Origin of the sequence: Sandarakinorhabdus cyanobacteriorum (assembly GCF_002251755.1) — a bacterium.
Taxonomy (GTDB): Bacteria; Pseudomonadota; Alphaproteobacteria; order Sphingomonadales; family Sphingomonadaceae; genus Sandarakinorhabdus; species Sandarakinorhabdus cyanobacteriorum.
In genome coordinates, this window is the sequence record NZ_NOXT01000111.1 from 1 (window position 1) to 54,839 (window position 54,839).

Here is a 54,839-nt window from a genome sequence, read left to right on the forward strand (position 1 = left end):
CGCTACCCTCATAACCTACACCACCTGCCGGGACGCGACCGGGTCTAGGAAGGAAAGCCAAGCCCCGGATCATGCCCGGGGCGACGGGTGGTGTGGCGTTGCGGCAGGTCAGCAGGGGGCAGGGGTGACGGCCGGCGCTCACCCGGCTACACCGGCGCCATGCTTTCGCCGCGCGCCACCCGCACTGTCCGTTGGCTCCACCTTTGGGGTGGGGTGATTGTGGGCATCCAGATCATCCTTTGGGTGGCATCGGGGCTGGTGATGGTGGCCCGGCCGATGGACACGGTGCGCGGCACCGATCTGCGCAAGACTGCTCCCACCTCGCTGGCGATGCCGGCGCGGCTGCCGGCGCTGGCGGGGGTTGAAAAGCTGGAGCTGGGCCAGCTGCTCGGCCGGCCGGTGTGGAAGCTGACCGACGGGCAGGGCAAGCGCCTGATCGATGCCGCGACCGGCCAGCCCATTGCCATCACGGCGCGCGAGGCCGAAGCGGTGGCGCGGGCGGGGACGATGATGACTGGCCCGGCGGTCGTCACGCCGGTCACGCCCGCACAGCCGGCCAGCGACTGGCGCGAGACCACGGGCTTCCGCGTCGAATTTGACGATGACACCCGCGTCTATATCAACAGCCAGGGCGAGATTGGTGCCGTCCGCACGCCGTGGTGGCGTTTCTATGATCTGTTCTGGGGCCTGCACATCATGGACTGGAGCGAACGTGAGAACACCCACCACCCGCTGATCATCATCGCCACGCTGCTGTCGCTGGGCGTCGTCCTCACCGGGGCGCTGCTCACCGTTCGGCATTTCTGGCGGCGCTGATGGCGACACCGATCAGTCCCTTGGCGCTTCCCGTGCCGATCGAACCGGTGCTGGCCGCGCTCGACATGGCGGGTGTCGCGGTGTTTGCCGTGTCGGGCGCGCTCGCCGCCGCGCGGATCAAGCAGACCATTGTGACCTTCGCCTTCTTCGCCGCCGTCACCGGCATTGGCGGCGGCACGCTGCGCGATCTGCTGATCGGTGCGCCGGTGTTCTGGGTTGGCCGGTCGGATTATCTTGGTGTGTGCCTCGTGGCGGCGGCGGCGGTGTGGATGCTGCGGGCGGACCGCTGGCAGCTGAACGCGCTGCTGTGGTTCGATGCGGTCGGGCTGGGCGCCTATTCGGTGCTGGGCGCGGCCAAGTCCCTCAGCCTGGGCGTGCCGCCGCTGCCGGCGGTGGTGATGGGCGTGCTGTCGGCCACGTTCGGCGGGATTGTGCGCGATTTGCTGGCGGGCGAGCCGTCGATCCTGTTGCGGAAGGAGATTTATGTTTCGGCCTCGGCGCTGGGGGCGGGCGTGTATGTCGGGCTGACGTTGCTGGGCGTGGCGGCTTGGCCGGCGGGGCTGGCCGGGGCGGCGGCGGGTTTTGGCTTGAGGGCGCTGGCCATTCGCACCGGATTGAAGCTGCCTGGGTATCGGGACGATTGAGGGGGAGGCGGCAAGGACGGTCCTGCGCCGCCCCCTCCGCCTCCCGTTGGTCGGCACCTCCCCCAGAGGGGGAGGATGTTGTGCGGCCGGCGTGGCCCCTCGGTCGCCTGCGGCGCCACCTCCCCAAACGAGTTTGGGGAGGACGTTGTCAGTGTTGCGCGCCGATAAGGCGGGCCAGCCAGTGTTCGGCCTTGGCCTGCGCGGCAGGGCGGGGGCTGCCGGCGACGGCGCATTCCACGCAGGCGGCCTGCATGGTGGCGCTGCGGCCGCTGGCCATGGTGCCGAGATCGGCCACTGCGGCCGCCATGCGCAGGCGGGAGGCTTGCATCAGCCGAGCCCAGGGGTCACGGGCCTGGGCCTGTTCGTCTGCCTCGGCCTTGCCAAAGCTTTCCAGTGCCTTCTGCCATTCCGGCACCGGCTTTTCGATAACGATCACCCGGGGTTCGCCCTTGATACCAGCCTTGGCAGCGGCGGCCTTCACGGCGGCATCCAGCGTGCCGAACTTGTCGACGAGCTTCAGCTTCTGCGCTTCGGCGCCGGCCCAAACGCGGCCCTGCGCGATGCGGTCAACCTCGGCCACCGGCAGTTTGCGGGCGGTGGAGACGACGCCGAGGAAGCGGCGGTAGATATCCTCCACCCCCATTTGCAGCACCTGGCGCACCTCGGGCGACAGGCCGGCGACCACATCAGGCTCGCCGCTGTAGGGCGTGGTCTTCACGCCATCGGCGTTGATGCCGATCTCGTTCAGGGCGCGCGGGAAGCTCGGCAGGATGGCAAACACCCCGATCGAGCCGGTGATGGTGGAGGGCTGGGCATAAATTTCGTCCGCCGCCGTGCCGACCCAGTAACCGCCGCTGGCCGCCACCGGGCCAAAGCTGGCCACCACCGGCAGGCCATCGGCCTTGGCGGCAAGCAGGGCGGCGCGGATTTCTTCGGATGCGGTGACGGAGCCGCCGCCCGAATCCACCCGGACGACCAGTGCCTTGATATCGGGTTCCTTCTCCAGCGCTTCTTCCAACGCGGCGCGGATGGTGGCGCTGCCGGCGGTGCCGCGCGGGGCCTCGCCATCAACGATGTTGCCGGTGACATAGACAACGCCGACCGCATCGCCCTTGCTCTTGGCCTGGCCGCCGATGGCGTTCAGATAATCGTCAAGGCTGACGCCCGCAAAATGGCCCCAGTCGGCCAGCTCATCCTCGCCGACCAGCTTGATCATGGCGGCATCGAAATCATCGCGGCTGCCCAGTTGATCAACCAGCCCGGCATCCTGCGCGGCGCGGGCGCCATCGCCGCCAAAGCGGCCCAGCCGCTGCGGCAGCTGGGCGATATAGGCCGGGATATCGGCCTTGGGCCGCAGGCGCCTGGCCTCGGCCAGCCAGCTTTGCCACAGGCTGTTCACCAGGGCCTGATCGGCGGCCTTGGCTTCGGGCGACGCGCTGGCGCGGGTGTAAGGCTCGACAAAGCTCTTGTAGGTGCCGACGCGGAACACGTTCACATCAATGTTGAGCTTGTCCAGCGCGCGGGCGAAATAGAGGTTAGAGCCGCCCGGCCCGGTGATGATCACGCCGCCCAGCGAGTTGGCCCAGATGCGCGTGGCCGGCGCGGCGAGCAGCCAGCTGTCATCGGTATAGGCGGTGGCCCAGGCGTGGATCGGCTTGCCCGTCTTGCGGAAGCGTTCCAGCGCGGCGACCACGGTTTCGATGTTGGCCTGGCCGGCGCCCATGAAGCCATCCAGTTCCAGCACCAGCGCCTTGATGCGCTTGTCGGCCGCGGCGGCATCGATGGCGCGCACCAGATCGCGGGTCTGCACTTCGGCCGGCACATTGCCGCTGGCGGCGTTGAACGGGGTGGTTTCGCTGGCCTGATCGACAATGGCACCATCGAGCGCGATCACCAGGGCGCCGCCATCAGGCACCCGCGCGACCTTGCCCGACGACAGCGCCGCCGACAGCGCGATGAAGAAGATCGCCAGCAACAACAGGACCAGCAGATCCTTGATGCCGACCACAATGCGCCACAGCGTGCCAAGCAATTTCAACGGACTTCGCCTCGATAGGGGTGATCGCATGGCAATATAGGGTGGCGCCCGGCGAAGGCAACCACCCGGCAATGTCGCACTGGATCAATACAGGTCAAACCGGGCGCGGCAGCCATCGCGCACACGGATCACGCCGCCTTCAAAGCGCCAGCTGCGCCCTTCGATGCACTCCCCGCCCAGCACCCGGCCCAGCCGCACGCGGCGCGCGCCGGGGGCGGGGCAGGCGGCGGGGCGCATGGCGGGCCTTGGTGGTTGTTGATGCGCGAAAGGTGCACCGCCATGGCTTGCGCAAGTCTGAACGGGGTTCATTGCCGTAGCGGCACGCCTTGTGCGCCGGCCTGTTCGACGGTGAACTGCCAGGCCACCCGGCCCGAGCGGGCACCGCGCGCCACGGCCCAGGCCAGCGCGGCGGCGGGATCGAAGGCAAGGCCATGGGCCTTTGCATAGGCGGCGCACATGGCGAGATAATCGGCCTGATCACACGGGTGGAAGCCCAGGCGCAGGCCAAAGCGATCGGCCAGCGCCAGATGATCATCGGCGGCGTCGCGCGGGTTGATGGCATCATTGTCGGCCATGCTGCGCGGCACAAGCTGGCGGCGATTGCTGGTGACGATCAGGCGGACATGATCGGGCCGCGCCTGCACCCCGCCATCCAGCAGGGAGCGCAGGGCGTGCACCTCGGCCGCATCGGCACCGAGCGAGACATCATCGAGGAACAGCAGGAACGGCCGCCGCACATCGGCCAGCGCGGCAAACAGGCCGGGCAGGCTGGCCAGCGCCGGCAGCATCACCTGCACCAGCGCGATGTCGTGCCCGCCGGCCAGCAGATCGGCGACCACGCTGCGCGCCAGGCTGGATTTGCCCATGCCGCGCGCGCCCCACAACAGCGCATCATGGGCGGGCAGGCCGGCCGCATGGCGGTGGCTGTTCTCCAGTAGCGCTGCGGCCTGGGCGCCAACCCCCTGATACAGCGCCAGCGGCGTGGTGCGGGCCGGGGGCAGGGCGGTGAGGCCGCTGCCGGACCAGCCGAACCAGTGGCCACGGGCCGGATTGGCGGCAGCGGGTGCGGGCGGGTAACGCCGTTCCAACGCGGCGGCGATGCGTTCGAGCAGCATGTGGGTCTTGTCGATTGTCATCGCGCACCTGATATGGGCTGGGTCGCCACGCGGGTCGGGCGCGGTTGCACGTGTCTGTGCAAGCCGCTAGAGCCTGTGGCCAAGTTTGGTTTCCAGCCTATTGAAAGCGAGACAGCGATGTTTGCAAGCCCGGCCTATGCCCAGGCAACTGGCGGCGCGGCGGCGGCCGGCGGCACGGCCGCTCTGATCGGCTTCCTGCCCTATCTGGCCATTTTCGCCATTTTCTATTTCCTGATCATCCGCCCGCAGCAGAACCGCGTGAAGCAGCATCGCGCCATGGTGGATGCGGTGAAGAAAGGCGATGACGTGGTGACCGGCGGCGGCATCATCGGCAAGGCGCTGCGCGTGACCGACAACGAGGTTGAGGTGGAAGCCGGGCCGAACGTGCGCTTTGTCGTGCTGAAGGCGACCCTGGCCGATGTGAAGCCGCGCGGAATGCCGGCGGCGGCGAACGAGAAATAAGCCCGTGCTCGACTTTCCGAAGTGGAAAATCTGGTCGATCTGGTTGACGATCGGCCTGTGCGCGCTGCTGGCGCTGCCCAACGCGCTGCCGCCGTCGATGCTGGCCAGCATCCCCGATGGCTTGCCGAAAAGCCAGCTGCCGCTGGGGCTTGATCTTCGCGGCGGTTCGCACCTGATGCTGGAGGCGCTGCCGACCGACGTTGAAAAGGCCAAGCTGGAAAGCCTCGAAGAAACCGTGCGCGGCGAGTTGCGCGCGGCCGAAGGCGGGGCCATCGGCATCAGCGACCTGTCGCTGGCGGGCAATCGCCTGAGTTTTTCGGTCACCGAACTGGCCCGCACCGATCAGGCCGTGCAGATCCTGAACAAGGTGACGGCGCCGCTTGGCCTTGGCGCATCGCGCGAGGTGGAGGTTGCCCGTGGCAGCGTGCCGGGGCAGATCGTCCTGACGCCCACCCAGGCCGGCATCAACGCCGCGGTGGACAGCGCGATGGCGCAGGCGGTGGAAGTGATCCGCAAGCGCATCGACGAGCTGGGCACGCGTGAACCCACCATCGTGCGCCAGGGTGCCACCCGAATCGTGGTGCAGGTGCCCGGCCTGCAGGATCCGGAAGCGTTGAAGGCGCTGCTCGGCAAGACCGCCAAGCTGGAATTCAAGCTGGCCGATGTGACCGCCGACCAGGTGGAGGTGAGCCAGGGCCGCGCCCCGCCCGGCAGCCAGATCCTGCCCGTGCAGGATGGTGGTACCATGGTGGTGAAGCGCCGTGCGATCATTTCGGGTGACCAGCTGGTCGATGCGCAGGTGTCGACCGATCAGAATGGCGCGCCCGCCGTGTCGTTCCGCTTCGACAGCACGGGTGGCCGGCGCTTTGCCCAGGCCACCACGGAAAATGTCGGCAAGCCCTTTGCCATCATCCTTGATGGCGTGGTGATTTCGGCGCCGAACATCAACGAGCCGATCCTGGGCGGCAGCGGCATCATCATGGGCAATTACACCGTGCAGTCGGCCAATGAACTGGCCATCCTGCTGCGGTCGGGCAAGCTGCCGGTGGAGCTGAAGGTGGTGGAAGAGCGCACGGTCGGCCCTGATCTCGGCGCGGATTCCATCCGGGCCGGCGCCATCGCCTCGATCGTGGCGGTGCTGGCGGTCGCCCTGCTGATGGTGGTCACCTATGGCCGTTTCGGCGTCTATGCCGTGGTGGCGCTGTTCTTCAACGTGATCATGATCCTGGGCATCATGTCGGCGGCGGGCTTCACGCTCACCCTGCCGGGCATTGCCGGCATGGTGCTGACCATCGGCGCCGCGGTGGACGCCAACGTGCTTATCAATGAGCGCATCCGCGAGGAGCAGCGCAAGGGCAGGGGCGTGGTGGCCAGCATCGAGACCGGCTTCAAGGAAGCCAGCCGCACCATCTGGGATGCGAACAGCCTGAACATCATCGTTGCCATCATCATGTTCGCCTTTGGCTCCGGCCCGATCAAGGGCTTTGCCGTGGTGCTCTCCATCGGGATTGCCACATCGGTGTTCACCGCGGTGACGCTGGTGCGGCTGATGGTGTCGCGGTGGGTCGCATCATCGCGCCCGCAGTCGTTGAGCATCTGATCGGGAAAGGAAACGGCCATGCCTTTGAAACTTGTTCCCGACAACACCAACATCGGGTTTGTCAAACTCCGCTTCATCGCCTTTGCGCTGACGCTGCTGCTCACCATTGGTGCCGCCGGCCTGCTGGCGGTGCGCGGCCTCAACCTGGGCGTCGATTTCGTCGGCGGCCTGACCATGCAGGTCGAATTTGCCCAGGCGCCGGCCATCGACACCCTGCGCGAGCGGGTGGACCGGGTGGGCGTGGGCGACAGCGCCCTGCAGGAATTCGGCAATGATCGCACCATCCTTATCCGCCTGCCGTTGCCGGAAGGCGACCAGAGCGCGGTGCAGCGCGTGGTTGGCAAGGTGCGCACCGCGCTGGAGAAGGATTATCAGGGCGTGAAGTTCGCCCGCGTCGAAAGCGTGTCGGGCAAGGTTTCGGATGAACTGATCAAGGATGGTCTGTGGGCCGTTGGCCTGTCCATGCTGTTCGTCGCGCTGTTCACCTGGTTCCGCTTCGAATGGTATTTCGGTGTCTCCACCGTGGTGGCGCTGGTGCACGACGTGGTGGTGACCCTGGGCTTCTTCAGCCTCACCCAGCTGGAGTTCGATCTCAACATCGTCGCTGCCGTGCTGACCATCATCGGCTACAGCCTCAACGACAAGGTGGTGATCGATGACCGGGTGCGCGAAAATCTGCGCAAATATCGCCAGATGGACATCAAGCAGATCATCGATCTTTCGGTGAACGAAACCCTGCCGCGCACGGTGATGACCTCGGTCACGCTGCTTGCCGCACTGGTGGCACTGCTGATCCTTGGCCCGGAAGTCATCTTCGGCTTCACCGCTGCCATGGTGCTCGGCATCGTGGTCGGCACCTATTCGTCGATCTTCGTCTCCTCCTCGCTGCTGATCAGCCTGGGCGTGAAGCCCCGGGCGGCGGCGGTGGAGGACAAGCGCGCGGCAGGGGCCGAACGGATCGGGTGAGGGTCTGAACCTCAACCAGACGGTACGCAAAATGGTCCTCCCCCTTTGGGAGAGGTGCCGACCGCAGGGAGGCGGAGGGGGCCTGCAAGGCCTGTCCTCGCCGGCCCCCTCCGCCCTGCGGGCACCTCCCCCAGAGGGGGAGGATTTCAGGTCAAACCGGCGCGCCGCAGGGCCCGAAGGCCATGCACCACTGGCTCATCAGGCCCATGACGATGGCGCCGGCCAGCCAGATCAGGCGGGTGCGGGCGTTGAGTTCGACGTTCATGCCGCAGCACCCGTAATGCGGGCCTTGGCGGCGTTGTATTCGCGCACCAGGCGGGCCACCATCTCGGCCGCCGGCACCACCTGCTTCACCGCGCCAATGCCCTGGCCGCAGCCCCAGATGTCCTTCCAGGCCTTGGCTTCGGTGTTGCCGCCGCTGCCGAAGTTCATCGCCGACGGGTCGCTGGTCGGCAGATTGTCAGGGTCCATGCCGGCCTTGACGATCGACGGGCGCAGATAATTGCCGTGCACGCCGGTGAACAGGTTGGAATAAACGATGTCCGACGAGGCGCTTTCGGTGATCATCTGCTTGTAGCCTTCGGCGGCGCGGGCTTCTTCGGTCGCGATGAAGGCGCTGCCGATATAGCCGAAATCGGCGCCCATCGCCTGGGCGGCCAGCACGGCATCGCCGGTGGCGATCGAGCCCGACAGCGCCAGCGGGCCATCGAACCATTCGCGGATTTCCTGGATCAGAGCGAACGGGCTGGTGGTGCCGGCATGGCCGCCAGCGCCTGCCGCCACGGCGATCAGGCCATCGGCGCCCTTTTCCACCGCCTTGCGGGCAAACTTGTCGTTGATGATGTCGTGCATCACGATCCCGCCATAGCTGTGGATCGCTTCGTTCACATCCTCGCGCGCGCCCAGCGAGGTGATGATCATCGGCACCTTGTATTTCACGCAGAGTTCCAGATCGGCCATCAGCCGATCGTTGGAGCGGTGGACGATGAGATTGACGGCGTAGGGCGCATCATTGGGCCCCAGCTCGCGGTTCAGCCGCTGCAGCCATTCCTCGAACTGTTCAATGGGCCGGGCGTTGAGGCTGGGGAAGCTGCCGATCACGCCGGCCTTGCACTGGGCAATCACCAGTTCCGGCACCGAAATGATGAACAGCGGCGAACCGATGACCGGAATGGACAGGCGGCCGGCCCAGGCAGCAGGAATCGACATGGCTAATCTCCCCAGTGTGTGGAGAGAGGCTTAGCCGTCGTGGCCCCAGATTGCCACCTCATCCTCGTCGCAGGCTGTGGCGCGGGCGCGGAACATGCCGGGCGTGGAAAAGGCCCAGCCCGGCCGGCCATCGGTGCCGATGTAGATGATGCCACCGGTGCCGCCCAGCGCCTGCACATCGGCCAGCGCCCGCGCCGCGGCCTCTGCCGCCGAAAGCCCGGCCAGCCGCACCAGCGCGCCCATTTCATGGCCCACCCCGGCGCGGATGAAGGCTTCGCCCGACCCGGTGCAGGATGCAGCCAGGCTGCGATCATCGGCGATGGTGCCGGCGCCGATCAATGGGCTGTCGCCGATCCGGCCCCAGCGCTTGCCGGTGAGGCCGCCGGTGGAGGTGGCCGCCGCCAGATGGCCATGGGCATCGCGCGCCACCGCGCCGACCGTGCCATATTTCAGATCGGCATCGAACACATCCTCGCCCCGCGCTGCCGCCGCCTTCATGGCCTGCAGCGCCCGCCAGCGGCTTTCCACCCGGAACCAGCCGGGCTCCACCTGCTCAAGCCCCTGTTCCAGGGCAAACACATCGGCGCCATCGCGGGCCAGCAGCACGTGGGAGGATTTCTGCATCACCGCGCGCGCCAACTGCACCGGGTTCTTCGTGCGCGTCACCCCGGCGACGGCACCGGCCTTGCGGCTCGCCCCGTCCATCACGGCCGCATCCAGTTCGGTGCGGCCCTCGGCGGTGAACACCGCGCCGCGTGCCGCGTTGAACAGCGGATGATCCTCCAGCGCGCTCACCGCGGCGACCACGGCATCAACGGCGGTGCCGCCCGCCGCCAGCACCGCCTTGCCAGCGGCAAGCGCCGCAGCGAGGCCGGCACGACAGTCCGCCTCCGGCCCCGGCAGGGTATCGGGCGTCAACTGTCCGCAGCCGCCGTGGATGACCAGAGACCAGACGGGTGGATTCATGGGAATGTCCGATTGCGGGAGTGGTAGCAGCGGGCAGACTTGAACTGCCGACCTCCGGGTTATGAATCCGGCGCTCTCACCAACTGAGCTACGCTGCCACACGGTCGCGGGAGGCGCTGCTATAGTGGCGGCTCCCGTGCCGGTCAACCGGGTTTCAGGTGGGTTTCAGAAGTTGTAGACCAGCGTGGCGCGGGTGACCGTATCGGTGTTTTCACGGCCCGGCGGCGGATTGCCTTCGTTGTTGATCTGCAGGCTGAGCCGCGCCGAAAGCCGGCCATTGAGCTTTGCCGAAAGCTGGGTGAGGGACAGAAGCGAGCTGTTCACATTGTCGGCATAATAAGTGGCGGTTTCGGTGACTGACAGGTTGGGCGTGATCAGCCATTTCCCGTTCACGGCGGCGCGCGCTGCCAGCACGCTTTCGCTGATGCCGTTGGTGAACAGCGTTTGCCGCAACGCCGGGCCGCCATCCAGCGCGATGGTCAGCCGCTTGCCATCGACCAGCCGGTAACCAAGGCCGAGGGCTTGCGTGAAGCGGCTGGAAAAGCCGGTGAACCGGTCCTGCTCGAAGCTCAGGGCGAGCACGGCGAAGCCGCGCGGGCTGAACTTCCAGTTGCCTTCATAGCCGGCGAAATAGCGTTCGCGCGAGGTGACGCCCTGATCCTCCTGATAATCCACCTGGCCGCGCAGCCCGTGCTTCCAGCGCCGGGTTTCCTTGGTGAGGTTGATGCCGACAGCCAGTCCGCGGTTTTCGGTGTTGCCGCTCGAGATGAAGCCGCCCAATTCGCCATTGCCGGTCCAGCCCTGGAAAATGCCCTGAGCTGCCAGCCGCTCTTCCCGCGCACGGGCGGCGGCGGTGTTGATGGCGGCGACCTTGGCATCGATTTCGGCGATGCTGGCCGGGTTGGTTTTCCGGGCGATATCAGCCACCACATTCAATTGATCGGGATTGGCGGCGGCGGCATCGATCATCGCGGCCACCGGCGGCGGGATGGGTTCGGCCAGCGCCGGGGCGGCGAACAGCGACAGGGCAAGAACAAGGGCGCGCATGATGGCCTTTTGGCCAGCCGGGCACGGCGCGGTCAACAGCCTGTATCCGTATTCTTGGGGACTGGCACGCCGGCAAATTCCGGGGCAAAGGGGAGCCATGACGCTTTCTGCCGATATCAAGCCGATCCCGCTTTCCCTGGTTGACACTGATCTGGCCGCAGCGGCCGCCGGCTTTGGCGATGCCTTTGCCCGCACCGGTTTCGCCGTGGTTTCGGATCATGGCATCGATCAGGGCCTGATCGATCGCGCCAATGCCGCCACCAAGGCCTTCTTTGCCCTGCCGGAAGACGTGAAGCGCGCCTATGTCGTGCCCGGCGGCGGCGGCCAGCGCGGCCTAACCCCGTTCGGGATCGAGGCGGCCAAGGGCCATGCGAAGGCCGATCTGAAGGAATTCTGGCATGTCGGCCGCGAACTGCCGGCCGGCCACCCTTACGCCGATGTGATGCCGCCCAATCTGTGGCCGGCCGAGGTGCCGGAATTCCGCCCCTCCGTGTGGGCACTGTTCGATGCGCTGGATCAGGCCGGGGCCAAGATGCTGCGCGCCATTGCAGTGCACCTGGGTCTGGCGCCGGATTTCTTCGTGGACCCGGTGCGCGACGGCAATTCGATCCTGCGCCTGCTGCATTATCCGCCGGTGCCGCCGGAAACAGCCGGGGCGATCCGGGCCGGCGCGCATGAGGATATCAATGTCATCACCCTGTTGCTCGGCGCCGAGGAGGCCGGGCTGCAATTGCTGGGCAAGGATGGCCAATGGCGCTTCATCGATGCGCCGCCGGGCAGCCTGGTGTGCAACGTGGGCGACATGTTGCAGCGGCTGACCGGGCACCGGCTGCCGTCGACCACCCATCGTGTCGTCAACCCGGCGCCGGAACGCATGGGCGTGCCGCGCTATTCAACGCCCTTCTTCCTGCATTTCCGCCCGGATTATCTGATCGAGGCGCTGCCCGGTGGACCGCAGGAGGAACTGGCGATCACCGCCAATGATTATCTGATGGAACGGCTGCGCGACATCAAATTGCTGTAACAGCCTTGGGGCAGGGGTTTTTCATGATGATGCGTGCATTGCTGCTGGCCGCCGTGCTGGCGGGCCCGGTTGTGGCCGCGCCGGCGCTCGACACGCCGGTGAAGGATCAATGGTGGGCCGATGGCCGCGCCGCGCTGGAGGCCCGGCTGAAGGTCGTCAACCGGCCGAAGCGGGCAAAGAATGTCATCCTGATGGTGGGCGATGGCATGGGCATTGCCACCATCACGGCGGCCCGCATCTTTGATGGCCAGCGCCCGATCGATGGCCGGGCCCCTGCCAGCGGCGAGGAAAACAGCCTAGCGTGGGACCGGATGACTAACACGGCGCTGGTCAAGACCTACAACAGCAACGCCCAGGTGCCCGACAGCGCCGGGACGGCCAGCGCCTTCAACACCGGCGTCAAAACCCGCATTGGCGTGATCAATTTCGGCGCCGATCAGGGCCCCGAAGCCTGCAAGACGCCCGAGAAACTGCCGCGCACCCTGGCGGAAATGGCACGGGCGCAGGGCATGGGGCTGGGCATCGTCACCACCACCCGGATCACCCATGCCACGCCGGCTGCCGTGTATGGCCATGTGCCCAACCGCAATTGGGAAGGAGCCGATCGGGCCTATCCCGCCGCCGATCGCGCGTCGGGCTGCGCCGATCTTGCCACCCAGCTTGTGCGGTTCAAGGGCGGGTTCGATGTGGCGCTGGGCGGCGGCGGCGCGCGCTTCCTGCCTGCTGGCAAGGGCGGTACCCGCGACGATGGCCGCAACCTGATCGATGAATGGCTGCAGGCCTGGCCCGGCGGCCGGTTCGTCGCTGATGCCAAGGGCCTGCGGGCGCTGGCGGTGGCGGATGTCGCGCCGGTGCTGGGCCTGTTCAACGCCGATCACATCAGCTTCGAAGCTGACCGCAAGGACGAGGTCGAGCCTGGCCTGCCCGAATTGGCGCGCTTTGCCCTGGCCAAGCTGCAGGCCGGAGCCAAACAGCGCGGCGGCAAGGGCTATTATCTGATGATCGAAGGCGGGCGCATCGATCATGCCCATCACGCCAGCAATCCCTATCGCGCGATGAAGGAAGCTCAGATGTTCAGCGCCACCGTGGCCGAGGTGCTGAAGACGGTGAACCTGGATGAAACGCTGGTGCTGGTCACGGCCGACCACAGCCATGTGCTGACCATCGCGGGCTATCCCCAGCGCGGCAACGACATCCTGGGCTATATCAAGCCGCCGGCGGCCGGCGGTGAAAGCGACGGGGCGTTGAGCAAGGAAGGCTATGCCCTTGATGATCGTGGCCAGCCGATGACCACCCTGAGCTATGCCAACGGGCCGTTCCTCAGCCGTGGCCTGTCACGCATGCTGCCGCCCAATGATCCCAATTATCTGGCCATCAAGACCTATGGCACCGACAGCGAAAGCCATGGCGGGGAGGATGTGGCGCTGTTTGGCGAGGGCCCGCGTGCCGATCTGGTGCGCGGCGTGATGGAGCAGAATCTGATCTTCCACATCATGGTGGAGGCGTTGGGTTGGCGATAGTTGGGGGTTGGCGGTGATCGGGTGGCCGAACGTGCCTCAGCCGCCAAGCAACCAGCCAACAACACCGCCGGCAGTTGCGCCCACGATCAGGCCGACCACCCAGACGATCCGTGAATTCTGGGTATGCTGAAACCAGTTCCCCATGGCGACCGTAACTTCACGTTATTTTCACGCCATGAGTTGCAATTTCCGTGCCATCGCCGGGTCGTTGTCCAAGTGCCTGATACTGTTCGGCGGGCACCGAACGCCGTTCAGGGCAGTGTAAAGCCAACCGACAAATCGGGGTAGCTGGCGCCGACAAAGCACAGGCCATCGGGCGGCGCATTGATGCCCAGCGCGGCGCGGTCGCGTGCGGCCAGCGCTGCGGCCAGATCATCGCTGCTCCATTTGCCCTGGCCCACCAGCTTCAGGCAGCCGACCATCGATCGCACCTGGTGATGCAGGAAGGAACGGGCGGCGGCAAAGACCAGCAGCTCATCCCCCTCCCGCCGCACATCCAGCCGATCGAGCGTGCGCAGCGGCGAATTGGCCTGGCATTGGGCGGATCGGAAGGTGGTGAAATCATGCCGGCCCACCAGCCGTTGCGCGGCGGCGTGCATGGCATCGGCATCCAGCGGCGCCGGCACCCGCCAGGCCATCCCCGCCGCCAATGCCAACGGCGCGCGCCGGTTGATGATGCGATAGATGTAACGGCGCTGGATGCAATCAAAGCGCGCATGCCAGCCCGGCGCCTCGGCACACTCAAGGATGGACACCGGCTGTGGTTTCAGCCGGGCATTCAGCGCCTCCATCAGGCGGAAGGGCGTGAACGGCCGCTCGATCTCGACATGCGCCGGCATCGCGCTGCCGTGCACCCCGGCATCGGTGCGACCGGCGGCCACCACCTCGGTCTTTTCACCGCAGATGCTGAACAGCGCATCCTCGATGGCCTGCTGCACCGACCGGCCATGGCCCTGCCGCTGCCAGCCCTGGAACGGCCGGCCATCATATTCCACCGTCAGCCGGAAACGCATCACGCAACCTGCGTGCCCGCCGGCACCCGCCAGCCGTTGAGCAGCGCCTTGACCGGCATCGCCGGCTTGCCGGCGCGCTGCACCAGCGTTGGCCGCAGCGCGTCGGCAGCGGTGCCAATGAGCAGCCGGTCATCCAGCGTCACACCCGGTGCGGCGGCGGCCGGTTCCACTTCGGCGGCCAGGATCTTCACCCGCTCGCCCGCGATGGTCAGCCAGGCGCCCGGTGCCGGGTTGAAGGCGCGCACCCGCCGTTCGAGCTCGACCGCCGGCAGGGCGCAATCGAGATGGCTTTCCGCCTTGTCGATGCGGGTGGCGATGGTCACCCCGGCGTCGGGCTGCGGCACGGCGGCACGCGGCAGGGTCAGCACGTCCACCAGCAGCTCGGCCCCCATTGTGGCCAGTTCGGCAAACAGATCGCCGCTGGTCTTGCCCGCCACCGGCGTCTCGCGAACGGCCAGCATCGGCCCGGTATCAAGTCCTTCTTCCATCTGCATGATGGTCACGCCGGTCACGGCATCGCCAGCCAGGATCGCCCGCTGGATCGGCGCCGCCCCGCGCCAGCGCGGCAGGATGGAGCCGTGGATGTTGAGGCAGCCAAGGCGCGGCGCGGCCAGCACCGCCGGCGGCAGGATCAGGCCATAGGCCGCCACGGTCGCGACATCGACATCGCGCGCCACGTCCAGAAATTCCGCCACCGCAACGGGCTCGCGGAACGTGCGCGGGGTGAACACCGGGATGCCCAGTGCCTCGGCACGGGCGTGCACCGGGCTGTTCATCAACTGCTTGCCGCGCCCGGCCGGCTTGGGCGCGCGTGTGTAAACCGCCACGATCTCGTGCCCGGCCGCCTGCATTGCCTCAAGCGCCGGCACTGCAAAAAAAGGCGTGCCCATGTGGATGATCCGCATGAGCACGCGCTCTATCGGGTTATGCAGTCCGGGGGAAGGGCGCTCAGCGCCCCATCACCACCGTCACGGCGCGGCGGTTCTTGGCCCAGGCGGCTTCATCGCTGCCATCCACCGCCGGCCGTTCCTTGCCATAGGAAATGGTGGCGAGCCGGGCGACATCAATGCCTTGCGTGGCCAGGAAATTCTTGGCGCTGTTGGCGCGGCGGTCACCCAGGGCCAGGTTGTATTCGCGGGTGCCGCGCTCGTCGGTATGGCCTTCCAGCGTCACCCGCACAGCCGGGTTCTGGCGCAGCCACTGGGCATGGCGGGCCAGCACCGCCTTGGCCTCGGCATCCAGTTCATAGCTGTCATAGCCGAACAGCACCGTGTCGCTGCCGGTCTGGGCGCGCAGATCCTCCTGGCTGCCGGGGGCATAGGCCGGCTGCACCGGGGCGGCGGTTTCGGTAACCGGAATCGGATCGGCATTGGCCACCGGGGTCACCGGCTGGGCGGTTTCCGGCGGCTTTTCCAGCGCCACCGGCTGCTTGCCGGCGCAGGCGGCCAGGCCCAGCGCCAGTCCGGCGATCAGGGTGAAGCGGGGCAGGTTCGTCATGCTGGCTCCTTTCATTCGAAACATCATGGCAACAACGGCGACCAGGCCGGATCGGATGCATCCAGCGGTGTGGCAAGGCGCCGCTCGTTCAATCCGGAAATATCGACCGACCACAGGCCCGAACGGCCACCCCGGTCGCCCCTGGCAAACAGGATCACCCGGCCATTGGGCGACCAGGTCGGGCTTTCATCCTGATAACCGTTGGTGAGCAGCCGTTCACTGCTGCCATCGGGTCGCATCACACCAATGCCGAAGCGGCCGGCACCGATGCGGGTGAAGGCGATATAATCGCCGCGCGGGCTCCACGCCGGGCTGGCCGACCGGCCCTCGCCAAAGCTGATGCGGTGCTGGTTCGAACCATCGGCGTTCATCACATAAATCTGCTGGCTGCCGCCGCGATCGCTTTCAAACACGATCTGGCTGCCATCCGGGCTGTAACTGGGCGACGTGTCGATGCCGGCCCCGGTGGTCAGCCGCGTCGTCTGCTTGGTGGCGAGGTTGAAGCGATAGATATCGGCATTGCCGCCCACCGACATGGAAAACACCAGATTGTGCCCATCCGGCGAAAAGCGCGGCGCAAAGGTCATGGTGGCAAACTGGCCCACCGCCTCCTGCCGGCCGCTGCCCAGTGTATAAAGCCACACGCGCGGCCGGTTGTTTTCAAAACTCATGTAGGTGATGGTCTGCTGTTCCGGCGCGAAGCGCGGGGTGAGCACCAGATTCTGGCCGGAGGTGAGGAACCTGTGGCCGGCGCCATCCTGGTCCATGATTGCCAGCCGCTTGATCCGCTTGGTGCGCGGGCCGGTCTCGCTCACATAGACGATCCGGCTGTCGAAATAGCCGCTTTCGCCGGTCAACCGCGCATAGACGAGATCGGCGCATTTGTGCGCCGCCCGCCGCCAGCCCGCCGCGGTGGTGACAAAGCCCTGGCGGGCAATTTCGCTGCCGGCAAACACATCATAGGCATAACAGGCGAGCGTGATGCCGCCATCGGCATTGGCGGTCACCGTGCCGGTCACCAGCGCCTGCGCTGCCACCGTGCGCCAGGCCGGGAAATCCGGCTTCACCACCTCGTCCAGCCCCACCGCCGTTGTGTAGGCCGCCGGATCGATCGGCCGGAACAGGCCCGAGCTCTTCAGATCATTGGCGATCACCTGCGCCGCCCGCTCGCCCAGCGCCGTGGTGGTGCCGGCTTCGGTGTTGCCGCCATTGCCCGGTGCAAAGGCCGGCACCGCGATCGGCATCGGCTGCATCAGGCCGGCGTTGATGTCCACTCTGAGCGGCGTCTGCGCCAGCACGGCGGCCGGAAGAGACAGGGCAAGCATGAACGGAATCAGGCGCATGGCTTCAGTCTATCACCACGCCCGGCTGAACGGGAGATAAATGGCAGCGATTGACGGCATCGCCGCCGCCGGCCACGCTGTGGCCAACCAAGAAGAACAAGGGGGGATCATCATGCACAGCTGCGCCCGGTTGCTGGCAGTTTGGCTGGCCGGCAGCATCACATCGCCGGCCCTGGCGGCCGATCTGTTGATCCATGGCGGCCCCATTCTCACCATGGCGGGCGAGCGGCCACACCAAGTCGCCGCCGTGGTGGTGGAGGGCGGGCGCATCGCCTTTGCCGGTCCGCTTGGCCAGGCGCAGCAGCTGGCTGGCCCGACCACGCCCCGGCTTGATCTGAAGGGCCGCACCCTCATCCCCGGCCTGGTGGATGCCCACAGCCATTTCATGATGGCGGTCGATCTTGCCCGCCGCGTCAATGTCTCGGGCGCGCCGGTGGGCGATGTTGCCAGCATCGCCGGGCTGGTGGCGAAACTGGCCGCCGCCGAACCCGGCCTTGCGCTTGGGCCGGGCGAATGGCTGGTCGGCTGGGGCTATGATGTCAGCCTCTTGAGCGACCAGCGCGAACTCACCCGCCGCGATCTGGATGCCCGCTTTCCCGACCGGCCGGTGCTGATCATGCATGTCTCCAGCCACGGCGCCGTGCTCAACAGCGCCGGGCTCGCCGCGCTCGGCATCACGGCCGACACGCCGGCGCCCACAGGCGGCCTGATCCACCGCGAAGCCGATGGCCGTACCCCGAATGGCCAGATCTGGGAAAGTGCGCTGGCACTGGCCGGCCCGGCGCTGAAGCCGCCCGGACGCGCCGAGCGGCTGAAGAGCCTGGCGGCCGTGCAGGCACTCTATGCGAAAAATGGCTACACGCTGGCCAACGATGGTTTCACCCACATCGCCGATCTTGATCTGCTGCAGACCGCGGCGGGGCAGGGGCGGCTGATGCTCGACATCGTCGCGCTGCCCAGCTTTGTCGACTTGAAGCGTTGGCTGGGCAATCCGGGCTATGCGTTTGGCACATGGCACAACCGGCTGAAGCTGCAGGGCATCAAGATTGCCCAGGATGGCAGCCCCCAGGGCCGCACTGCTTATCTGTCAGAGCCTTTCCTCGTGCCCGGCCCCAATGGCGAGGCCGGCTGGCGCGCCCAGCCGATCCAGCCCTTTCCGGCCTTCCTCGCCACCGCCCGCGCGGCCACCAGCGCCGGCCTGCAATTGTTCATCCACGCCAACGGCGATGCCGCCATCGATGATGTGATCAAGGCGGTCGAAACCCTGGGATTGCCCGCCGATCACCGCAGCATCATCATCCACAGCCAGGTGCAACGCCCCGATCAACTGCCCCGCTACGCCGCGCTGGACATCACCCCAAGTTACTTCACCAATCACGCCTATTTCTGGGGCGATGTCCACCGCCGCCAACTGGGCGAAGCCCGCGCTGCCCACATTTCCCCCATCCGCAGCGCCCTCGCCCTCGGACTGCACGCCAGCAACCACAGCGATTTCATCGTCACGCCATTGGACCCGATGTTCATCCTGTGGACCAGCATGACCCGCACCACCCGCAGTGGCTTTGTTTTGGGGCCTGACCAGCGCCTCGACGCCTGGAACGGCCTGAAAGCCCTGACTATCAACCCGGCCTGGGCCTATCGCGAAGAGGGCAGGCGCGGCAGCATCGAGGTCGGCAAGCTGGCCGATTTCACCCTGCTGAGCGCCAACCCGTTGGTGACGCCGCCGGCACAAATCCGGGAGATAAAGGTGGTGGGGACGATGAAGGAAGGGCGGTTCCTGTGGGAGGCGGGGCGGTAGAAGAGGATGCCTCCGGCGGGCAGGGGCGAGGCCCCTGCACCCGTTGGTTTTCTGGCGGTCGGGTGGCGCGCAAGTCCGCTTTCGCCGCCAAGCCCGGCCATTCACGCCCCCATGCTGCCCCTCTGAAAACGGCCGTTGACGGGCGTGGTGCCAAGGCTACCATCTGAAGCCATGAGGGCACTACTACTCGCGGCGATGATTGTTTGCTCCGGGTGTTCAGACGTCTGCCGGAATACAGTGGTTTCGCGCAGCCCCTCGCCGAATGGCAAGCACGCCGCGGTGCTGTTCCAGCGTGATTGCGGAGCAACCACAGGTTTTTCCACTCAGATCTCTGTAGTGAAAGCCAGCGGCACTCCTTCCGGAGCCGGAAATGCATTCAATGCAGATGATGATCATGGTGCCGCGCGCGTCGGCAGTTGGCACGAGTCGTGGGCCGAAACGCGGTGGCTTTCAGAGGACCGTCTCCTCGTTCGGTACGCCGCGAAATCGCGAGTTTTTAGTCGAAACGAGCGAGTCTCGGATGTGAGCATCACCTATCAAGTGGTAGGCAGATAACGTCGATTACCAGTCCCAAGCGGACGGTCTCCAAACCACCAAAAACCGACACCAAGCCGTTTCCACGAGATCACCGTAAACCGGCAGGTTGCGGCCCTGTCCCACGCCACATGGACCACTCCAAAACAAATGGGTGCAGGGGCCTCGCCCCTGCCCGCCGGAGGCCTTCGTTACTTCTTCAGATATTTGTCAAACCACGCCAACGTCCGGGTCAGGGAATCCAGCTGGTTTTCGCGCTTGGCAAAGCCGTGGCCTTCCGCCGGGTAGAAGATGGTTTCCACCACATTGCCCTTGGCCTTCAGGATATCGGCCACTTCCTGGGCCTGGCCACGCGGCACCCGGATGTCGTTTTCGCCCTGCAGGCTGAGCAGCGGCACTTTGGCGGCCTTGATGTAGGTGAGCGGGGAGGAGGCTTCATAGACGCCCTTGAACTCGTCCGGCGCGCCGATCAGGCTGCGTTGATAGGCTTGCAGATAGGCGTCTTCATGTTCCCACATGGTGCGCCAGTTGATGATGCCGAACAATTGCACGGCCGCCGCGAAGGCGTCGGGCGCCTTGCCGATGGCCATCAGGGTCATGAACCCGCCGTAGGAGCCGCCGGTGATGCCGATGCGCTTGGGATCGACATAGCCGGTGGCGACCATGAAATCGCGGGCGGCGAGCACGTCTTTCAGATCGCCGCCGCCCAGATCCTTGCGGTTGGCTTCCTGGAACGCGCGGCCATAGCCGGTGGAGCCGCGGAAATTGGGCTGGATGACCATATAGCCATGGCTGGCAAACAGCGCGGCGTTGCGGGAGAAGCCGTCCTGGCTCTGGCCGGTGGGGCCGCCGTGGGGCAGCACAATGGCCGGGGCGCTGGCATCGCGCTTCAGATTGGCCGGCATGGTGAGCACGGCGCTGATCAGCGTGCCATCAAAGCTCTTGAAGGAGACGATTTCGGATTTGGGCAGGGCTTCCGGCGACACGCTGGCCAGCGCTGTCTGGGTGAGGGGGCGGGCGCTGCCGCTGGCCAGGTCGAAGCGGAACAGATCGGTGGGCGTATCGGCCCCGGCATGGATCAGCAGCAAGCTGCGGCCATCGGGGGCAAAGGCCTTGCCACTGGCGGCGTTGAGGCCGGGCGGCAGGGCCAGCGGGGTCTGCACCAGGCTGTCCACATCCACCAGCGCGAGGCTGGAGCGGCCATCGCGGTTGGTGCGCACCAGCATGGCCTTGCCGTGCATGGCCACGGCCGCTTCCTCCCACGGCGTCGCCGGCAGCCAGCGCACGCTGCCCGACGCGGCATCAAGCACACCGGCATGATCCTGGCCGCTGCCCTCGTCGCTGGTGATGGCGATGCGGCTGCCATCGGCGCTGGCGCCGGCAGCCGAATAGACCACGCCCTTGCGGCCGATCAGCTGCTTGGCGGCGCCCGTGGCGACATCGATGCGCCACACCGATCCTTCGGCGCCCGCCGTCTGGCTGCGGTTGGCGATCAGGGCCTTGCCGCCATCAACAAAGGCGACGGCCTGCCAGTTGAAGCTCGGGTCCGCCTCATCGGTGAGCAGGCGCAGCTTTCCCGCTTCGATGATGGCGATATTGGTCTGCGCCGCGCCGCGCTTCTTGTGAGCTAACACCAGCGCATCGCCGGTGGGCGCGGGCAGGGCATCGCCTTCGGCCACATCGGGGGTGGCAGTGATCTGTTCCACCGGTCCGCCGGCGGTCGGCACGCGATAAATGTCGCCATATTCATCGCCGCCCTTGTCCTGATCGAAATAGAGCCACTTGCCGTCGGCCGAAACGGCCAGGCCATATTGGCCATCGTCCGATACGGTCATCTGCACCGGCCAGCTGCCGCCGGCGGCCATGCGCCAGACGTTGGGCCGGCCAGTAAGATTGGTGGTGACAAAGATCTGCTGCCCGTCCGCGCTCCACACCGGGCCGCCCAGCGACCGGCTGAAGGCGAGATCGGCAACGCTGAGCGGCCGGGCCAGCGGATTGGCGGGGGAGGTGAGGCTGGCCGGATCGGTGACCGGGCGGTCGGGGGTGGGCACCGGCTTTGGTGCCGCCAGCGCCGTGGTCGCAGCGAGCATCACGCCCAGGCTCAACATGGCTTTCATGATCATCCCCCCGGTTGGTCAGGTCATCTCTTCCGGATCAAAATTGATCTCGACCGATTGCCACAGTTCATACAGGTCTGGCGGCAATTTCAAGGGCTGGCAGCGCAGCACGGCACGTCGGGCGGTTTCGGCAAAGGCGCGGGCATAGTCGGCGTTGGCGGCGGTCATGCCGGTTGGCGTGCCGGCCACCGGCAGGCCGATCACCCGGCCATCACGGCCATATTGTACGCTCACCACCACGGTCATGCGCCGCACGTCGCGACCGCCCACCGGCGGATTCCAGCACGGCGCGACCTGGGCGCGGATCGATTGGGCCAGGGTGGCGGCGGCGCGTGGATCGATGGCGGCCTTCGCTGGCGCGGCGGCGTTGATGTCCTTGGCCAGTTTCGAGGTGTCGAGCGTCTTTTTCGGCGCCTTGGGCAGGCTCTTGTCAATGAGACTGGCAAGGCTGGAGGTGTCGAGCGCCGATGGCGGGGCCTTGGTGGGTGTGGATTTGGGCTTCTGCTCCGGCTTGGGCTTCACCGGCTCGGGCGGCGGCACGGCATCGGCCTTCACCGGTTCGGGCGCAGGTGCAGGTTCGGCTTCGGCCGGTGCAGCGGCCGCCTCCTGCGGGGCGGCAGCGATGGACGGCTGCGGCGGCTCCGGCACACGAGGCGCATCGGCGATGGTCACCAGTTCCACCGCGACCGCATCATCGGGGCTGGGCATCAGCTGCATCTGCCTCTGCCAGGCCAGGCTCAGGATCGCCAGCAGCGCGGCATGCGCCACCAGCGCCGCACCGATGCTGATGCCTTCCTGCCGGGTCATTGCGCGCTGCCAGGCCCCGGTGCCGGCGCGCCATCGGTGACCAGCGCGACCTTCCTGAAGCCGGCGCTGTTCACCTCGCCCACCACCGCCATCACCCGGCCATAATCGAGCCGGCGATCGGCGCGCACATAGACGCGGGCTTCATCGCTGCGGGCCTGGCGCAGGGCCGACAATTTGGCGGGCAGGGCGGCCGAAGCCACGCCAAGCCGGTCGACAAAAATCTCGCCGCGGTCATTGAGGCTGATCTGGATCGGCGTGTTGTCCTGCGGCAGGCTCTGGGCGCGGGCGTCGGGTAGATCAACCGGCACGCCGGCGACCAGCAGCGGCGCTGTCACCATGAAGATGATCAGCAGCACCAGCATCACGTCCACCAGCGGCGTCACGTTGATCTCGGCCATCGGCTGGCGCCGGCTGCCGCGCTTCAGGCCGGGGCTGCCCATGCCCATCAGTTGCGCTCCAGCCCGTCGATCTGGCGCGACAGCAGGTTCAGATATTCCTCGGCAAAGGCGCCCAGCCGCGCCTCCAGCCGGTTCACACGGTGCAGCAACCGGTTGTATCCGATCACCGCCGGGATGGCGGCAAACAGGCCGATGGCGGTGGCAAACAGGGCTTCGGCAATGCCCGGCGCCACCACGGCGAGCGCGGTGTTCTGGCTGGCGGCAATGCCGGTGAAGGCGCGCATGATGCCCCAGACCGTGCCGAACAGGCCGACGAAGGGCGCCACCGATCCGATGGTGGCCAGCGCGTTCAGCCGGTCTGACAATTCGTCGATGTCGCGGCCGATGGAGACATTGATGGCGCTGGCCAGGCGGGCGCGCAGGCCGTCGCGGTCGATGCGGCCACCCTTGGCGGCCAGGCTGCGCCGCCATTCGTTCAGGCCGGCGATGAAGGCCCGGGCTGAAGGATGGTTGGCGCGGCTGGCGGGTTCGTAAAGCGCGTCGAGATTGTCGGCCTTCCAGAACCAGTCTTCAAACTGGGCGGCCTCGCGGTTGAGGCGGGACAGGCGGCGAGAGCGTTCGAGGATGATGGCCCAGCTCCACACGCTGGCCAGCAGCAGGCCCAGCATCACGGCCTTCACGACCACATCGGCCTGCAGGAACAGGGCGAAGGGCGACAGATCGGCAGCGGTTTTGAGGGCGATATCAGTGTCCATCAGGCGTCCTGGGGCATGAGCAGGTTGAACCGGGCGATCCATTCGGCCGGCTGGCGGCGCGGCCGGCCGGCGGGATCGAGAAAGGCGGCGGTGAGTGTGGCTTCGGTGAGCGTTTCGCTGTCCCGAAGGATGCGCTGGGCGATGCGGCAGGCGGCAGCCCGTACGCCGAGCAGGCGGGTTTCGATGCTGAGCACATCATCCAGCCGCGCCGGGCGCAGCCATTTGATCTGCATTTCGGTGACGGCATAGGCGCCCAGCCCGGCCTTCACCGCCGCGCCGTGATCAATGCCGCCAACCCGCAGATATTCGGTGCGGCCACGCTCCATGAAATGCAGATATTTGGCGTGATACATGATGCCCGCCGTGTCGGTATCCTCGAAATAGACGCGGGCCATCAGACGGTGGATGCCGCCATCGAGCGCGCCGGAGGAGGGCTGGGGGATCATGGCCATCAGATAGGGGGGCAGGGGAGAGAAGCGCAACGAAAAAGGCGCCGATGGCAGTGCCACCGGCGCCCTTTCGGCAGGCTGAACGGCGCCGGATTATTCCGGACGCGCGTCGCGCTTTTCCACGATGCGGGCGCTCTTGCCGCTGCGGCCACGCAGATAATAGAGCTTGGCGCGGCGGACGACACCACGGCGCACCACTTCGATGCTCTCGATGCTCGGGCTGTACAGCGGGAACACGCGCTCCACGCCTTCGCCGAACGAAATCTTGCGAACGGTGAACGAGCTGCCAATGCCCTTGTTCGAACGGGCAATGCACACGCCTTCATAATTCTGGACGCGGGTGCGCTCGCCTTCAACCACCTTCACGCCGACGCGCAGCGTGTCGCCAGCGCGGAATTCGGGGATCTTGCGGGTTTCGGTCAGCTTGGCAATCTGTTCGGCTTCGATCTGCTGGATGAGATTCATCTCATTCCTCTTTCTTCTGTTGTCGCGCGCCAGAGGGCGGTTGGACCCGACCATCCCCATGATGGTCCCACAAGTCCGGCCGCCGTGACCGTGTGTCCGCTTCGGACTGCGCGCGCCGCCAGCGGGCGACGCGTGCATGATCCCCCGATCGCAACACTTCGGGGATCGCAAGGCCCTCCCATTCGGGTGGCCTTGTATAGTGCGGATGTTCCAGAAGGCCGCTTTCGTGGCTTTCCTCGACCCCGCTTGAAGCCGCGCCCATTACACCGGGCAACAGACGGACGCAAGCATCCATCACCACCAGCGCCGCCATCTCGCCGCCCGACAGCACATAGTCGCCAATCGACACTTCCTCGATGGCGCGGCGCTGGAAAATCCGCTCGTCAAAGCCTTCGAAGCGGCCGCACAGGATGATGGCGCCGGGGCTTGTCGCCAACGCCCTGACACGGCCTTGCGTGAGGGGCCGGCCGCGGGGTGTCATCGCCAGCACCGGCCGGCCATCGGCCACGCTGTCCAGCGCAGCGGCCACCACATCGGCCTTCAGCACCATGCCCGGCCCGCCGCCAGCCGGCGTGTCGTCCACCGTGCGGTGCCGATCGGCGGCGAAATCGCGGATGTTGACGGCGTTCAAGGCCCAGGTGCCGTCAGCCAGCGCCCGGCCGGCGAGGCTGTGGCCCAATGGCCCGGGAAACATGTCGGGATAAAGAGTGAGGATCGTCGCGCGCCAGCTCATGGCTGCATCCAGTCTTCCACCATCAGGCCGGGCACATCGGCGAAATCGGCGAGATTGGCGGTGATCACCGTCAACCCCAGCGACAAAGCATGGGCGGCGATCAGCCGGTCATAGCTGGCCCGGCGGAAGGGCTGGGTGGCATAGGCGCGCGCGGCGGCCTCGTCGAACGGGATGACTTCGATCACCGACAACAGGCGTCGCAGCACCTCCACCTCGGCCGTCCGCAAGCCGATCAGCATCTCGCCCAGGCAGATGCTGGATGTCACCACCGATCCTGCCGGGCACTGGCTCAGCCGCCGCAGCGCGTGCGGCGCATTGCCCTGCAAGAGGTAGATGCCAACGTTGCTGTCCAGCAACCACTGCCGGCGCGTCATCCCTGGGTCTTTGCGGCCCGTTCGGCCGCTTCGCGCGCCATCCGTTCCGATGGTCGCTCGTCAAAACTGCGGTCCGTGATCGGCTTGATGCCGGGGCAGGCCCCGTAAATGCCATCCAGGTTGATCAGCGGCACCTCGGCCGGCACTGGCTCGATCACCCAGCGGCCGGCCTCCTCGCGCACCTCGACCAGCGTGCCGGGCGGCGGCGCAAAGCTGGCCGGCAGCCGCACGGCAGCGCTGTTGCCGGATTTGAAGATCTTGGTGCGGGGCATGGTGGCGCAGCCTTTGGATATACAGCGCGTATATACTAGGCGAGCCAGACGCGGTCAATGACGAGGGCGTCATCGGTTTCGGTCACCACATCGGCGACGAAGGGCACCATCACGCTGCCGCCGGCATCGCGGCTGATGTCCAAAATCTCCGAAGCGCCGAAATTCTCGACCGATTTCACCGTGCCAACCGGCGCACCGGTTTCGTCCAGCACGCGGCGGCCGATATAATCGGCGACATAATATTCGCCTTCGGCCAGCGGTGGCAGCGCCGCGCGCGGGATCGCCAACTGCAGCCCGCGCAGGGCCTCGGCGGCGTTGCGATCGGTGATGCCGTCCAGCCTGGCGATGGCCATGCCCGGCTTGTCCGGCCGCACGGTCTGAACGGCAATCACCCGCCCGCCCACATCAAAGCGGGCGTGGCGGGTGATATTGTCGAGGGCATCGGTGAACAGCTTCAGCCGCACCTCGCCCTTGATGCCATGGGCGCCGGCAATGGCGGCCAGCACGATCGTGGGTGCCGCCATCGCCATTGCTCCTTATTCGGCGGTTTCGCCTTCGGCAGCGTCGGCAGCCGGGGCTTCTTCGGCCGGGGCAGCAGCGGCAGCGGCGGCTTCGGCGGCGGCCGCAGCGGCGGCTTCAGCAGCTTCGGCTTCCTTCTGGGCGGCCAGTTCGGCGCGTTCCTTGGCCTTGGCGCCCGGTTCGGCCTTCTTCGGGTTGTTCTTGGCGGCGCGGGTGCGCAGGCCAGCGGCGTCCAGGAAGCGGGCGACGCGGTCGGTCGGCTGCGCGCCAACGCCCAGCCAATAGGCCGCGCGCTCGCCATCCAGCGTCACGCGGTTGGCGTCGTCACGCGGCAGCAGCGGGTTGTAGGTGCCGATCTTTTCCAGGAACTTGCCGTCACGCGGAGCGCGGGTGTCGGCCACGACGATGCGATAGAAGGGGCGCTTCTTCATGCCGCCACGGGCCAGACGAATTGCAATAGCCATTTGATCTTCTTCCTTCCAGTAATCCGATTGAAATCAGGGTTTTGCGATTATTTCCTGCCGAACTTGTTGAAGCCGGGTGGCAGATTTCCCATGCCGGGGCGACCGAACATCCGGCCCAGCGCCCCCATGTCGATAGCCCCGCCGGGGTCACCGCCCGGCGCGCCGCCTTCCGGCCCGGGTGCACCGCCCATGCCCGAAAGCATCTTCATCATGCCCTTGATGCCGCCCATCTTCTTCAGGCGCTTCATGGCATTGGCCATTTCCTGGTGCATCTTCAGCACCTTGTTCACATCCTGCACCGTGGTGCCGGAACCGTTGGCGATGCGGATCTTGCGCTTGGCGGTGAGGATCTCCGGCTTGGCGCGTTCCTTCGCCGTCATCGACAGGATGATCGCTTCCATCCGGTCGAGCAGCTTGGGGTTGATGGCGCCGCTGTCCATCGCCTTCTTGGCGGCGCCCATGCCCGGCATCATCGCCGCCAGGCCCGAAAGCCCGCCCATCTTCTTCATCTGGCCCAGTTGCTGGCGCAGATCGTCCATGTCGAACTGGCCCTTGGCCAGCTTCTCCGCCATCTTCTCGGCCTGTTCGGCTTCGAAATTGGCAGCGGCCTTTTCCACCAGGCCAACAATGTCGCCCATGCCCAGGATGCGGCCGGCAACGCGATTGGCATCAAAGGCTTCCAGCGCGTCCAGCTTTTCGCCGGTGCCGGCAAAACGGATCGGCGTGCCGGTGACGCTGCGCATCGACAGGGCCGCACCGCCGCGGGCATCACCGTCCATCCGGGTCAGGATCACGCCGGTCAGGGCCACGCGCGCCTTGAAGGCAGCGGCGACATTCACCGCGTCCTGGCCGGTCAGGCTGTCGACCACCAGCAGGATTTCATCGGGGTTGGTGGCGCCGGCAATCGCGGCCATTTCGGCCATCAACGCCTCGTCCACGCCCAAGCGGCCAGCGGTGTCGAGCAGCACCACATCAAAGCCCTGCAGGCGGGCCGACTGGCGGGCGCGCTCGGCAATCTGCACCGGCGTCTGGCCGGGGATGATGGGCAGGGTGGCAATCTCGGTCTGTTCGCCCAGCACACGCAGCTGTTCCTGGGCGGCGGGGCGGGCCACGTCCAGGCTGGCCATCAGCACCTTCTTGCGTTCCCGCGTGCCCAGCCAGCTGGCCAGCTTGGCGGTGCTGGTCGTCTTGCCCGAACCCTGCAGGCCGACCATCATGATCACCGCCGGCGGGGTGACATTGATCTTCAGCGGCGGCACATCCTCGCCGCCCGACAGCAGCTCCACCAGGCAATCATTGACGATCTTGACGACCTGTTGGCCCGGCGTGACCGACTTGATCACCTCGGCGCCGATGGCGCGCTGGGTGGCGGCCTCGATGAAATCCTTCACCACGGGCAGGGCAACGTCAGCCTCAAGCAGCGCCACGCGCACTTCGCGCATGGCGGCGCGCACGTCGATCTCGGTCAACGCACCGCGCCCGCGCAAGCGGTCGAATATGCCGCCAAGCCGCTCGGAAAGACTGTCGAACAAGGGCCGAGGCCTCCTGTGGTGGGTGATATGCCTCCAAACAGAAACGCGCCGGCGGGCGAAAACTCGCTGGCCGGCGTGCATCCTCGGACGCATGAGCCCTGCCATGGGCTCGGGGCTGCCATAGGCGCTCGGGCTGGCAGCGTCAAGCGGCAGCGGCGCGACGCGCTGACCGCCGGTTTGCCATTGCAAGTTTCATCATGCTACACCCTCCGCGCACGCCAATGTCTGATCTCTTGCCAATCCCCGCTCCCGTTCAGCGCCGCTGGCGCACACGCTTGCGTGAATGGCTGGGGCCTGCCCTGCCGGCCCATCTCAAACGCGAATTCACGCAGGAACTTGGCAAATATTTCCTGCCGTTCCTGGTGGGCGGCAGTGTGGCGGCCTCACTTGGCCTTGCCGTCTCCTTTCATTTTGGCAGTTCATTGGCGATCGCGCTGGCAATTCTTGCCGTGAACGGTTTCCTGCTGGTGGTGCTGGCGTGCTGGAATGCCCGCTTGCCGCTTGCCGACGATCAGGTCGACGCGATCGAGAACCGCTATACCATGGGTGTGCTGCTGGCCTCTGCCGGGTTGGGCGGCATGGTGCTGGCGGTGTTTGCCGCCAATGCGCCGATGGTGCTGCAGGCCCTTTTGGTGATGGTGGCGCTGGCGGCGCTTGGGGTGGGCAATGGCAGCGGTCCCGGCCGGCCGCTGGCCACCTTGTGCCAATCGGTGGCGCTGGGCGTGCCCACGGCGCTGGCCACCTTGCTTTACTGGCCATCGCCGTGGAACCTCAACAGCTTCATCGGCATTGCCGTCTATGCGCTGGCCTGTGTGGTGTTGTCGTTGCGTTCCTATGCCACCCAATCACAGCTGCTGATCACGCGTGACGAGCAGCGCAACGAACGGCTGCGCATCAACACCGCCCTGCAGCATCTGAACCAGCCGATGGTGCTGCTCGACGATGATCTGTCGATCGTGCTGATCAACCAGAGCGCCCGCACCCTGCTGGGTCTGCCGGCCGATGATGCGACGCCGCTGCCCGCATTTCCCGAAATGATGGCGACCGCTCCGGCGCTTGCCAGGGCCTCGGGGGATCGCGACGAGTTTCTGTCCCACGCCGCGCTGCTGGTGGCCGCCCGCCAGCCGTTCACTGGCGTGCTGCGCCTGAACGATGATCGCACCATGGATCTGGAATGCATTCCGGTGCCGGGTGCCGGCTGGGTGGCGATGTTGCGGGACACCACCACCGAGCGCAACGCCATCGCCGAGCTGAACCGCGAGTTGCGCCGTTGCCCGCTGACCGGCCTGCCCAACAAGCGGGCCTTTGGCGAGGAGCTGGAACGCCGGCTGGCGCGGGATGACCGGTTGAGCCTGCTGCTGATCGATCTGGATGGTTTCAAGCTGGTCAACGAGCGTCATGGCCAGACCGTGGGTGACCGCATGATCACCCGCATCGGTTTCCGCCTGCGCACCGCCGATCCCAATCTGGTGGTGGCGCGGCTGCCGGGCGACAAGTTTGCCGTGATCCTGCCGGGCGCCAGCGCGGATCAGGCGATCAGCCTGGCCCGGTCGCTGATTGAAACCATCGACACGCCGGCGCGCTTTGGCGATGCCGAAGTGTCGGTGGGGGCGGCCGTGGGCATCGCCATTGCACCCGATCACGCCATGCTGGCCGAAGCCCTGCAGCGGGCCGCCGATCTCGCCCTGCGCGATGCCAAATCCGAACCCGGCAACCAGATCAGGCTGTATCATGCCGCCCTGTCGGATGATGCGGCCCAGATGGCCAAGCGCGAAGCGCAGGTGCGCGCCGTCATCCGCAACAACCAGGTTGATGTGGCCTATCAGCCGATGCTCGACCTGGTGTCAGGCCGGGTGGTGGCAGTGGAGGCGCTGGTGCGCATGCCGGCCGGCACCATCCATCCCGACACGCCGATCGATTCCAACCACATGGTCGCCATTGCCGAAGCGCGCGGCCTGATCAGCCAGCTGCGTCGCCAGGTGTTCCGCCAGGCGGCGGCCACGGTCGCGGCGCTGCCCAGCAGCATCGGCCTGCGGGTGAATGTGTCGGTCAATGATTTGAAATCGCCCGATGTGGTGGACGAGATCCTGGCCGATACCGCGTCCGCCGGCATCGACCATCAGCGGATCGCCATCGAAATCACCGAATCCGCGCTGATGACCGATGAAGCCGCCTCGCTGGCCAATCTGCAGCGGCTGGTGGCGATGGGTTCGGGCGTGGCGATGGATGATTTCGGCTCCGGCTTCTCGTCTCTGGAACGGCTGGGCCGGCTGCCGATCAATGCGGTCAAGATTTCGGGCAGCCTGCTCACCGGTGCCACCGCCAATCCCGTTTCGGCCAGCATTTTCCGCGCGGCCGCCAGCCTGGGCCAATCGCTGGGCGTGCTGCTGGTGGCCGAAGGGATGGAAACGCCGGCGGAACTGGAACTGGCGCGGGCCGCCGGCATTTCCCGGGCGCAGGGGTTCCTGTTGTCCCAGCCAGTGCCGGCATCCGGGCTGCGGGCGGCAATCAACGCCGCCGAAGCCGCCGCTGCCACCCTGGCCCGCGCCGCCTGAGGATCAGGCGGTTCCCACCAGTGCGGCGGCAAAATCCTGCGGCGTGAACGGCTGCAGATCGTCCATGCCTTCGCCCACGCCGATGGCATGGATGGGCAGGCCGAATTTCTCCGCCGCCGCCACCAGCATGCCGCCGCGCGCCGAACCATCCAGCTTGGTCATCACCAGCCCGGTGACGCCAGCCACCTGGCCAAACACCTCGATCTGATTGAGCGCATTCTGGCCGGTGGTGGCATCCAGCACCAGCAGCACATCATGCGGCGCGGCCGGATCAAGCTTGCCGATCACGCGCTTCACCTTGGCCAGTTCGTCCATCAGGCCGGTCTTGTTCTGCAGGCGGCCGGCGGTATCGATGATCAGCACATCAATGCCTTCGTCCATCGCCCGCTTCACCGCGTCAAAGGCCAGGCTGGCGGCATCGCCGCCCTGATCGCCGGCAACGATGGGCACACCCACCCGATCGGCCCAGATCTTCAACTGGGCGATGGCGGCGGCGCGGAACGTGTCGCCGGCGGCCAGCATCACCTGCTTGCCGTCCGCCTTGAACAGGCGGGCCAGCTTGGCGATCGTCGTCGTCTTGCCGCTGCCATTCACGCCGACCACCAGGATCACCTGGGGTTTGCGGATGATGGCCAGCGGGCGTGCCACCGGCGCCAATATCTGCGCGACCTCGTCGGCCACGACGGCGCGCACGCCATCATCGTCAATGCCCTTGGCATATTTCTGATCCGCCAGCCGCTCGCGGATGCGGGCGGCGACGCGCGGGCCGAGATCGGCGGCGATCAGGCCTTCCTCGATGGCGTCCAGCCGCTCCTCGTCCAGCGGCAGCGTGCCGGTGGCCAGGCCGGTGATGTTGTTGGCCAGCTTCTTCGTCGATTTCGACAGGCCTTCGGTCAGGCGGCCAAACCAGCTCATGCGTAACGCTCCAGATCCACCTGGCCGGTGAAGGCCACTTGTGCCGGCCCGGCGAGCAGAAGATGGCCATCGGCGCGCCGGGTCACCACCAGATCGCCGCCCGGCATCGTCACCTGCACCCGGTCTGCCAGCAGGCCGCGCCGCTGCCCGGCCGCCACCGCCGCCACGGCGCCCGTGCCGCAAGCCAGCGTCGCCCCGGCACCGCGTTCCCACACCCGGAGGATGATGGCTTCGCGCGACAATATCTGCATCACGCCCACATTCACCCGCTCGGGAAACACCGGGTCATGCTCGATCACCGGGCCGATTTCGGCCAGCGGCACCGCCCAGGCATCGGGCACCACGAAGACGGCATGGGGATTGCCGACAGACAGCGCCGCCGGATTGGCCAGGCCATTCCAGGCCAGGGGCAGGGCGCTTGTGTCCATCGCAAAGGCCAGCGGCACGGCCTGCCAGTCCCACTGCGGCGGGCCCATGTCCACCTCGGCCCCCTCGCTGCTGCCGATGCTTTCCAGCGCGCCGCCAGCGGTTTCGATGCGCTGATGCCCGCCGAGCAGCGTGGCGGCGGCCCGGCTGCCATTGCCGCACGCCGCCACCTCGCCGCCATCACTGTTCCAGAAGCGCAGGCGCACATCGGCAGTCGCGCTGGGCTCGATCAGGATCAGCTGGTCAAAACCGATGCCGGTGTGGCGGTTGGCAAGGCCGCGCACCTGCGCCGCGGACAGCGCCACAGGCGCCTCGCGGGCATCCAGCACCAGAAAATCATTGCCCAGGCCGTGCATCTTGATGAAGGGGCGCATCGCCATGGCGGCGGGTTAGCCGCTTATGGCCCCATCCGGCAAGTCATACTCACCGCGGATGACGGTGCGGGCGCGGCCAGCCAGCTGCACCCGGTCCCCGGTCAGCGTGCAGACCAGCCGGCCGCTGCGCGTGCTGGCCTGCAGTGCGGTGAAGCTGGCGCGCTGGAACCGCCGGGCCCAGAAGGGGGCAATCACGGCGTGAGCCGAACCGGTCACCGGGTCCTCGTCCACGCCGCAGGCCGGCACGAACACCCGACTGATCACATCGGTGGCCTCGCCGGGTGCGGTGGCGATCAGCATCAGGTCAACGCCCGGTGCGAGTGCGAGAATGGCGCGATAATCGGGGCGGAGCCCGCGCACATCATCGGGCAGATCAAACACCGCCACCAGATAATCCTCCCCGCGCGCCCAGACTTCGGCCGGGGTGGCACCCAGCGCGGCGGTGACGGCGGCGAGGCCGGCGCCGGTGACTGGCTGGGTGGCGGGCCAGGCCGGCAGGTCCAGCACCAGGCCATCCGTGCCGCGCGCAACGGTCAACAGGCCGGCCTTGCGGGTGCGGAAGCGCACCGCCGGCAGATCGGGCAGGGCCTCCAGCACGACATGGCCGCTGGCCAGGGTGGCATGGCCGCACAACGCAACCTCCAGCGCCGGCGTGAACCAGCGCAGCTCGAAATCCGCATCGGCAGCAGTGGCCGGCACCAGAAAGGCGGTTTCCGACAGATTATTGTCAGCCGCGATGCCCTGCAGCACGGCATCGGGCAACCAGCGATCCAGGAACATCACGGCGGCCGGGTTGCCGGTGAACGGGCCATCGGCAAAGGCATCCACCTGCGTGAGGCTGATGCGCATCAGGGATAGACCAGCCCGTGGGTCCAGCCATCGCCCGCGCGAAGATAGGCCTCACGCTCGTGCCAGCGGCCGTCGCGGGCCTGCCAATATTCGATGCGCGCCGGCATCACCCGCCAGCCGCTCCAGTGCGGCGGGCGCGGCACAACATCGGGAAACTGCCGGTCATAATCGGCCAGCCGGGCTTCGAAGGTGGCACGGTCGGGCAAGGGTGCGCTCTGCAGGCTGGCCCAGGCGCCGAGCTGGCTTTCGCGCGGCCGGGTGGCGAAATAGGCATCGGCTTCCGCTTCGATCACCAGCGCCGCCGTGCCGCCGATGCGCACCTGGCGCTGCAGCGACTTCCAGTGGAAGTTCAGGTGGACACGCGGGTTGGCGGCAATCTCGCGGCCCTTCTGGCTGGTGAGATTGGTGTAGAAGACAAAGCCGCGTTCATCCCAGGCCTTGAGCAGCACGACCCGCAGGCTCGGCGCACCATCGGCATCGGCGGTGGCCAGCGCCATGGCGTTGGGATCATTGGGCTCACTGGCTTGGGCCTCGGCGAACCAGTCGGCAAAGCGGGTGAAGGGAGCGTTGTGGGGCAGGATGGTCATGCGCACGGGTTAGCCGGCCAATGGCCCCCTGTCATCCTGCCATCACGCCGCGCACTTGATGCAGCGCGTTGCCGTGGGCAGGGAGGCGAGACGGGCCGGCGCGATATCAGCGCCGCAATTGCTGCACACGCCATAGTCGCCGGCGTCGATCCGCGCCAGCGCCGCCATGATCTGCTCGGCCTCGTGGATATGGGCAACCTCCAGCCCCTCGTTGGTGGCCAACGCCTCCAGATCGCCGACCTGATCGGCGAACTTGGGGGACAGCGGCTGGATGGTTTCCTGTTCCAACCGGGCGATTTCGGCCTGCAGTTCGGCGAGGCGGGTGCGCAGCGCGGCGGCGATCTGTTCGGTGGTCATGCCTTCTCTCCTTCCAGGATGGCGGCGATCTGATCGAGCAGCGCCAGCCGTTCCTTTTTCAGCGCTTCGGCGTGGGCATCGTCCATGGCCGGTGTAACGCCGGTTTCACTGCGGCGGATATCGTCATCCAGCGCGGCATAACGATCGGCGAGCAAGCGGAAATGGCGATCGGTCGCCTTCAGCGCCCGCAACCGCGGCGCATCGGCCGGAAACAGGTCTTGAAGATCATGCGGCAAGTGGCTCATGGCGTCCTCCCATTTGGATTGTTGCTTGCAATGTGGGCCTTGCCGGGCGGCTTGTGCATCGTGGGGAATGCGTAGGGCGCCACATTGCCTTCCTGTAACAATTATCGTAAGCGCCACCCGTTCAGGAGGCCCCCGCCATGATCCGTGTTTCCGCTCTTGCCATTGCCCTCATCGCCAGCCCGCTCGCGGCCCAGACAGCGCCCGCCCCGCCGGCCGGGATGCGCCCGCCGGCGCCCAAGGCGTGGACGTTGGGTATTGGCATTGCCCCGGTGGTCGCCCCGGCCTGGCAGGGCAGCCGTGATACTGCCCTGTCGATCTTCCCGGACGTTCGGCTGAACTATAAGGACAGCGTCTTCTTCTCGGTGCCCGACGGCCTGGGCTGGAACGCGGTGAACCAGGATGGCTGGAAGCTGGGCCCGCTGGCCAAGCTGCGCTTTGGCCGGCAGGAATCAACCGGCGGTTCGCCGTTCCTGGTCAGTGGTGGCTCGACGGCGTTGCGCGGCATGGGCGATGTTGATCTGGCCGGCGAATTCGGCGGCTTTGCCCAGAAAAGCCTGGTTGGCGGCAAGCTCAGGCTGCGGGCCGAGCTGCGCCAGGGTGCGGGCGGCCATGATGGTGTGGTGGCCGATACCAGCATCGGCTGGAACGACCGCAAGCGCGATGGCAGCCTGTTGTGGGGCATCACGGCCCGCGCCACCTGGGCCGACAGCGATTACACCAATGTCTATTTCGGCGTGAACCCGTTCCAGGCCCGCGGCACCGGCCTGCTGGTCAGCCGCACCGGCAGCGGCCTGGTCAGCGCCGGGGTGAGCGGCAATCTGATCAAGCCGCTGGGCCGATATGGCAAGCACGGCATCATCACCTTGTTCACCAGCTATGACCGGCTGGGTGATGTTGTGGCGGATTCCAGCCTGATCCGCCAGCGCGGCCAGCGCGACCAGATCGCGGTCGGTCTCAGCTATGGCTATCGCTTCAGCTGGAACTGAGCCGCCGCTTCAGGCCGCCGGCCGGTCGTTCCACAATGCCGGGAACAGCCGCTTGAACCCCTCCACCTTGGGGATATCGTTCCAGACGATATAGGGCTGCGTCGGGTGGGCGCGCAGATAATTCTGGTGGTAATCCTCCGCCGCATAGAAGGGTTTGGCGCCTTCGAATGTGGTGACGATCTTCGGCTTCCAGGTGCCGGCCTTTTCCAGCTGGGCAACATAGGCGCGGGCGATCCGCTCCTGCTCGGGGCTGCGCGGGAACAGGGCGGTGCGATATTGCGGGCCTTCATCCGGCCCTTGGCGGTTCAGCTGGGTGGGATCATGCGCCACCGAAAAGAACACCCGCAGCAGCGTGCCGTATGACACCACGGCCGGATCATAGGTGACCTCCACCGCCTCGGCATGGCCGGTGAGGCCGGAGCCGACGACCTGATAGACCGCCGTTGCCCGTGCACCGCCGGCATAACCCGAGACGGACGCGGTGACGCCCTTCACCCGTTCAAACACCGCCTCCACACCCCAGAAGCAGCCGCCGGCAAATACCGCCTTCTGCAGGCCGCCCTTGGCCAGCGGCGCATCCACGGCCGGCGCCGGGGCCAGCACCATGCGTTCGGCCGCCACCGCCGGAGAGGCCAGCAGCGCCAGGGCGATCAACAGCGGCTTCATGCGACTTTCCCCGGAACAAAGCTGAGCGACAGGCCATTGATGCAATAACGCAGGCCCGTGGGCCTTGGCCCATCATCGAACACATGGCCCTGGTGCCCGCCGCAGCGGCTGCAGTGCACTTCGGTGCGGACCATGAAATAGCTGGTGTCGCGCGTGGTGCCGATGGCCGCCTGGTTGATCGGCTGCCAGAAGCTCGGCCAGCCGGTGCCGCTGTCAAACTTGTGGGCCGAGCTGAACAGCGGCAGCGCGCAGCCGCGACAGACGAAGGTGCCGCTGCGATGCTCCTTGTTGAGCGCGGAGGTGAACGGCCGCTCCGTCGCCTCCTCGCGCAGCACGGCATAGGCATCGGCGCCCAGCCGGCGCTTCCACTCTTCCGGCGTGAAGCTGACAGCGAAGCGCCCGCCCTTGGCAAGCGCGGGCGTGGCACCCAGGAAGGCGGCGGCGGGCAGGGCGGAGACCAGCCCCAGAAGCGTGCGTCGATCCATCATGCCACCATATACGCACGGGTGATGTGAACCGTTACTTGCGGTTTTGCCGCAGCCAGGTCGCTCCCTGATTTTGCGCCAGCGCCACCAGATCCTCCATCACCACCTGCATGTCGATCAGGTGCAGGCCCCAGGCGGCGATGATCTGGCCGCCGATCATCACGTCGCCGTTGATCGTATCGGTGCGCGGATCGGCCGGATCGGCATTGATGCCGATGGACAGGACATTGGCATTGTCACGCGCCATGCACTCCCCGGTGAGCAGGCCGGGCAGCGCCACGAACGGGGTGTAGATGTTGCGGCCCTTGGCCCATTTCGGCACCGGCGTGCCATTGTCCACAATACCGGTGCGGTTGACCATCAGCGGCCGCAGCGTGGCGCGACCACCGGCCAGCGCCGCCGGATTGGTGCAGGCCACGGCCATTCCGGCCGGCGCAGATGCAGGCGGGCGGCCAAACAGGCTGGCCGGCGGGACTGCCATCGTGTCGCGGAAGCTGACCCAGGCCAGGGCACAGCCGGTCTGATCGGCAGCGCGGCACAGCGGGGTGGCCTTGAAATCCCCGCCCACATCGGCGCCCTGCGGCACCAGCACATTGGTGCCGGCCAGATAGGCGGCAATCATCTGCCGGGCCACCGGCTTGCCTTCGATTTCGTTGGCGATCAGCGCCTTCAAGACGCCGCTGCCCTGGCTGTGACCGATCAGGGCGACGCCGCGCCCCTTGTTGTCGTGCTTCAGATAATCGTCCCACGCCGCCTTCACATCGGCATAGGCCATGGCCCGGTCACCCCCGTCACCCTTGCCCATCAGCCGGTCGCGCAGCGCCGCCAGCGTGACCTGGCGGTAGAGCGGCGCGAACAGGCGGCAGGCCTGGCGGAACGGTGTGGCCTGGGCGAGCGCCACCGTCTTTTCCGCCGGATCGGCCACCATGTCGCTGTTGGGCCCCGGATCGGTCGACACGGTGGGATAGACGTAGAAACAGTCGATCTTCGGCTTCTTCGCCGCCGGCAGTATGTCGAGGGTGACGACGGCATCAGCGGCGACGCGGCTGACACTGGCATCGCCGCTGCACGGATCGGCGGCACCGGGACGGCACAGCCAGCTTTCCGGCTTGCGGTAATCCGGCGCTTCGGCGGCGACGACCGGGGCGGCGAGCAGGGCGAGGAGGGGAAGAAGGGGGAGCTTCATCGTTTTGTCCTTATTGATGGCCCCTCCGTCGCCTTCGGCGCCACCTCCCCATTCAAAGAATGGGGAGGACCTTGAAGCACGAATCCTCCCCAAACTTGTTTGGGGAGGTGGCGCCGCAGGCGACGGAGGGGCCTTTGGCCTTATTTCCACCCATCCTTCAGCACCGGCGACTCCTCTTCGCCCATTTGTTCCAGCACGGCGATGATGCGGTCGCGGCCCACGTCCTTCTCCGCCCAGAACATCGGGCCGCCGCGATAGACCGGCCAGCCATAGCCGTTGATCCAGACGATATCGATGTCGCTGGCGCGCTGGGCCTTGCCTTCGGCGAGGATGCGGGCGCCTTCGTTCACCATCGGGAACAGGCAGCGTTCCAGGATTTCCTGATCGTCGATGGTGCGGCGGTTGATGCCCTTTTCGGCGGCATAGGCATCGATGATGGCCAGCGCCTCCGGATTGGGCGTGCGGTTGCGCTGCTCGTCATAGACGTAAAAGCCCTTGCCGTTCTTCTGGCCGCGCAGGCCCGCTTCACAGAGGCGATCGCGCACGGTTTCGCCCTTCGACGTTTCCGCATTCCAGCCAATGTCGAGGCCGGCGAGATCGCTCATCTGGAACGGGCCCATCGGGAAGCCGAAATCGGTCAGCACGCGGTCGATATCGGCCGGTGCGGCGCCTTCCAGCATCAAGAGATTGGCCTGTTGCTGGCGGCGGGCCAGCATGCGGTTGCCGATGAAACCATGACACACACCGGCGACAACCGCGATCTTGCCGGTGGCCTTGCCAATGGCCATTGCGGTGGCGAGGACCTGAGGATCGGTCTTGGCACCGCGCACGACCTCCAGCAGGCGCATCACATTCGCCGGCGAGAAATAATGCATGCCGAGCACATATTCCGGGCGGTTGGTGGCCGACGCAATCTCGTCCACATCCAGATAGGAGGTGTTGCTGGCCAGGATGGCGCCGGGCTTGGCGATCTTGTCCAGCTTGCCGAAAATATCCTTCTTAATGGCCATATTCTCGAACACGGCCTCGATGATGAGGTCGCAATCGGCGAGGTCTTCCAGGTTCAGTGACGGGGTGAGGCGGCCCATGCGCGCTTCGACCTCGCTCTGCGGGAAGCGGCCCTTGTCGGCGCTGTTCTGGTAATTCTTGCGGATGATGCCAACACCGCGGGTCAGCGCCTCTTCCTTCATCTCGACGATGGTGACGGGGATGCCGACACTGAGGAAGTTCATCGAAATGCCGCCGCCCATGGTGCCGGCGCCGATCACGCCAACCTTCTTCACCGGCAGCGGTTGCACATCGGCGGGCAGCCCATCGATCTTGGCGGCAGCGCGCTCGGCGAAGAAGACATGGCGCTGGGCGGCCGATTGCAGGCCGGTCATCAGCTTCATGAACTCGGTGCGCTCCACCTTCAGGCCTTCGTCAAAGGGCAGGGCGACCGCGGCTTCGATACACTTGATATTGGCTTCCGGCGCTTCGAAGCCCTTGAAGGCCTTGGCGTTCTTCGCCCTGAACTCGGCAAAGAAGGGGGCCAGGCTGGCCGCGTCGCCGCCCAGCTTGCTGGCATCGTCGCGCACCTTCTTCAGCGGGCGGCCTTCCGCCACGACCCGGCGGGCAAAGGCGATGGCGCCAGCGGTCAGGTCGCCATCCACCACCTCATCAACCAGGCCGGTGGCCAGCGCGTCCTTCGCGCCCATCTGGGCGCCGCTGGTCACCATTTCGGTGGCCTTTTTCGCGCCAACGATGCGCGGCAGGCGCTGGGTGCCGCCGGCGCCGGGCAGCAGGCCCAGCTTCACCTCCGGCAGGCCGAACTTGGCCTTGGCGTCGCTGACCCGGTAATGCGCGCACAGCGCCACTTCAAGGCCGCCGCCCAGCGCGGTGCCGTGGATGGCAGCGATCACCGGCACCGGGGCCGATTCCATCGCATCCTGCACCGCCGGCAGGGACGCGCCACGCGGCGGCTTGCCGAATTCGCTGATGTCGGCCCCGGCGATGAAGGTGCGGCCAGCGCACGCCAGCACGGCGGCCTTCACGGCTGAATCGGCGGCAATCGCGGCAAAGGCACCGGCAAGGCCATCGCGCACATCGGCCGACAGCGCGTTCACCGGCGGCGAATTGACCGTGACGACGGCGATCTCGCCATCCTTCGAAAGATCGACAACCTGGTTGATCGCGGCCATGACACTCCCCTTTGATGTGAATTTTCCGGCAGGCTAGCAGCAGTTTGGTGACATTGCAGCCTTGTGGATAGGCTAGTGTTTGCATAAAGTTCGCGCCATGGCCGTGAAGCTCAGCCTGAAAGAGATGCTCGTGCGCTCTGCGCTGCCGGTCGGCTGCGTGGTGGTGGCCGGCTATTTCGCCTGGCACGCCGTCTCGGGGCCGACCGGCTTTGCCGCCTGGCACGATTATCAGGCGCAGCGTGCCAAACTGGAACAGGCGGTGCAGAACAGCCATGAACAGCGCGCGGCGCTGCAGCAGCGGCTGGTGTTGCTGGATCCGCGCCATGTCGATCCCGATCTGGCCGATGAACTGGTGCGCAAGAACCTGGACATGGTGCGGCCTGATGAGGTGATCGTGCCGCTGCCGCCGGAACCTGCTGCGGCCAATTGAAATCTCGGCCGAATTGGCCGCTGGTAACCATTGAGGTTCACGGGCCGAATTGTGTGCTTGTGGGCGGCGCCTGCGACATTTTATACCGGGGCGTCCTCAAGGGAGAAGGGTGACCATCTTGGCACGCAGCACAGGCCGCAAGGCCGCATCCGCACCGGCCGTTCCCAATTGGCCGCGCCCTGACGAACCGGAACGGTTCGTCGCCAGCAAAGAGCAGCTGCTCGACATGTATCGCCAGATGGTGCTGATCCGCCGCTTTGAGGAGCGGGCGGGCCAGCTTTATGGCATGGGCCAGATCGGCGGTTTTTGCCACCTCTATATCGGCCAGGAGGCCGTGGTGGTGGGCATGCAGGCCGAACTGGTGCGCGGCGACAGCATCATCACCGGGTATCGCGACCATGGCCACATGCTGGCCTGTGGCATCGATGCCAAGGCGGTGATGGCGGAATTGACCGGCCGCGCCGCCGGCATCAGCCGCGGCAAGGGCGGCTCGATGCACATGTTCTCGGTCGAGCACGGGTTTTTCGGCGGCCATGGTATTGTGGCCGCCCAGGTGCCGCTGGGCGCCGGGCTGGGCTTTGCCCACAAATACAAGAATGATGGCCATATCGCCGTGACCTATTTCGGCGATGGCGCGGCCAACCAGGGCCAGGTTTACGAGGCCTTCAACATGGCCGAGCTGTGGAAGCTGCCGGTGATCTTCGTCATCGAGAACAACCAATATGCCATGGGCACATCGGTGAACCGCGCCAGTTCCGAAGACCAGCTCTATCGCCGGGGCGAAAGCTTCCGCGTGCCTGGCCTGCAGGTGGACGGCATGGATGTGCTGGCGGTGCGCGGCGCGGCGAAAACGGCCATCGAATGGGTGCGCGCCGGCAACGGGCCGCTGCTGATGGAAATGAAGACCTATCGCTATCGCGGCCATTCGATGAGCGACCCGGCCAAATATCGCAGCCGCGAGGAAGTGCAGGCGATGCGCGAGAAAAGCGACCCGATCGAGGGGTTGAAGAATGAAATCCTGGACGGCGGTTTTGCCGATGAAGCGGCCTTGAAGGCCATCGACCGGGCGGTGCGTGATGAGGTGGCCGAAAGCGCCGATTTCGCGCTGGAGGCGCCCGAACCCGCCCTGTCCGAACTCCACACCGACGTGCTGCTGGGAACCTACTGATGCCGCAGATTCTTCTCCCGGCCATGTCGCCCACCATGGAAGAGGGCACGCTGGCCAAATGGCTGGTGGCCGTGGGCGATGTGGTGAAGCCCGGCGACGTGATTGCCGAGATTGAAACCGACAAGGCGACCATGGAACTGGAGGCCGATGATGGCGGCACCGTCACCGCGCTGCTGGTGGCGGCCGGCAGCGACGGGGTTAAGGTGGGCACGCCGATCATCGTGATTGCCGGCGAGGATGAAGCAGCTGCCCCCGCGCCTGCCCCCGCGCCTGAAGTTGCCCCGGCGGCCGTTGCTGCGCCGGCGCCTGTGTCCGCGCCGGCGGCAGCGCCGGCCCCGGTTCAAGTGGCGGTGACTGCGCCCGAAACTGCCAGCGGCCCGACCCGCCGCCAGACGGTGCGCGAAGCGCTGCGCGATGCCATGGCGGAGGAAATGCGCGCCGATGGCGCTGTGTTCGTGATGGGCGAGGAGGTCGCCGAATATCAGGGCGCCTACAAGGTGACGCAGGGCCTGCTCGATGAATTCGGACCGGCCCGTGTCATCGACACGCCGATCACCGAATATGGGTTTGCCGGCCTGGGCACGGGCGCGGCGATGGGCGGGCTGAAGCCGATCGTCGAGTTCATGACCTTCAACTTCGCCATGCAGGCGATCGATCACATCATCAATTCGGCCGCCAAGACGCTGTACATGTCGGGCGGTCAGATGCGCTGCCCGATCGTGTTCCGCGGGCCCAACGGCGCCGCCAGCCGTGTTGCGGCCCAGCACAGCCAGAATTATGGCCCCTGGTATGCCAGCGTGCCCGGTCTGGTGGTGATCGCGCCTTATGATGCCGCCGATGCCAAGGGCCTGTTGAAGGCGGCCATCCGCAGCCCCGATCCGGTGGTGTTCCTGGAGAATGAGCTGCTCTACGGCCAGAGCTTTGACGTGCCGGAGGGTGAGCATGTCGTACCGATCGGCAAGGCCCGCATCATGCGCGCCGGCCACCATGTCACGCTGGTCAGCTATTCGATTGGCGTCGGCGTGGCGTTGCAGGCGGCGGCCACATTGGCGGCTGAAGGCATCGAGGCCGAAGTCATCGATCTCAGGACCCTGCGCCCGCTCGACAAGGCGACCGTGCTGGCATCCTTGAAGAAGACCAACCGGCTGGTGGTGGTGGAGGAGGGCTGGCCCACCTGTTCCATCGCGTCGGAAATCATGGCCATCTGCATGGAAGACGGGTTTGACGATCTGGATGCGCCGGTGCTGCGCGTCACCAACGTCGATGTGCCGCTGCCCTATGCCGCCAATCTGGAAAAGGCCGCGCTGGTGAAGGCTGATGATGTCGTCACCGCCGCGCGCCGCGTGTGTTACCGGTGAAGCATATGCAAACCCGCATCGCCGTGATGATCGACGGCAGCTATTTCAACCGCGTGTCGAACTTCTACAAGTTTGAACATAACGCCGCGCGGCGGCTATCGCTGTCGGGCCTGATGGAATTCATCCGCGTCGCCACCGCCGACATGGAAGATGTGTCGCGCAGCCGGGCGCGCGTGGTGGAGGCGCATTATTTCCGCGGCCGTTACACCGTGCGCGATCTGGAAGACCGGGCCCGCAGCGCCAATTTCGTCGAGGAATCGCTGCGCAACGACCGCGTGTTCGATCAGATCCTCGCCGCCAGCAACATCACCCCGCACTTCACCCGCATCGACACCAACAGCGAGCCGCCCAAGGAACAGGGCATCGATGTCTGGCTGGCGCTGGAGGCGTTCGATCTGGCCGTGTCTGACCGCTGCGACGTGGTGGCGCTGGTGGCTGGCGATGGCGATTTCGTGCCGCTGGTGAAGAAGATCAACGCCATCGGCAAGCGCGCCCTGGTCGTCGCTTGGGGCATGAAATCCGAACAGGGCGCCGAAGTGCGCTATTCCGGCGCGCTAGCCGGTGCCGCCGCCTATTTCCTCGACATGGCCGACCTGATCGACAATCCGGACGACGACGAACAGCGCGCCCTGGTTGATCAGCTTTTTGTGGACAATTGATATGGCAATCGATGTGACCATGCCCGCCCTGTCGCCCACCATGGAGGTGGGGACGTTGGCCAAGTGGCATGTGAAGCCCGGCGATGTGGTGAAATCCGGCGACATCATCGCCGAGATCGAGACCGACAAGGCCACCATGGAGGTGGAGGCCGTGGACGAGGGTACGGTGATCGAGATTGCCGTGCCGGAAGGCCTGGAGAATGTGCCGGTGGGCACGGTGATCCTGCGGCTGGCTGGCGAGGGCGAGAGCAGCGCGCCGCCGCCGAAGCCAGTGCCCGTGGCCGCGCCTGCCCCTGCAGCAGTGCCGGTTGCGCCTGCGGCCCCAGCCGCCCCCGCTCCATCTGCAACGCCATCGGGCGACCGCATCATCGCCAGCCCGCTCGCCCGCCGCATCGCGGAGCTGCAGGGCGTTGATCTGGCCACGGTGGCCGGCAGTGGCCCGCGCGGGCGGATCGTGCGCGCCGATGTAGAAGCCGCGGCCGGCAAGCCCGCCGTGGCGGCGCCCGTTGCGCCAGCGCCCAGCCCCGTTCCGGCCGAACCGGTTGCCCCCCGCGCGCCTGCGCCAGCTGCCCCGGTCACCAGCGATATCCCGCACAGCGTGGAAAAGCTGGGCAATGTGCGCAAGGTCATCGCCCGCCGCCTCACCGAGGCCAAGCAGTCGATTCCGCACATTTATCTCACCCTCGACGTCGAACTGGACGCGCTGCTGAAGCTGCGCGGCGAGCTCAACAAGGCGCTGGAACCGCGCGGCATCAAGGTCAGCGTCAACGATCTCGTCATCAAGGCGCTGGCGCTGGGCCTTCGCCAAGTGCCCAAGTGCAATGTCTCGTTCGCGGGCGAAAATCTGCTGGTCTATGAGCGCGCCGACATCTCGGTCGCCGTCGCCGCGCCGTCGGGCCTGATCACCCCCATCATCACGGGCGCAGATGGCAAGGCGGTCAGCCAGATTGCGGCCGAAATGAAGGCGCTCGCCGAAAAGGCCCGCGCCGGCAAGCTGCAGCCGCACGAATATCAGGGCGGCACGGCCAGCCTGTCCAACCTCGGCATGTTCGGCATCAAGCAGTTCGAAGCGGTGATCAACCCGCCGCAGGCGATGATCCTGGCCGTGGGCGCCGGTGAAAAGCGCGCGGTGGTCAAGGGCGACGCGCTCGCCATCGCCACGGTGATGACCATCACCGGCAGCTTCGACCACCGCGCCATCGATGGCGCGGATGGGGCCGAACTGATGAGCGCGGTGAAGGCGCTGATCGAGAACCCGTTGGGGCTGGTGGCGTGACGCGATCAAGCGCTGGGCTGTGGCTTTCCCGGCTGGGATCGGTCGTATTCATTCTTTTGTCGGCGGGCGCAGTAATGTCTGTCACAGGCAATGACACACTGGGCTACGACAAGTTCGGTTCGGACTTTCGCTGGGCAGCCGGGATAGCGCTGGTTGGCCTTCTGGCCGCTGCTATCGCGTGGAAAGTTCGGGTCGTCGGCTGGATCGGCATTGCTATGGGGCTTGGCTTCGCTTTGCTCATTGCATCAATGCGTGACCAATACAGAAATGGTCCCGGCCCAGACCAAGTAACCGTGACCCTACCAGCACACGAGTAAAGCAGATGACCACCTCGCATGATCTCGTCATCCTCGGCTCCGGCCCTGGCGGCTATGTCGCCGCCATCCGCGCGGCGCAGCTTGGCCTGAAGGTCGCCATCGTCGAGCGCGAGCGGCTGGGCGGCATCTGTCTCAATTGGGGCTGCATTCCGACCAAGGCGCTGCTGCGCACCAGCGAAATCTATCATTATATCACCCACGCCGATGCCTATGGGCTGTCGGTGGAAAAGCCGTCGTTTGACCTCAAGAAGGTCACCGACCGGTCCCGCAAGGTGGCGGCGCAGCTGAACAGTGGCGTCAAATCGCTGATGAAGAAGAACAGGATCGAGGAGGTGGAAGGGCAGGGGCGGCTGACCGGGGCGACCAGCGTTTCCGTCACCACGGCGAATGGCGAGCGGGTGCTCAGCGCCAAGAATGTCATCGTCGCCACCGGCGCCCGCGCCCGCGATCTGCCGGGCGTGGCGGCGGACGGCAACCGCGTCTGGACCTATCGCCACGCCATGGTGCCGCCAGCCATGCCGACCAAGCTGCTGGTGATCGGATCGGGTGCGATCGGCATCGAATTCGCCAGCTTCTACAGCGACATGGGCGCAAAGGTGACCGTGGTGGAGATGCTCGACCGCATCCTGCCGGTGGAGGATGAGGAGGTTTCAGCCTTTGCCCAGAAGGCGCTGACCAAGCAGGGCCTGACCATCGTCACTGCTGCCAAGGTGAGCGACGTGACGCCGGGCCCCGATGGCGTGACGGCCACCATCACCACCGCCGATGGCAAGGCGACGACCGATCAATACAGCCATGTGATTGTTGCCATCGGCATCGTGCCAAACACGGAAAATATCGGGCTGGAAGGCTTAAGCGTCGTCACCAACCGCGGCCATATCGTGACGGACAGCATGTGCCGCACCAACGTCCCCGGCCTTTATGCCATTGGCGATGTCACCGGCCCGCCATGGCTGGCGCACAAGGCCAGCCATGAAGGCATCATCGCGGTGGAGCATATCGCTGGCGGCCACCCGCATGCGATGGACGTGAGCCGCATTCCGGGCTGCACCTATGCCCGGCCGCAGGTGGCCAGCATCGGCCTGACCGAAGCCAAGGCCAAGGCCGCCGGCCACAATGTGCGCGTCGGCAAATTCCCCTTCATCGGCAATGGCAAGGCCATCGCGCTGGGGGAGGCGGAAGGCTTTGTGAAGACGGTGTTTGATGCCACCACCGGGCAGTTGCTGGGCGCCCACATGGTTGGCGCCGAGGTGACCGAGCTCATCCAGGGCTATGCCATCGCCATGGGGCTGGAAACGACGGAGGCGGAGCTGATGCACACCATCTTCCCGCACCCGACGCTTTCGGAAATGATGCACGAAAGCGTGCTCGACGCCTATGGCCGGGCGCTGCATTTCTGATGCCCATGCTGGCCGCCCTGATCGTGGCGGCCAGCGGAACCGCTGCGTTGATGCCGCCGGGGTGGAGCGTGTCCTGCCCGCCGAGGCGGCAGCCTGACGAGATTGTGGTCTGCGCGAATCGCGAACCGCCGCCGTCGCCCTATCGGGCACCGTTGCCGGTGCGGCGCGAATTCGGCGCGCGCGGCACACTCAGCGTCTCGAACGAACGCAACCGCCTGCTTGGGCCTGATGTCGGCACCGCTGGCACCTGTTCCGGAACCTGGGGCTCGGGCGGGGCCTTCGGGTGCAAATACAACGAGTTCAAGGCCAATGTGAACCAGGCGGCCGGGTCGCGCGATCCGCGCGGCCGGGTTTATGAGGCCAAGCCCTGAATACGCCTGCGGCAGCCTGCCGCACCCAAAGATGACAGAAGGGCAATGTTTGGCCCTTGCATACAAGACCGTTCTTATCTTAAACCCCGCTTATCGGTTGGCCACCGCGGTAACTGCCCTTACCGCCGGCCTGTCCGGCACGGGCGCAGCCATCACTCCCCCCTGTTTGTGATGTCTGCGCCCGTTTCCGTGTTCAGACGGCCTTCAACTGGCCCGGCACCTGCACCGGCTCCGACTCCCAGTCCACCGACAATGCTTCGAACTTGCCCGTGTCGTGGTTCAGCACGCGCAGCACGCCTTCAGCGATATCGAACAGCGCACCTTGCAGGTGGAGTTCGCCCCTGGCTTCGGCGGCGGCGATGAACGGGAAGCTGCGCAGATTGTCGATCGACAGGCGGATCGAGGCCAATTCCAGCGCGCTGCAGGCATCGATATCGGGCGAAAGCTGGGCAGCCGCCCGGATCGTGTCGCGGGCCGGGGCAATCTGGCTCATCCAGCGGTTGATGAAGCCGCCCTCGCCGGGCTGGGCATTGTCGAACGTGCCTTCCAGGCTGGCCTTGATGCCGCCACAGCGGGCATGGCCCAGCACCAGGATATGATGCACCTTCAACTGGGTAACGGCATATTCGATCGCGGCCGACGTGCTGTGCTGGCCATGGGTGGGATCGGGATCGAAGTGCGGCACCAGATTGGCGACATTGCGCACCACGAACATCTGGCCCGGCTCGGTGTCGAAAATCCGCGTCGGGTCCACCCGGCTGTCGGAACAGCTGATCACCAGCACGCCGGGGGCCTGGCCCTTGTCGGCCAGGGCGTCATAGCGGCGGCGCTGTTCCTGGTAAGCACCGGTGCGGAACCGGCGATAGCCTTCCAGAAGGGCTTTGAATTCAGGCATGGTTTTCCCCTGTTTCTGCACTGATTGCGCGCCATGCTAAACCGTTATGGCTGCACCGTCATCCGCCATGGTTGGCATTGGTCGCAACAGCCGCTAATCCTGCCGCATGAGCGAGCCAGTCCTTGATCTGCCCACCACTCCGTCTGGCCTTCCGCGCAAGCCGGACTGGATCCGCGTGAAGGCGCCAACCAGCAAGGCCTATAACGAGACGCGCGCGCTGATGCGCAGTCTCAAGCTCAACACCGTGTGCGAGGAGGCGGCCTGCCCCAATATCGGGGAGTGCTGGAGCCAGAAGCACGCGACGGTGATGATCCTGGGCGACACCTGCACCCGGGCCTGCGCCTTCTGCAACGTCAAGACCGGCATGCCGGGCAAGGTGGACGCGGCCGAACCCGGCCATGTGGCCGAAGCCGCGGCGCGCATGGGGCTGCAGCATATCGTCATCACCTCGGTTGACCGGGATGATCTGCCCGATGGCGGCGCCAGCCAGTTCGTGAAGGTGATCAGCGAATTGCGCCGGCAGACGCCGGAGACCACGATCGAGATCCTGACCCCCGATTTCCGCAACAAGATGGACCGGGCAGTGGAGATGATCGTTGAGGCCGGGCCGGATGTGTATAACCACAATCTGGAAACCGTGCCGCGCCTGTATCCCACGATCCGGCCGGGCGCGCGCTATTATCATTCGCTGCGCTTGCTGGACAAGGTGAAGCAACTGAGCCCGACCATCTTCACCAAATCCGGCCTGATGGTGGGGCTGGGCGAAACGCCGCTGGAACTGCACCAGGTGTTTGACGACATGCGCTCGGCCGGGGTCGATTTCCTAACCGTTGGCCAATATCTGCAGCCGACGCCGCGCCACGCGAAGGTGATGGAGTTCGTGACGCCAGCAACGTTCAACACCTATGCCGCCGTGGCGCGTTCCAAGGGTTTCCTGCTGGTTGCCGCCTCGCCGCTCACCCGCTCCTCCTATCACGCGGGCCGGGATTTTGCCGAAATGCAGGCGCGGCGAAAGGCGCAGGCGGCAGGGACCGGCAGCGCCGCTAAGCGGAGCTGATGCCCAAGCACCGCGAAGTCAGAACCCTGGCCTGGTCGGCCACCGAGATGTTCGATCTGGTGGCCGATGTTCGCCGCTATGGCGAATTCCTGCCCTGGGTGCAGGGCATGCGGGTTGGCCCGCCACAGGCACTGCCCGATGGCAAGACCGTGCTGGTGGCCGACATGGTGGTGGGTTTTCGCATGATCCGCGAGAAGTTCACCAGCCGGGTGACGCTGGACCGGCCGGCCCATGTGCATGTCGACTATCTCGATGGGCCGATGAAATATCTGTTCAACGACTGGACCTTCCGCGACCGGCCGGGCGGCGGCTGCGAGATTGATTTTGCCGTGGATTTCCAGTTCCGCAACCGCGCCTTCGAAGCGCTGGCCGGCATGTTCTTCACCGAAGCCTTTGAAAAGATGGTGGCCGCCTTTGTGGCGCGGGCGGAGGCGCTGTACGGGCCCAGGGGTTGAAATAGGTTAGGGCTTGAGCAGGTTCAGCGCCACCAGCGCTGCCTGGCGCCGCACTTCGGCACGGCCGAGATCGCCGAACTGTCGGGTATCGGCCACCACGCTTTCCGGATCCTGCCCGCGCAGCGCCCGGGCGAACACCACCATGCCCACCGGCTTGCCCGGCGTGGCGCCGCCGGGACCGGCGATGCCGGTGATCGACACGGCGATATCGGCCGGGCTGTGGGCCAGAACGCCCTGCGCCATCGCCCAGGCGGTGGCCGGCGAAACGGCGCCAAAGGTGGCGAGCACATCCTCCGACACGCCGAGCAATTCCATCTTGGCCTCGTTGGAATAGGTGACAAAGCCGCGATCAAACACGTCGGACGAGCCAGGGATTTCGGTGAGCGCGGCGGCGACCAGCCCCCCGGTGCAGCTTTCGGCCACGGCAATGCGGCGGCCCAGGGCCCGGTTTGCCGCCAGCACCTGCTCGGCCAGCGTGACCAGTTCGGCGTCCATCCCGCTCATTTCGGAAGTCGCACGCTGGCCATGGCCTGGGCGGCAATGCCCTCCTGCCGGCCGGTGAAGCCAAGTTTTTCGGTGGTGGTCGCCTTCACGCTGACCCGGTCGATGGCAAGCCCGAGGATTTCGGCCATGCGCGCGCGCATCGCCTCCCGGTGCGGGCCGATCTTGGGCCGCTCGCAGATCAGCGTCACATCCACATGGTCGATGATGCCGCCGCGTTCGCGCACCAGCTGGGCGGCGTGGGCGAGAAACTGATCAGACGCGGCGCCGCGCCAGCGTTCGTCGCTGGGCGGGAAATGATCGCCAATGTCACCGGCGGCGATGGTGCCCAACAATGCATCGGTGAGGGCATGGAGGCCGGCATCGGCATCGCTGTGGCCCACCAGGCCGGCATCATGCGGGATTTTCACCCCGCACAGCCAGACATTATCGCCGGGGCCGAAACGGTGCACATCAAAGCCGGACGCGGCGCGGGAGGAATAGACGGTCATGGCCTCGGCTTTGGCAAAATCATGCGGCTCCGTCACCTTGAAAGCGCGTTCGTCGCCCGGCGTGATGACAACCGCGAGGCCGGCGGCGAGCGCGATGGCAACCTCGTCCGTCTGCCCCGGCGCGGCGGCACGGTGGGCAGCGAGGATGGCCGGGAAGCGGAAGGCCTGCGGGGTCTGCACGCGCCACAGATTGTCGCGATCGACACTGCCGGAAAAGCGACCGTCGGCGCCGCGGCGCAGGCTGTCCACCTGGGGCAGGGCGGGGCAGGCACCCTCCACCGCCGGATCAGCAAAGGCGGCGATCAGCGCATCGATCACCGCGGCCGGCACAAAGGCACGGGCGGCATCATGCACCAGCACGACATCGGGGGGATCAGCGGCCAGCGCCTCCAGCCCGGCGCGCACGCTGTCCTGCCGTGTGGCACCGCCGGCAACCGGAGGGGGCAGGACCAGGCCGGCGACGGATGTTTCATACAGCGCGCGGCATTCGGGATTGATCACCACCGTGACGCTGGTGATGCCGGGATGGTTCAACAGGCCGGTCACGGCGTGGCGCAGCAGGGGTTGCCCGGACACGTCACGATATTGCTTGGGCATGCCACCGCCGGCCCGGATGCCGGCACCAGCCGCGACGATAAGGGCACTGATGCGCATGATGCGGGCACATATCGGGCCTTCGCCTTGTGGAAAAGGGCCAATCTGCGCTATGGCCCCGCCACAATGAGCCTGCTTGCCCCTATCCAGATCGGCCCGAACCGCATCGATATTCCGGTGATCCTGGCACCGATGACCGGCGTGACCGACATGCCGTTCCGCACGCTGGTGCGCCGCTTTGGTGCAGGGCTGACCGTGACCGAGATGATCGCATCGGAAGCGATGATCCGCGAAACACGGCAGAGCATCCAGAAGGCGGCCTGGCACCCATCGGAAGAGCCGGTTTCCATGCAGTTGGCCGGCTGCGAGCCGCAGCGCATGGCCGAAGCCGCCAAGCTCAATGAGCAGAAGGGCGCTGCCATCATCGATATCAACATGGGCTGCCCGGTGAAGAAGGTGGTGAACGGCCATGCCGGATCCAGCCTGATGCGCGACCTGCCGCTGGCCTCCCAGTTGATCCGTGCCACCGTGAAGGCGGTAAAGCTGCCGGTGACGCTGAAGATGCGCATGGGCTGGGATCATAACAGCCTCAATGCCCCGGAACTTGCCCGCATTGCCGAGGGTGAGGGCATCCAGCTGATCACCGTGCACGGCCGCACCCGCTGCCAGCTATACAGCGGCACCGCCGATTGGGCCTTTGTGCGCAACGTGAAGAATGCCGTGCAACTGCCTGTGATCGTGAATGGAGACATTTGTTCCATCGACGATGCCAGGGCGGCGCTGGCCCAGAGCGGGGCCGATGGCGTGATGATCGGGCGTGGTGCCTATGGCAAGCCGTGGCTGCTGGCGCAGGTGATGGCAGCGCTGACCGGGCGGGATGTGCCGGCCGATCCCAGCCTTGCCGAACAACATGCACTGGTGAAGGAACATTATGCCCTGATGCTCGAGCTTTATGGCGAGTTGAACGGCGTCAACCTCGCCCGCAAGCATCTGGGCTGGTACACCAAGGGCCTGCACGACAGTGCCCAGTTCCGCAACGCGGTGAACGAGGTGACCAGCAGCGCCACCGTGCTGGCGATGATCGACCGGTTTTACGACAATCTTCTGGCGGCACCGCCGGCAACGCTGGAGCGCGCGGCCTGACGGCCTGTCGCATTGCTGCAACGGTGCAGCGTATCACTGTGTTCCCGATGCAACAGCAATCGGCTATCCTGTCGGCATCGTGGCAGTCGAATCGCGCACCCTGAACCCGGCTCTTCGACGCCGGCGTGGCCCATTGGCCCGCCTGGCGGTGCGCGGCCGGCGTGTTGCCCGCCGCGCGGTGCGTGTCACCCGCAGCAGCGGCTTCTATCCCCGGCTTGAGCTTCTGGCCGCTGTGCTCACCATCGTGGCCGGCTGGACCAGCTATGCCTATCTCACGCGCAGCGGCTTGCCGGCCAATGGCGCGTCGCAGCCGCTGGTGGCCTTGCTGGTGGTGGCCAATCTGGTGCCTGCGATGCTGCTGGTGGTGCTGATCGGCCGGCGCGTCGCCATATTGGTCACCAACCGCCGGCGCGGCCTGGCAGGGGCGCGGCTGCACCTGCGTCTGGTCGCGCTGTTTGCCTCGATCGCGGCGGTGCCAACGCTGCTGGTGGTGGTGTTTGCCTCGCTGCTGTTTCAGTTTGGCGTGCAATTCTGGTTTTCCGATCGGGTGCGCACCATCCTCGATGGCTCCAACCAGGTCGCGCAGGCCTATGTGGAGGAGAACCGCCAGCGCATCGCCGATGATATCGTGGTGATGGCGGCTGACGTGGCCTCCTATGCGCGGGATTTTGGCGAAGGTTCGGCGTTGTATCGCCGGGGGCTTGATTTCCAGGTCGCCGGCCGCACGCTCACCGAAGCAGCGGTGGTGCGGCGGGGGCCGGGTGGGCTGCAGCTGGTTGCGGTGAGCAAGGTCAACCCGGCCGATGTGGGCAACCATCTGGCCGATATCGATCTTGGCCGGGCCGGGGCGGCGCCGGTGACCTTGATTGGCACCGGTGAGGACCGGGTGGAGGCTGCGGTGGCCGTGCCCGGCCAGCCCGGCACCTTTCTTTATGTCAGCCGCAAGGTGGACCCGGCCGTGCTGGCGCGCGCCAACAAGGCGGCGGGCGCGCTGGACGAGTATAAATCCCTGATCGAACGCAGCCGGGTGATGCAGTTGCGCTTCAACCTGGTGTTGATGGCGGTGTCCCTGCTCACGCTGATCGTTGCCATCTGGTTCGCCCTTTGGCTGGCCAACCGGCTGGTGGAGCCGATTGCGCGCCTGGCCTTTGCTGCCGAGCGGGTGGGGGCCGGCGATCTGGATGCGCGCGTGCCGGTGCGCGGCGATGCCGACGAGATTGGTGTGCTGGAACGCGCCTTCAACCGCATGACCAGCCAGTTGAAGAGCCAGCAGGCCGCCCTGCTGTCGGCCAATGGCGAGCTCGACACGCGGCGGCGTTTTACCGAGGCGGTGCTGTCGGGCGTTTCGGCCGGTGTGATGTCCATCGCGCCGGATGGCGAAGTGCGGGTGGCCAATGCCTCGGCCGCCGCCCTGCTGGCCATGCCGCAGCGGCTGTTGCGCGGCCAGTTGCTCAAGGATGTGGCGCCGGAACTGGCCGATCTTCTGGATCAGGCGCGGCAGACGGGCGATGCCGCCGGCCAGGTGCGCATCCAGCGGGATGGCGAAACGCAGACGCTGGCGGTGCGCATCGGTGCGGCCGGGGAGGGCGAGGGCGGTGATGCCGGCTTCGTGCTGACCTTTGACGATATTTCGGCCCAACTGGCCGATCAGCGCCGCGCGGCCTGGGCCGATGTTGCCCGCCGCATCGCGCACGAGATCAAGAACCCGCTCACGCCGATCCAGCTGGCCGCCGAACGGCTGCAGCGCAAGTTTGGCCGCCAGATCGCCGAGGATGGTGATACGTTCACCACGCTGACCGGCACCATCGTGCGCCAGGTGGGCGACCTCAGGCGCATGGTGGATGAGTTTTCCGAGTTCGCCCGCCTGCCCAAGCCGGTGTTTGCGCCCGACCAGTTTGACCGGCTGGTGCGGCAAGCGCTGGTGCTGCAGGAGGTGGCCTTCCCGGCCATCCGGTTCAGCCTGAACGGGGAGACGGCCAGCGCCATCGTGTGCGACCGCCAGCAATTGAGCCGCGCCGTGACCAATCTGATCAAGAATGCCGCCGAAAGCGTGACGGCGCGGCTGGAGGCCGATGGCGGCAGCGGCGCGCCCGGCCAGATTGCCATCGACATCGCAGAAGCGGGCGAGAAGGTGCGGCTGAGCATCACCGACAATGGCCTGGGCTTTCCTGCCGAAGACCGGCAGCGCTTGCTGGAACCCTATGTCACCACCCGGGCGCGCGGCACCGGCCTGGGCCTCGCCATCACTGCCAAGATCATCGAGGATCATGGTGGCAGCCTGGAACTGGCCGACAATCCCGATGGGCCTGGTGCGCGGGTAATCGCCACCTTGTCGCGCGCTCTCGCCCCCGAACCCCAGCAGGCGCTGCCGATGGCCGCCCTGATCGCCCCCGTTTGATGAGGACCATCCCATAT

56 protein-coding genes and 1 tRNA gene are annotated in these 54,839 nt (G+C 66.4%); 21 read left to right on the top strand and 36 right to left on the bottom strand.

The genetic code is table 11. The annotated features are described in order from the left end of the window. The first annotated feature begins 159 nt into the window (after positions 1–159). Together CHU93_RS09410 and CHU93_RS09415 are read left to right on the top strand one after the other, a co-directional pair. A complete protein-coding gene (locus tag CHU93_RS09410; protein WP_133064367.1) occupies positions 160–816 on the top strand; it encodes a PepSY domain-containing protein in 657 nt (218 codons plus the stop codon). Further along, on the top strand, positions 816–1,460 hold the full coding sequence (locus CHU93_RS09415) for a trimeric intracellular cation channel family protein (RefSeq protein ID WP_094473831.1): 645 nt from the start codon (positions 816–818) through the stop codon (positions 1,458–1,460). The genes CHU93_RS09410 and CHU93_RS09415 overlap by 1 nt, the downstream gene beginning before the upstream one ends. Positions 1,461–1,608: 148 nt before the next feature. Here the strand turns inward: CHU93_RS09415 and sppA are convergent, their stop codons facing one another. The 3 genes from sppA to CHU93_RS09425 all read right to left on the bottom strand — a co-directional run bounded on the left by sppA (position 1,609) and on the right by CHU93_RS09425 (position 4,634). Then, positions 1,609–3,498, bottom strand: coding sequence for a signal peptide peptidase SppA (sppA, locus tag CHU93_RS09420; RefSeq protein ID WP_243375480.1), 1,890 nt, complete (start codon positions 3,496–3,498; stop codon positions 1,609–1,611). Between the two features lie 84 nt (positions 3,499–3,582). After that, positions 3,583–3,735, bottom strand: coding sequence for a DUF3011 domain-containing protein (locus CHU93_RS17315; protein ID WP_133064368.1), 153 nt, complete (start codon positions 3,733–3,735; stop codon positions 3,583–3,585). Positions 3,736–3,803: 68 nt separating this feature from the next. Then, positions 3,804–4,634, bottom strand: a complete 831-nt coding sequence (locus CHU93_RS09425) for a DUF815 domain-containing protein (RefSeq protein WP_243375483.1) — start codon at positions 4,632–4,634, stop codon at positions 3,804–3,806. Between the two features lie 117 nt (positions 4,635–4,751). On the opposite strand from CHU93_RS09425, the gene yajC reads away from it, so the two are divergent. From yajC to secF, 3 genes are read left to right on the top strand one after another with little or no spacing between them, the layout of a single operon-like run. Further along, a complete protein-coding gene (gene yajC, locus CHU93_RS09430; RefSeq protein WP_094473834.1) occupies positions 4,752–5,096 on the top strand; it encodes a preprotein translocase subunit YajC in 345 nt (114 codons plus the stop codon). Between the two features lie 4 nt (positions 5,097–5,100). Further along, complete coding sequence (secD, locus tag CHU93_RS09435) at positions 5,101–6,696, top strand: protein translocase subunit SecD (RefSeq protein WP_086117983.1); 1,596 nt, start codon at positions 5,101–5,103, stop codon at positions 6,694–6,696. Positions 6,697–6,714: 18 nt separating this feature from the next. Then, on the top strand, positions 6,715–7,662 hold the full coding sequence (secF, locus tag CHU93_RS09440; RefSeq protein WP_086117982.1) for a protein translocase subunit SecF: 948 nt from the start codon (positions 6,715–6,717) through the stop codon (positions 7,660–7,662). 261 nt (positions 7,663–7,923) lie between these two features. On the opposite strand, the gene CHU93_RS09445 is transcribed toward secF, so the two are convergent. From CHU93_RS09445 to CHU93_RS09460, 4 genes are all read right to left on the bottom strand, one after another. Further along, the gene (locus CHU93_RS09445) at positions 7,924–8,871 is read right to left on the bottom strand and encodes an NAD(P)H-dependent flavin oxidoreductase (RefSeq protein WP_086117981.1); all 948 of its coding nucleotides are present in this window, start codon (positions 8,869–8,871) and stop codon (positions 7,924–7,926) included. A 30-nt stretch (positions 8,872–8,901) separates the two neighbouring features. Continuing rightward, positions 8,902–9,837: an isoaspartyl peptidase/L-asparaginase family protein gene (locus tag CHU93_RS09450; RefSeq protein ID WP_094473835.1), complete on the bottom strand. Its 936-nt coding sequence runs from the start codon at positions 9,835–9,837 to the stop codon at positions 8,902–8,904. 21 nt (positions 9,838–9,858) lie between these two features. Further along, positions 9,859–9,935: transfer RNA gene (locus CHU93_RS09455), tRNA-Met, on the bottom strand. Between the two features lie 67 nt (positions 9,936–10,002). Then, complete coding sequence (locus CHU93_RS09460; RefSeq protein WP_165768679.1) at positions 10,003–10,884, bottom strand: DUF481 domain-containing protein; 882 nt, start codon at positions 10,882–10,884, stop codon at positions 10,003–10,005. A gap of 97 nt (positions 10,885–10,981) precedes the next feature. Here CHU93_RS09460 and CHU93_RS09465 point away from each other — a divergent pair, with 97 nt between their 5' ends. Continuing rightward, positions 10,982–11,908, top strand: coding sequence for an isopenicillin N synthase family dioxygenase (locus CHU93_RS09465; protein WP_094473837.1), 927 nt, complete (start codon positions 10,982–10,984; stop codon positions 11,906–11,908). A 23-nt stretch (positions 11,909–11,931) separates the two neighbouring features. Further along, positions 11,932–13,428, top strand: a complete 1,497-nt coding sequence (locus tag CHU93_RS09470) for an alkaline phosphatase (RefSeq protein ID WP_243375487.1) — start codon at positions 11,932–11,934, stop codon at positions 13,426–13,428. Positions 13,429–13,679: 251 nt separating this feature from the next. Here CHU93_RS09470 and truA read toward each other — a convergent pair whose 3' ends face one another. From truA to tolB, 4 genes are read right to left on the bottom strand one after another with little or no spacing between them, the layout of a single operon-like run. Further along, positions 13,680–14,444, bottom strand: coding sequence for a tRNA pseudouridine(38-40) synthase TruA (gene truA, locus CHU93_RS09475; RefSeq protein WP_094473838.1), 765 nt, complete (start codon positions 14,442–14,444; stop codon positions 13,680–13,682). After that, the gene (fmt, locus tag CHU93_RS09480; RefSeq protein WP_094473839.1) at positions 14,441–15,346 is read right to left on the bottom strand and encodes a methionyl-tRNA formyltransferase; all 906 of its coding nucleotides are present in this window, start codon (positions 15,344–15,346) and stop codon (positions 14,441–14,443) included. The genes truA and fmt overlap by 4 nt, the downstream gene beginning before the upstream one ends. A 43-nt stretch (positions 15,347–15,389) precedes the next feature. Continuing rightward, positions 15,390–15,938, bottom strand: a complete 549-nt coding sequence (gene pal, locus CHU93_RS09485) for a peptidoglycan-associated lipoprotein Pal (protein WP_094473840.1) — start codon at positions 15,936–15,938, stop codon at positions 15,390–15,392. 23 nt (positions 15,939–15,961) lie between these two features. After that, positions 15,962–17,263: a Tol-Pal system beta propeller repeat protein TolB gene (gene tolB, locus CHU93_RS09490; RefSeq protein WP_243375499.1), complete on the bottom strand. Its 1,302-nt coding sequence runs from the start codon at positions 17,261–17,263 to the stop codon at positions 15,962–15,964. Between the two features lie 58 nt (positions 17,264–17,321). Between tolB and CHU93_RS09495 the strand changes: the two genes are divergently transcribed. Further along, positions 17,322–19,079, top strand: coding sequence for an amidohydrolase (locus tag CHU93_RS09495; protein WP_094473842.1), 1,758 nt, complete (start codon positions 17,322–17,324; stop codon positions 19,077–19,079). A gap of 725 nt (positions 19,080–19,804) precedes the next feature. On the opposite strand, the gene CHU93_RS09500 is transcribed toward CHU93_RS09495, so the two are convergent. The 12 genes from CHU93_RS09500 to ffh all read right to left on the bottom strand — a co-directional run bounded on the left by CHU93_RS09500 (position 19,805) and on the right by ffh (position 28,498). Then, the gene (locus tag CHU93_RS09500; RefSeq protein ID WP_094473843.1) at positions 19,805–21,736 is read right to left on the bottom strand and encodes an alpha/beta hydrolase family protein; all 1,932 of its coding nucleotides are present in this window, start codon (positions 21,734–21,736) and stop codon (positions 19,805–19,807) included. Between the two features lie 12 nt (positions 21,737–21,748). Next, positions 21,749–22,537, bottom strand: a complete 789-nt coding sequence (locus CHU93_RS09505) for a hypothetical protein (RefSeq protein WP_094473844.1) — start codon at positions 22,535–22,537, stop codon at positions 21,749–21,751. Next, on the bottom strand, positions 22,534–22,983 hold the full coding sequence (tolR, locus tag CHU93_RS09510) for a protein TolR (protein ID WP_094473845.1): 450 nt from the start codon (positions 22,981–22,983) through the stop codon (positions 22,534–22,536). Before tolR ends, CHU93_RS09505 begins: the two co-directional genes overlap by 4 nt. Further along, entirely contained in the window at positions 22,983–23,690 is a 708-nt protein-coding gene (gene tolQ, locus CHU93_RS09515; RefSeq protein WP_094473846.1) for a protein TolQ, read from the bottom strand. Before tolQ ends, tolR begins: the two co-directional genes overlap by 1 nt. Further along, positions 23,690–24,142: a YbgC/FadM family acyl-CoA thioesterase gene (locus CHU93_RS09520; RefSeq protein ID WP_243375489.1), complete on the bottom strand. Its 453-nt coding sequence runs from the start codon at positions 24,140–24,142 to the stop codon at positions 23,690–23,692. Before CHU93_RS09520 ends, tolQ begins: the two co-directional genes overlap by 1 nt. Before the next feature lie 90 nt (positions 24,143–24,232). Beyond that, positions 24,233–24,604, bottom strand: a complete 372-nt coding sequence (gene rplS / locus CHU93_RS09525) for a 50S ribosomal protein L19 (protein WP_086117968.1) — start codon at positions 24,602–24,604, stop codon at positions 24,233–24,235. 1 nt (position 24,605) lies between these two features. Then, positions 24,606–25,337 (bottom strand): tRNA (guanosine(37)-N1)-methyltransferase TrmD, encoded by a 732-nt coding sequence (gene trmD / locus CHU93_RS09530; protein ID WP_094473847.1) that lies wholly within the window; start codon positions 25,335–25,337, stop codon positions 24,606–24,608. Continuing rightward, complete coding sequence (locus CHU93_RS09535) at positions 25,334–25,711, bottom strand: type II toxin-antitoxin system VapC family toxin (protein ID WP_094473848.1); 378 nt, start codon at positions 25,709–25,711, stop codon at positions 25,334–25,336. Before CHU93_RS09535 ends, trmD begins: the two co-directional genes overlap by 4 nt. Then, the gene (locus CHU93_RS09540) at positions 25,708–25,983 is read right to left on the bottom strand and encodes an antitoxin (RefSeq protein WP_207759260.1); all 276 of its coding nucleotides are present in this window, start codon (positions 25,981–25,983) and stop codon (positions 25,708–25,710) included. The genes CHU93_RS09535 and CHU93_RS09540 overlap by 4 nt, the downstream gene beginning before the upstream one ends. A gap of 35 nt (positions 25,984–26,018) precedes the next feature. Continuing rightward, a complete protein-coding gene (gene rimM / locus CHU93_RS09545; RefSeq protein ID WP_243375492.1) occupies positions 26,019–26,507 on the bottom strand; it encodes a ribosome maturation factor RimM in 489 nt (162 codons plus the stop codon). A gap of 12 nt (positions 26,508–26,519) precedes the next feature. Continuing rightward, positions 26,520–26,966 carry a 30S ribosomal protein S16 gene (gene rpsP, locus CHU93_RS09550; RefSeq protein ID WP_086117964.1) on the bottom strand — a complete coding sequence of 149 codons (447 nt, stop codon included), beginning with the start codon at positions 26,964–26,966 and terminating at the stop codon, positions 26,520–26,522. Positions 26,967–27,013: 47 nt separating this feature from the next. Beyond that, positions 27,014–28,498: a signal recognition particle protein gene (gene ffh / locus CHU93_RS09555; RefSeq protein ID WP_094473850.1), complete on the bottom strand. Its 1,485-nt coding sequence runs from the start codon at positions 28,496–28,498 to the stop codon at positions 27,014–27,016. 275 nt (positions 28,499–28,773) lie between these two features. Between ffh and CHU93_RS09560 the strand changes: the two genes are divergently transcribed. Continuing rightward, on the top strand, positions 28,774–31,053 hold the full coding sequence (locus tag CHU93_RS09560; protein WP_165768680.1) for a putative bifunctional diguanylate cyclase/phosphodiesterase: 2,280 nt from the start codon (positions 28,774–28,776) through the stop codon (positions 31,051–31,053). 3 nt (positions 31,054–31,056) lie between these two features. On the opposite strand, the gene ftsY is transcribed toward CHU93_RS09560, so the two are convergent. Genes ftsY through CHU93_RS09590 form a run of 6 tightly spaced genes read right to left on the bottom strand, consistent with a single transcriptional unit; the run spans position 31,057 to position 34,806 of the window. Beyond that, a complete protein-coding gene (gene ftsY, locus CHU93_RS09565; protein WP_094473852.1) occupies positions 31,057–31,968 on the bottom strand; it encodes a signal recognition particle-docking protein FtsY in 912 nt (303 codons plus the stop codon). Beyond that, positions 31,965–32,768 (bottom strand): diaminopimelate epimerase, encoded by an 804-nt coding sequence (gene dapF, locus CHU93_RS09570; RefSeq protein WP_094473886.1) that lies wholly within the window; start codon positions 32,766–32,768, stop codon positions 31,965–31,967. Before dapF ends, ftsY begins: the two co-directional genes overlap by 4 nt. Before the next feature lie 15 nt (positions 32,769–32,783). After that, entirely contained in the window at positions 32,784–33,617 is an 834-nt protein-coding gene (locus CHU93_RS09575; RefSeq protein ID WP_094473853.1) for a PhzF family phenazine biosynthesis protein, read from the bottom strand. Then, on the bottom strand, positions 33,617–34,204 hold the full coding sequence (pdxH, locus tag CHU93_RS09580) for a pyridoxamine 5'-phosphate oxidase (protein WP_094473854.1): 588 nt from the start codon (positions 34,202–34,204) through the stop codon (positions 33,617–33,619). The genes CHU93_RS09575 and pdxH overlap by 1 nt, the downstream gene beginning before the upstream one ends. A 42-nt stretch (positions 34,205–34,246) precedes the next feature. Continuing rightward, on the bottom strand, positions 34,247–34,561 hold the full coding sequence (locus CHU93_RS09585) for a TraR/DksA family transcriptional regulator (protein WP_094473855.1): 315 nt from the start codon (positions 34,559–34,561) through the stop codon (positions 34,247–34,249). Further along, on the bottom strand, positions 34,558–34,806 hold the full coding sequence (locus CHU93_RS09590) for an HP1242/YdcH family protein (protein WP_094473856.1): 249 nt from the start codon (positions 34,804–34,806) through the stop codon (positions 34,558–34,560). The genes CHU93_RS09585 and CHU93_RS09590 overlap by 4 nt, the downstream gene beginning before the upstream one ends. Before the next feature lie 137 nt (positions 34,807–34,943). Here CHU93_RS09590 and CHU93_RS09595 point away from each other — a divergent pair, with 137 nt between their 5' ends. Beyond that, entirely contained in the window at positions 34,944–35,792 is an 849-nt protein-coding gene (locus CHU93_RS09595) for a MipA/OmpV family protein (RefSeq protein ID WP_094473857.1), read from the top strand. Between the two features lie 9 nt (positions 35,793–35,801). Here CHU93_RS09595 and msrA read toward each other — a convergent pair whose 3' ends face one another. From msrA to CHU93_RS09615, 4 genes are all read right to left on the bottom strand, one after another. Continuing rightward, positions 35,802–36,458, bottom strand: a complete 657-nt coding sequence (gene msrA, locus CHU93_RS09600; RefSeq protein WP_094473858.1) for a peptide-methionine (S)-S-oxide reductase MsrA — start codon at positions 36,456–36,458, stop codon at positions 35,802–35,804. Beyond that, positions 36,455–36,946: a peptide-methionine (R)-S-oxide reductase MsrB gene (gene msrB / locus CHU93_RS09605; RefSeq protein ID WP_094473859.1), complete on the bottom strand. Its 492-nt coding sequence runs from the start codon at positions 36,944–36,946 to the stop codon at positions 36,455–36,457. Before msrB ends, msrA begins: the two co-directional genes overlap by 4 nt. A gap of 31 nt (positions 36,947–36,977) precedes the next feature. Then, positions 36,978–38,129, bottom strand: a complete 1,152-nt coding sequence (locus CHU93_RS09610; protein WP_094473860.1) for a DUF3089 domain-containing protein — start codon at positions 38,127–38,129, stop codon at positions 36,978–36,980. Positions 38,130–38,269: 140 nt separating this feature from the next. Next, positions 38,270–40,309, bottom strand: coding sequence for a 3-hydroxyacyl-CoA dehydrogenase NAD-binding domain-containing protein (locus tag CHU93_RS09615; protein WP_094473861.1), 2,040 nt, complete (start codon positions 40,307–40,309; stop codon positions 38,270–38,272). 97 nt (positions 40,310–40,406) lie between these two features. Here CHU93_RS09615 and CHU93_RS09620 point away from each other — a divergent pair, with 97 nt between their 5' ends. From CHU93_RS09620 to CHU93_RS09655, 7 genes are all read left to right on the top strand, one after another. Beyond that, positions 40,407–40,739 carry an FtsB family cell division protein gene (locus tag CHU93_RS09620; protein WP_086116241.1) on the top strand — a complete coding sequence of 111 codons (333 nt, stop codon included), beginning with the start codon at positions 40,407–40,409 and terminating at the stop codon, positions 40,737–40,739. A 109-nt stretch (positions 40,740–40,848) separates the two neighbouring features. Next, the gene (gene pdhA, locus CHU93_RS09625; RefSeq protein WP_423825900.1) at positions 40,849–41,907 is read left to right on the top strand and encodes a pyruvate dehydrogenase (acetyl-transferring) E1 component subunit alpha; all 1,059 of its coding nucleotides are present in this window, start codon (positions 40,849–40,851) and stop codon (positions 41,905–41,907) included. Further along, on the top strand, positions 41,907–43,265 hold the full coding sequence (locus CHU93_RS09630; protein WP_423825901.1) for a pyruvate dehydrogenase complex E1 component subunit beta: 1,359 nt from the start codon (positions 41,907–41,909) through the stop codon (positions 43,263–43,265). The genes pdhA and CHU93_RS09630 overlap by 1 nt, the downstream gene beginning before the upstream one ends. Before the next feature lie 5 nt (positions 43,266–43,270). Continuing rightward, positions 43,271–43,924, top strand: a complete 654-nt coding sequence (locus CHU93_RS09635) for an NYN domain-containing protein (protein ID WP_133064369.1) — start codon at positions 43,271–43,273, stop codon at positions 43,922–43,924. A 1-nt stretch (position 43,925) separates the two neighbouring features. Beyond that, on the top strand, positions 43,926–45,200 hold the full coding sequence (locus CHU93_RS09640) for a pyruvate dehydrogenase complex dihydrolipoamide acetyltransferase (protein WP_094473864.1): 1,275 nt from the start codon (positions 43,926–43,928) through the stop codon (positions 45,198–45,200). A 322-nt stretch (positions 45,201–45,522) separates the two neighbouring features. Next, positions 45,523–46,917: a dihydrolipoyl dehydrogenase gene (lpdA, locus tag CHU93_RS09650; protein ID WP_094473866.1), complete on the top strand. Its 1,395-nt coding sequence runs from the start codon at positions 45,523–45,525 to the stop codon at positions 46,915–46,917. 5 nt (positions 46,918–46,922) lie between these two features. Beyond that, positions 46,923–47,288 carry a hypothetical protein gene (locus tag CHU93_RS09655; protein ID WP_133064370.1) on the top strand — a complete coding sequence of 122 codons (366 nt, stop codon included), beginning with the start codon at positions 46,923–46,925 and terminating at the stop codon, positions 47,286–47,288. A gap of 193 nt (positions 47,289–47,481) precedes the next feature. Here the strand turns inward: CHU93_RS09655 and CHU93_RS09660 are convergent, their stop codons facing one another. After that, positions 47,482–48,183, bottom strand: a complete 702-nt coding sequence (locus CHU93_RS09660; protein ID WP_094473868.1) for a carbonic anhydrase — start codon at positions 48,181–48,183, stop codon at positions 47,482–47,484. 106 nt (positions 48,184–48,289) lie between these two features. Between CHU93_RS09660 and lipA the strand changes: the two genes are divergently transcribed. Both lipA and CHU93_RS09670 read left to right on the top strand, forming a co-directional pair. Beyond that, entirely contained in the window at positions 48,290–49,240 is a 951-nt protein-coding gene (gene lipA, locus CHU93_RS09665) for a lipoyl synthase (RefSeq protein ID WP_094473869.1), read from the top strand. Continuing rightward, positions 49,240–49,695, top strand: coding sequence for a type II toxin-antitoxin system RatA family toxin (locus tag CHU93_RS09670; RefSeq protein ID WP_086116250.1), 456 nt, complete (start codon positions 49,240–49,242; stop codon positions 49,693–49,695). The genes lipA and CHU93_RS09670 overlap by 1 nt, the downstream gene beginning before the upstream one ends. A 6-nt stretch (positions 49,696–49,701) precedes the next feature. Here CHU93_RS09670 and CHU93_RS09675 read toward each other — a convergent pair whose 3' ends face one another. Beyond that, positions 49,702–50,199, bottom strand: coding sequence for a CinA family protein (locus tag CHU93_RS09675; protein WP_423825902.1), 498 nt, complete (start codon positions 50,197–50,199; stop codon positions 49,702–49,704). Next, a complete protein-coding gene (locus tag CHU93_RS09680) occupies positions 50,196–51,341 on the bottom strand; it encodes a bifunctional 2-C-methyl-D-erythritol 4-phosphate cytidylyltransferase/2-C-methyl-D-erythritol 2,4-cyclodiphosphate synthase (RefSeq protein WP_094473870.1) in 1,146 nt (381 codons plus the stop codon). The genes CHU93_RS09675 and CHU93_RS09680 overlap by 4 nt, the downstream gene beginning before the upstream one ends. Before the next feature lie 66 nt (positions 51,342–51,407). On the opposite strand from CHU93_RS09680, the gene dusB reads away from it, so the two are divergent. Both dusB and CHU93_RS09690 read left to right on the top strand, forming a co-directional pair. Beyond that, on the top strand, positions 51,408–52,424 hold the full coding sequence (gene dusB / locus CHU93_RS09685; protein ID WP_094473888.1) for a tRNA dihydrouridine synthase DusB: 1,017 nt from the start codon (positions 51,408–51,410) through the stop codon (positions 52,422–52,424). Positions 52,425–52,503: 79 nt separating this feature from the next. Beyond that, the gene (locus tag CHU93_RS09690) at positions 52,504–54,822 is read left to right on the top strand and encodes a sensor histidine kinase NtrY-like (protein ID WP_133064371.1); all 2,319 of its coding nucleotides are present in this window, start codon (positions 52,504–52,506) and stop codon (positions 54,820–54,822) included. Positions 54,823–54,839: the final 17 nt, after the last annotated feature.

Bases quoted from the DNA above. Each gene is read 5' to 3' on its own strand.
- dusB (WP_094473888.1), top strand. From the start codon at position 51,408: ATGAGCCTGCTTGCCCCTATCCAGATCGGCCCGAACCGCATCGATATT.
- tolB (WP_243375499.1), bottom strand. From the start codon at position 17,263: ATGCTTGCCCTGTCTCTTCCGGCCGCCGTGCTGGCGCAGACGCCGCTC.
- rpsP (WP_086117964.1), bottom strand. From the start codon at position 26,966: ATGGCTATTGCAATTCGTCTGGCCCGTGGCGGCATGAAGAAGCGCCCC.
- CHU93_RS09680 (WP_094473870.1), bottom strand. From the start codon at position 51,341: ATGCGCATCAGTGCCCTTATCGTCGCGGCTGGTGCCGGCATCCGGGCC.
- lipA (WP_094473869.1), top strand. From the start codon at position 48,290: ATGAGCGAGCCAGTCCTTGATCTGCCCACCACTCCGTCTGGCCTTCCG.
- CHU93_RS09410 (WP_133064367.1), top strand. From the start codon at position 160: ATGCTTTCGCCGCGCGCCACCCGCACTGTCCGTTGGCTCCACCTTTGG.
- CHU93_RS09635 (WP_133064369.1), top strand. From the start codon at position 43,271: ATGCAAACCCGCATCGCCGTGATGATCGACGGCAGCTATTTCAACCGC.
- CHU93_RS09505 (WP_094473844.1), bottom strand. From the start codon at position 22,537: ATGACCCGGCAGGAAGGCATCAGCATCGGTGCGGCGCTGGTGGCGCAT.
- CHU93_RS09595 (WP_094473857.1), top strand. From the start codon at position 34,944: ATGATCCGTGTTTCCGCTCTTGCCATTGCCCTCATCGCCAGCCCGCTC.
- CHU93_RS09460 (WP_165768679.1), bottom strand. From the start codon at position 10,884: ATGCGCGCCCTTGTTCTTGCCCTGTCGCTGTTCGCCGCCCCGGCGCTG.
- ftsY (WP_094473852.1), bottom strand. From the start codon at position 31,968: ATGAGCTGGTTTGGCCGCCTGACCGAAGGCCTGTCGAAATCGACGAAG.
- CHU93_RS09610 (WP_094473860.1), bottom strand. From the start codon at position 38,129: ATGAAGCTCCCCCTTCTTCCCCTCCTCGCCCTGCTCGCCGCCCCGGTC.
- CHU93_RS09520 (WP_243375489.1), bottom strand. From the start codon at position 24,142: ATGGCCATGATCCCCCAGCCCTCCTCCGGCGCGCTCGATGGCGGCATC.
- msrA (WP_094473858.1), bottom strand. From the start codon at position 36,458: ATGAAGCCGCTGTTGATCGCCCTGGCGCTGCTGGCCTCTCCGGCGGTG.
- CHU93_RS09540 (WP_207759260.1), bottom strand. From the start codon at position 25,983: ATGCCCCGCACCAAGATCTTCAAATCCGGCAACAGCGCTGCCGTGCGG.
- trmD (WP_094473847.1), bottom strand. From the start codon at position 25,337: ATGAGCTGGCGCGCGACGATCCTCACTCTTTATCCCGACATGTTTCCC.
- msrB (WP_094473859.1), bottom strand. From the start codon at position 36,946: ATGATGGATCGACGCACGCTTCTGGGGCTGGTCTCCGCCCTGCCCGCC.
- CHU93_RS09425 (WP_243375483.1), bottom strand. From the start codon at position 4,634: ATGACAATCGACAAGACCCACATGCTGCTCGAACGCATCGCCGCCGCG.
- CHU93_RS09585 (WP_094473855.1), bottom strand. From the start codon at position 34,561: ATGACCACCGAACAGATCGCCGCCGCGCTGCGCACCCGCCTCGCCGAA.
- CHU93_RS09495 (WP_094473842.1), top strand. From the start codon at position 17,322: ATGGCAGCGATTGACGGCATCGCCGCCGCCGGCCACGCTGTGGCCAAC.
- CHU93_RS09670 (WP_086116250.1), top strand. From the start codon at position 49,240: ATGCCCAAGCACCGCGAAGTCAGAACCCTGGCCTGGTCGGCCACCGAG.
- CHU93_RS09500 (WP_094473843.1), bottom strand. From the start codon at position 21,736: ATGATCATGAAAGCCATGTTGAGCCTGGGCGTGATGCTCGCTGCGACC.
- pal (WP_094473840.1), bottom strand. From the start codon at position 15,938: ATGACGAACCTGCCCCGCTTCACCCTGATCGCCGGACTGGCGCTGGGC.
- yajC (WP_094473834.1), top strand. From the start codon at position 4,752: ATGTTTGCAAGCCCGGCCTATGCCCAGGCAACTGGCGGCGCGGCGGCG.
- CHU93_RS09660 (WP_094473868.1), bottom strand. From the start codon at position 48,183: ATGCCTGAATTCAAAGCCCTTCTGGAAGGCTATCGCCGGTTCCGCACC.
- CHU93_RS09450 (WP_094473835.1), bottom strand. From the start codon at position 9,837: ATGAATCCACCCGTCTGGTCTCTGGTCATCCACGGCGGCTGCGGACAG.
- CHU93_RS09575 (WP_094473853.1), bottom strand. From the start codon at position 33,617: ATGCGCATCAGCCTCACGCAGGTGGATGCCTTTGCCGATGGCCCGTTC.
- CHU93_RS09675 (WP_423825902.1), bottom strand. From the start codon at position 50,199: ATGAGCGGGATGGACGCCGAACTGGTCACGCTGGCCGAGCAGGTGCTG.
- CHU93_RS09615 (WP_094473861.1), bottom strand. From the start codon at position 40,309: ATGGCCGCGATCAACCAGGTTGTCGATCTTTCGAAGGATGGCGAGATC.
- rimM (WP_243375492.1), bottom strand. From the start codon at position 26,507: ATGGCGGCACCCACGATCGTGCTGGCCGCCATTGCCGGCGCCCATGGC.
- secF (WP_086117982.1), top strand. From the start codon at position 6,715: ATGCCTTTGAAACTTGTTCCCGACAACACCAACATCGGGTTTGTCAAA.
- CHU93_RS09655 (WP_133064370.1), top strand. From the start codon at position 46,923: ATGCTGGCCGCCCTGATCGTGGCGGCCAGCGGAACCGCTGCGTTGATG.
- CHU93_RS09640 (WP_094473864.1), top strand. From the start codon at position 43,926: ATGGCAATCGATGTGACCATGCCCGCCCTGTCGCCCACCATGGAGGTG.
- tolQ (WP_094473846.1), bottom strand. From the start codon at position 23,690: ATGGACACTGATATCGCCCTCAAAACCGCTGCCGATCTGTCGCCCTTC.
- CHU93_RS09445 (WP_086117981.1), bottom strand. From the start codon at position 8,871: ATGTCGATTCCTGCTGCCTGGGCCGGCCGCCTGTCCATTCCGGTCATC.
- CHU93_RS09535 (WP_094473848.1), bottom strand. From the start codon at position 25,711: ATGACGCGCCGGCAGTGGTTGCTGGACAGCAACGTTGGCATCTACCTC.
- CHU93_RS09620 (WP_086116241.1), top strand. From the start codon at position 40,407: ATGGCCGTGAAGCTCAGCCTGAAAGAGATGCTCGTGCGCTCTGCGCTG.
- CHU93_RS09415 (WP_094473831.1), top strand. From the start codon at position 816: ATGGCGACACCGATCAGTCCCTTGGCGCTTCCCGTGCCGATCGAACCG.
- rplS (WP_086117968.1), bottom strand. From the start codon at position 24,604: ATGAATCTCATCCAGCAGATCGAAGCCGAACAGATTGCCAAGCTGACC.
- CHU93_RS17315 (WP_133064368.1), bottom strand. From the start codon at position 3,735: ATGCGCCCCGCCGCCTGCCCCGCCCCCGGCGCGCGCCGCGTGCGGCTG.
- pdxH (WP_094473854.1), bottom strand. From the start codon at position 34,204: ATGACCATCCTGCCCCACAACGCTCCCTTCACCCGCTTTGCCGACTGG.
- CHU93_RS09630 (WP_423825901.1), top strand. From the start codon at position 41,907: ATGCCGCAGATTCTTCTCCCGGCCATGTCGCCCACCATGGAAGAGGGC.
- CHU93_RS09590 (WP_094473856.1), bottom strand. From the start codon at position 34,806: ATGAGCCACTTGCCGCATGATCTTCAAGACCTGTTTCCGGCCGATGCG.
- CHU93_RS09465 (WP_094473837.1), top strand. From the start codon at position 10,982: ATGACGCTTTCTGCCGATATCAAGCCGATCCCGCTTTCCCTGGTTGAC.
- lpdA (WP_094473866.1), top strand. From the start codon at position 45,523: ATGACCACCTCGCATGATCTCGTCATCCTCGGCTCCGGCCCTGGCGGC.
- tolR (WP_094473845.1), bottom strand. From the start codon at position 22,983: ATGGGCATGGGCAGCCCCGGCCTGAAGCGCGGCAGCCGGCGCCAGCCG.
- dapF (WP_094473886.1), bottom strand. From the start codon at position 32,768: ATGCGCCCCTTCATCAAGATGCACGGCCTGGGCAATGATTTTCTGGTG.
- fmt (WP_094473839.1), bottom strand. From the start codon at position 15,346: ATGCGGATCATCCACATGGGCACGCCTTTTTTTGCAGTGCCGGCGCTT.
- CHU93_RS09470 (WP_243375487.1), top strand. From the start codon at position 11,932: ATGATGATGCGTGCATTGCTGCTGGCCGCCGTGCTGGCGGGCCCGGTT.